Genomic DNA, 55,391 nt, shown 5'->3' on the forward strand with positions numbered 1-55,391 from the left:
GGCAGCCGCCGACCGGAGCACCGCAGGAGGACACGTGAGCAGTCGCAAGGCCTGGAACGCCGATCCCGAACCACTGCTCCGCGTCGAACCCGGGTTCCGCTTGGACCAGGTGGACCCGGACGGCACCCCGGGCTTCCCCGGCCGCAAGATCGACGGCCTCGAGGCCCTCGCCGCCGGCGCCTCGCGTCTCGCCGCCCTGCAGGAGCGTCTGTACGCGGCATCGACGGCCGGCGACGAGCGCCGGGTGCTGCTCGTGCTCCAGGCGATGGACACCGCGGGCAAGGGCGGCATCGTCTCGCACGTCGTCGGTGCGGTCGACCCGAACGGCGTGCACTACGCCGGCTTCAAGGCCCCGACGGTCGAAGAGCGCGAGCACGACTTCCTCTGGCGCATCGAGAAGCAGCTGCCGGCAGCCGGGCAGCTCGGCGTGTTCGACCGCTCGCACTACGAGGACGTGCTCGCCCAGCGGGTCCGCGGGCTCGCCGCACCGGACGAGATCGAACGCCGGTACGGCGCGATCACCGCCTTCGAGGACGGCCTCGCCGCCGCCGGCACGACCATCGTCAAGGTGATGCTGCACATCTCGAAGGACGAGCAGCGCGAGCGTCTCGGCGACCGGCTCAACCGCCCCGACAAGCACTGGAAGTTCAACCCGAGCGACATCGACGACCGCCTGCTCTGGGACCGCTACCAGCAGGCGTACCAGATCGCCCTCGACCGCACGTCGACCCCGCAGGCGCCCTGGTACGTCGTCCCCGCGAACCGCAAGTGGTACGCCCGCCTCGCCGTGCAGCAGCTCCTGCTCCGGGCGCTGGAGGACATGCACCTGTCGTGGCCGAAGGCGGACTTCGACGTCGCCGAGCAGCGTCGTCGGCTCGCGGAGTCCTGAGCGCGCGACCACCGGCCTGGAGGCCCGTCCCGCGCCCGGCACGCCGCCGTCGGCCCGCGCGGGGCTGGCGTCAGGGCGCCGGCTCGCGTAGACTCGCTCGGTCGGCCTTCGACGTCGTGACATTGTGATCACGGAAATTCTGTTGGGTGTGTGTTGCTCGAGGGCTGGAATCACGTCGACTCGCGACGGGATGAACCCCCTCTCCGCAAGCAGCCCCCGCCGATGTCGCTGTCGGGCGCTGCGGTACGTTGCGCACCCGAGAAAGCAGCCATGGCCCCGTACAACAAGGGCGGCGCGGACAACCGCGCCTCCGACCGCGTCCGCCACCCGAACGGCACCCCCGCCGCCCGCAGCAGCAAGCACCGCGGGTTCCGCGCCGCCGACTCGTCGCAGCCGCGCCAGAAGCAGCGCTGGGACGCCGAGGAGCGTCGCGGTCGCGCGTCGCAGGGCGAGCGTCCGGCCCGTCCGAACTGGGAGCCGCGTGACAGTGGCGGCCAGCGTCGCCCCGACCGCGACGACCGTGGTGGTCGCGGCTTCAACCGTGACGACCGCGCCCCGCGTCGCTTCGATCGTGACGACCGTGCACCGCGCAGCTTCAACCGCGATGACCGTGCGCCGCGTCGTGACAACGACGACCGTCCTCGTCGCTTCGACCGCGACGACCGCGCCCCGCGCAGCTTCAACCGTGACGACCGTGCGCCGCGTCGTGACAACGACGACCGCCCGCGTCGTTCGTTCGACCGCGACGACCGTGCACCGCGCAGCTTCAACCGCGATGACCGTGCGCCCCGTCGTGACAAGGACGACCGCCCGCGTCGTTCGTTCGACCGCGACGACCGTGCACCGCGTTCGTTCAACCGTGACGACCGCGCCCCGCGTCGCGACAACGACGACCGTCCGCGTCGCTCGTTCGACCGTGACGCTCCGCGCAAGTTCGACCGCGACGACCGCAGCGACCGCACCCCGCGCCGCTCGTTCGACGAGCCCGAGCGCGGCAAGTTCGTGCCGGCCGACGACGTCAAGCTCGAGAAGCTCCAGGCCGAGGCCACCATCGCGGCCGACGTCGAGGGCGTGACCTTCGGCGACCTGGGCATCGGTGGCAACATCTCCCGCGCCCTGCAGGAGCTCGGCGCCTCGAGCCCGTTCCCGATCCAGGCGGCGACGATCCCCGACGTGCTCGCCGGCAAGGACGTCCTCGGCCGCGGCCGCACCGGCTCCGGCAAGACCATCGCCTTCGGTGCACCCCTGGTCGAGAAGCTCATGGAGCACGGCGGCGGCACCAAGCGCAAGATGGGCCGCGCCCCGCGTGCGCTCATCCTCGCGCCGACCCGTGAGCTCGCCCTGCAGATCGACCGCACCGTGCAGCCCATCGCCCGTTCGGTCGGCCTGTTCACGACGCAGATCTACGGCGGCGTCCCCTACGGCCGCCAGGAGGGCGCGCTCGAGCGCGGCGTCGACATCATCGTCGGCACCCCCGGCCGTGTGCAGGACCTCATGAACAAGGGGAAGCTCGACCTCAGCGAGGTCATCATCTCCGTGCTCGACGAGGCCGACCACATGTGCGACCTCGGGTTCCTCGAGCCGGTGCAGGAGATCCTCTCCGCCACGGCCGAGGTCACCCCGCAGGGCAACCGCGCGCAGAAGCTGCTGTTCAGCGCGACGCTCGACACCCAGGTCGCGGCGCTCGTCGAGCAGTTCCTGCACGAGCCGAGCGTGCACGAGGTCGCGGGTGAGGACCAGGCGTCCTCGACCATCGACCACCGTGTCCTCGTGGTCGAGCAGCGCGAGAAGGACCGTCTCCTCGAGGAACTGGTCGCCGGCGACGGCAAGACCATCGTCTTCGCCCGGACCCGCGCCTACGCCGAGCGTCTGGCCGACCAGTTCGAGGATGCCGGCATCCGCGCGACCTCGCTCCACGGTGACCTGAACCAGTCGCGCCGCACGCGCAACCTGCAGCTGCTCACCAGCGGCCGGGTGAACGTGCTCGTCGCCACCGACGTCGCCGCCCGCGGTATCCACGTCGACGACGTCTCGCTCGTCGTGCAGGCGGACGCCCCGGACGACTACAAGGCGTACATGCACCGCTCCGGCCGCACGGGTCGTGCCGGCAAGGAGGGCACGGTCGTGACGATCGTCCCGCGTGGCCGCATCCGCAAGATCGAGGGCATCCTCGAGCGCGCCGAGATCGAGGCGGACCTGGTGCAGGCCGCACCCGGTGACGGCATCGTGTCGGAGCTCGCCGCGCGCTAGTCGCGACCACACGACGGACGGGAGGCCTGGTACCAGCTGGTACCGGGCCTCCCGTCCGTCACATGGTGAGCACCAATGGTCGGGTCGCGACGTCGGACCCGACCATTCCTGCTCACGAAGCGACCGCGCGGCCGCGCGCGCTCAGCGGTTGAAGAACAGCAGCCCGCGCACGAAGCCCGCCTGTCCGGCGTGCTGCGTGCAGTCGTCCAGGATGCTCACGAGCCGCGCGCCGGCCGTCACGGGCGGGTCCCACGCGTCGTCGACGACGGGGTCGAGGTCGTCCGGGCCGAGCGTGCCGAGGTACGCGACCGTGCGCTCGTGCACGGCCCGCAGGTACCCGGTGAGCAGCTCGGCAGAGGCCCGCACCCGACCGACGTCGTCGCGGGACATGCCGTAGCCGAGCGCCTCGGCCGGGAACGGCAGCCCGAACCGGTCGTACCAGTCGTCCGCCGTCCAGACCTGCTCGGAGCCGGCGAGCTCGGCGATCTGCACGTCCTGGCCGCGGGCGATGTGCCACGCGAGCCACGCCAGGGTGTTCGCCCCGGCTGCCGGTCGTGCCGCGAGCTGGTCTTCGGAGAGCCCGTCGACGGCCCGCTCGACGGTCTCGGGGATGCGGGAGAACGCTTCGGTGAGGAGTTCAGAGGGGGTCATGGCGCTCACGCTACGCGCGGGCCGTGACACCCGCTGTCACGCTGTGGACGACCTGTGGTGGCGTTCCAGGGCGGCGGCGAACCCCTCGAAGGCGGCCGCGACCACGGCGCGGTCCGACGGTGCGACGACCTGCTGGAAGGCCTGCGAGTAGACGGCACCGACCTCGCGGGCGACCGCCGTGCCCGACGGGGTGAGGTGCAGGAGCACGCTCCGGCGGTCCTCGGGGTTCGGGCGACGCTCCAGGTGTCCGTGCTTCTCGAGCCGGTCGATCAGCGACGTCATCGCCCCGGTGGTGAGCTCGAGGTACTCGCCGGCCTGCTTCGGGGTCACGCCGTGGCCGCCGGCTGCGTTGAGGAAGAACACGAAGCGGGTGTCCGTGGCGTTCAGTCCGCGGCTCGTGCTCTCGTGGTGCAGGACCCGTGCGTGCTGCATCTGAAGCACCCGGAAGGCGGTGAGCAGTCGCGGCAGGTCGGCATCGGGGTCCGTGTCGACGGTGACGGGGTCCAGCGCGGTGACGTCGGGCGACATCGGTGCCGGTGGCGTGCTGGGGGCGACGCGTGCCGTTGGGACGGCGGGTGCGTGCGGGGGGAGGACGACCGGGTCGGTGTCCGTCATGGGAGCTCTTCTCGGGTACAGGGTGGGAAGTTCAGTCAACAAGTAACTCACTCGTCAAGATACCCCCATCAGTGGGGACATCTCAGGTCTTGTGAGCTGCTCGAACGCCAAGTAGCTTGATCGTCGTACCACCTCGGCACGTAGCGCGACCAACCACCGCGGGCCCGTCCGAACCACCGATCAGATCTCTTCCTCACGGAGTCCAACCATGTCTCGTGTCACGCCTCGTGCTGCCCGCCTCGCCGCCTGGATCGCCATCCCCGCTGCCCTCGTCGCCTCGGGGGTCGTCGTCTCGACGGCCTCGTACGCGGCCTTCTCCTCGACCACCGTCAACCCGACGAACAACTGGACGGCCGGCAGTGTCGCCCTGTCCGACGACGACAACAACACCGCGCTGTTCACGGCGAACAACCTGAAGCCCGGCTCGACCGGTGCGAACTGCATCGCGGTGACCTCGACCGGTTCGCTGCCCTCGGCCGTGAAGCTCTACGGCACGAACGTCTCGACCACGAAGGACCTGGCGGCGAACGTCAACCTGACCATCGAGCAGGGCACCGGCGGCGGCTTCGGCTCCTGCTCCGGCTTCACCCCGGCCGCCACCGGCGGCTCGCTCTACAGCGGCACCGTCGCGGGCTTCGGCGCCGCCTCGACCAACTACGCGACCGGCGTCGGCACCTGGGCCCCGACCGGCACCGCGTCCGAGACGCGCGTCTACCGCGTCACCTACACGGTCTCGAGCACCGCCCCGAACACCGTGCAGGGCGGCACCGCAGCCCTCGGCTTCACCTGGGAGGCCCAGAACAGCTGAGCCGGGACCGGGGCCGAACCAGCCCCGTCCGTTCCCTCCCCGCAACGCGCCCCCGGTCGAAGGCAGTCATGAGCAGCATCGCAGTGCACGGTGGTCCCGCACCGCACGCAGCGGTCCGTGACGCCGTCGACTGGGGGCGCGTCGTCGTCGCCACCCTCGCCAGGGGCGTGGTCGCGACGCTGCTCGGCCTCGCGCTCTGGGCGGCCGCACCGGCGCTCATCGGGTGGCAGCCGACCACCGTGATGACCGGTTCGATGGAGCCGCGGATCGTCCCCGGCGACGTGGTCGTCTCGCGTCCGGTCGGCTCGGGCGAGATCGCCACGGGCAAGGTCCTGCTCGCCGACGACCCGGACCAGGCGGACCGCCTGCGCATGCACCGCTACGTCGAGGACGGCCCCGGCGGCACCATGGTCACGAAGGGCGACGCCAACCCGCAGCAGGACTCCACACCGATCGAGCGCTCCGCCGTGCACGGCATCGCCTTCCTGCGCATCCCGTTCATCGGGACACCGATCCGGTGGATCAGCGCGGGGGAGTGGGGTCTGGTCGCGATGCTCGCGCTCGGCCTGACCGCGGTGCTCGCGCTCTGCACGATCGACGGGTCGCTCCGGCGACTCGTCGAGGCCGACGACGACGCAGCCGATGGTCCGGACGACGCGGCCGGCCCGGACGACGCCGCCGGTCCGGTGGACGGTACGGACGACGGCCTGGAGGCGCGGGACGGCGCCGCCACGGGCCTCCCGTCCGCCGCGCCCACCGTCCTCACCCGTCGCGCGCTGCGTCGACGAGTCCGTCGCAGGCGGCGGCTGCGCCGCCTCGGTGGGGGCGCCGCGGTGCTCGCGCTCGCGGCGGCGGCTGGCGTGCTGCTGCCCGGAGCGGCGGACGCGGCCCCGTGGTCGCGGACCACCGTCGCACCGACCGCGACCTTCACGGCGGGCACGGCGACCGGTGTCCCCACCCTGACCTGTGTGCCGGCCGGGTCGAACACGGTGACGATCGCCTGGACCTACGACAACGGGGCGACCGTGCCGGTGTCGTTCGACCTGATAAACGGGACGACACAGGTGGCCAGCGCGACGACCGCCGGTGCCCGTTCGATGGTCTACGGGGGCGCCGGACTCCTGAACCTCGGCACGACGTACGAGCTGCGCCTCCGCACGAACCTCGGCAACAACTGGACCGCGACGAGCACACCGACCGTCAAGGTCCGGGTCGTGTCGGTCCTCGGCCTGGCGTCCGCCAGCTGCGTGACCGCCTGAGTCCTCCACACGGCACCGCGAGGTGCCCGGGGATGTCCCCGGCCGGCGTTACCGTGGCGGCATGCGCATCCTGCACACCGGCGACTGGCACCTCGGCCGCACACTGCTGGGTGCCGACCTGCTCGAGCACCAGGCCGCGTTCACCGACTGGCTCGTCGACCTCGCCCGCGAGCGCGCGGTCGACCTCGTCGTCATCGCCGGCGACGTCTACGACCGTGCGATCCCGCCGGTGGACGCCGTCCGCATGCTCTCCCGCGTGCTGGAGCGCCTCGCCGAGACCACGACGGTGGTCCTCACGCCGGGCAACCACGACTCCGCCGCACGGCTCGGCTTCGGGGCCGGCGTGATGGGGCAGCGCGTCCGCATCCTCGCGGAGCCCGCCCACGTGGCCGATCCGGTGCTCGTGCCCGACGACGACGGCCCGGTGGCCGTGTACGGCATCCCGTACCTGCACCCCGACCTCACGCGGTACGCCCTGGCGGCGGTCCCCGACGAACCCCTCGCCCGCTCGCACCACGCCGTCGTGCACGCCGCCACCGAACGGATCCGCGCCGACGTGGCGACGCGGGCCGGCACCCGCAGCGTCGTCGTCGCGCACGCCTTCGCCGGGGGCGCCGACCCGAGCGACAGTGAGCAGGACATCCGTGTCGGCGGGGTCGACCGTGTGGCCGAGTCGGTGTTCGACGGGTTCGACTACGTCGCCCTCGGGCACCTGCACGGCCCGCAGCGTGTCGGCGAGGGCGACCGGATCCGGTACGCCGGGTCGCCGCTGGCGTTCTCGTTCGGCGAGCGGCACCAGCGGAAGTCCGTGACGATCGCCGACCTCGACTCGGCGGGTGCCGTCACCGTCGAGCTCGTGCCGACCCCGGTGCCACGGCGCCTCGTCGATGTCCGGGGCAGCATCGACGCCATCGAGTCCGGGGAGTTCCAGGCCGATGCCGACGCCTGGGTCCGCGTCGCGGTGACCGACACCGTGCACCCGGAACGCATGTACGCCCGCGTGAAGGACCACTTCCCGCACGCCCTGGCGATCACGCACGAACCGGCGGACCGGCCGGCCGCCACCGCCGCGCGGGCCGTCACCGCGACGTCTGACCCGGTCGAGGTCGCCGGCGACTTCGTGGCCTTCGCCACCGGCGGGCTGCCCGACGACGACGAACGGGCGGTGCTCACCGAGGCGTACGAGGCCGCGGCGCTCGCCCTGCAGCGTGAGGGGGACCGCTGATGTACCTGCACCGACTCGAACTGCGCGCCATCGGGCCGTACCCCGACCTCGTGACGATCGACTTCGCGGCGCTGGCCGCGTCCGGGGTCTTCCTGCTCGAAGGGCCGACCGGTTCCGGCAAGTCGACGATCATCGACGCCGTCGTGTTCGCCCTGTACGGCGGACTCGCCGGTTCCGACGCCAGCTCCGACCGGCTGCACAGCCAGCACGCCGACCCCGCGGTCGAGCCGTTCGTCGAGCTCGTGTTCGAGACCGGTGCGGGTACGTACCGGGTCCGGCGCACCCCGCAGTACGACCGCCCGAAGCAGCGGGGGACCGGCACGGTGAAGCAGCAGGCGTCGGTGCAGCTGTTCCGGCTCGCCGCGCCGACCGACGTCGCCGGCGAACCCATGTCGTCCCGCATCCCCGAGGTCGGGGTCGAGATCGCCCGGATCGTCGGGCTCGACCGCGCGCAGTTCCTGCAGACCGTGGTGCTGCCGCAGGGCGAGTTCGCACGGTTCCTCCGCTCCCCGGGGGAAGACCGCCGGAAGCTCCTGCAGTCGCTGTTCGGCACCCAGGTCTACGACCGCACCGCCGACGAGCTCGCCGCTCGCCGCCGGGCCGTGCAGGCCGAGGTCGAGGGGGCCGACGACCGTGTCCGAGACGCCCTGGCCCGGTTCGCGCAGGCGGCCGACCTCGCCGAGGCCGACGAGTCCGTCGTCGCCGGCACGGTGGCGTCCCTCCGTGCGACGGCCGACGCGGCCGGGGCGGCCCGGACGGCTGCGGCTGCCGCTGCGACGGCGGCGACCGAACACGAGCGATCGGTGACGGCCCGTGCGGCCGCCCTCGAACGGCGAGCGGCGCTGCTGCGGCGGCAGACGGTCCTCGACGACGACGCCCCGGCGATCGAGCAGGCGCGGGCCGCGGTCGCGACGGCCGAGCGCGCCGCCCGGGTCGCCGCGGTGGCCGACGGCCTCGACGCCGCGACCGTCCGGGCGGACGACTCCGCCGCGGCAGCCGCCCGACTGCGCGAGCAGCACGCACTCGACGCCGTCGACGCACAGCAGGTCGCCCGGCGCCGCGACGCCCTGACCGACGCCCTGTCCGACGTCCGGCACCTCGTCGCGGTCGAGGCCGATGCAGACACCAGACGCACCGCCATCGCCGAGGCCACCGCGACCGCATCGCGGCTCACCGACGACCTCGCCGCCCTCGACACCGCGCTCGAAGCCCGGCCGACGGAACGAGCCCGGATCGTCGAGGCCGCCCGCACCGCCTCGACGACCGCTGCCGACGCCGAGGCCGCCGCGCACGAGGTCGCCCGGGTGCAGTCGCTCCGCGCCGGCCTGGCCGCGCGCGACCGCGCCGAACTGCGGGTCGCCGGTGCCGAACGCATCGTGGCAGATGCCCGCCGTCGGGCCACCGAGGCGCTCGACGCCGAACGCTCCCTGCGCGAGCGGCGGATCGCCGGACTCGCCGGAGAGCTCGGTGCCGCGCTGACCCCCGGCGACCCCTGCCCGGTCTGCGGATCGACGGCGCACCCGTCGGTGGCCGCGCCGCAGGACGACCACCCGACGATCCAGGCGGTGGAGTCCGCGGGCGACGCCACGCGTACGGCCGACCAGCAGCTCGCCGACGCCGCGGCCGACCTGGCCGTCGAGCGCGCCGAGCACCTCCGGCTGACCGACGTCGTCGGCACCGTCGACACGGTCGCCCTCGACGCCATGGCGGTGGCCGCCAACGAGCGGGTCCGAGCGGCGCACGACGCGGCGGCGCTGGTGCTGGAGCACGAGCGCGAGCGGACGGCGCACGACACCGCGACGCGGGCGCTCGAGCGCGAACGGAACGACCTCGATGCCCGGCGCACGGTGCTCGCGTCGACCGCGGCCTCCGATGCCGAGCGGCTCGAGGCCGACCTGCGATCGGTGCACGAGGCGATCGACCGGCTCGCAGCACTGCTCGACAGCGACGACGGCAGCTCGCCTGCGTCGCTCCGGGCCGTGGTCGACGAACTCGACGGACGGCTGACGGTGCTCCGCGCCGTCGCCGAGGCCGACGACCGCGCGGCTGCCGCTGCCCGCGCCCGCGACGAGCGCAGCGCCGAGGTCGCCCGGGTCCTCGACGAGCAGGGGTTCCCCGACGTCGACGCCGCACGAGCCGGCCTGCTCGACCCCGACACCGTCGCACGCTTCCGCAGCAGCATCAGCGCCGCCGAGGCCGAACGCGCCGTCGTGCGGGCAGGGCTCGAGGACCCCGCGGTGGTGCAGGCCGCCGACGACGATCCGGAGCAGCTCGACGTGCCGGCGGCCCAGGCCGAACGGGTCCGCGCGACGGCCGAGCTCGACGAGGCCACCCGGCTCGCGGTGACCGCAGCGCACCGCGCCGAGGCCGTCGAGCAGTGTGCGACCGAGGTCGACCGCACCGTCCGTGCCCGACAGGAGACCTCGGCCCGCAGCCGTGCGGTCGTCCGGCTCGCCGACGTCGCGAACGGGGTGGCATCGGTCAACCCGACCGGCATCACGCTCGGCACCTACGTGCTCATGCGGCGCTTCGAGGACGTCGTGGCGGCGGCGAACGACCGGTTGCGCGGCATGCTCGCCGGGCGCTTCACCCTCGAGACCTCCGACGAACGGGAATCCGGGTCACGGGCGCGACGGACGGGGCTCGCCCTCGCCGTGCACGACCACACGACCGACACCGTCCGCGACCCCCGCAGCCTGTCGGGCGGCGAGACGTTCACCGTGTCGCTGTGCCTGGCGCTCGGGCTGGCCGACGTCGTGCAGGCCGAGGCCGGCGGGGTCTCGCTCGGCACCCTGTTCGTCGACGAGGGGTTCGGCACGCTCGACCCCGAGACGCTCGACGACGTCATCGGGCAGCTGTCGCGACTGACCGCGGGCGGGCGACAGGTCGGGATCGTCAGCCACGTCGAGGAACTCAAGCAGCGGATCCCGGAGCGGATCGCGGTGCGGCGCACCCCGGCCGGCGGGTCGCAGGTGACGACCACGGTCTGACCAGACCCGACCAGACGCTACGGGGTCGGCGTCGACTCCACCGTGCCGTCCGGCGGCGGCAGGATGTCCGCCGCGATCCACGGGAACACCCACTGGAACAGCACGAACACGATGGCGACGAGGAGCACGAGCAGCTCGAGCACCTTCAGGGCGGTGGGGCCGGGCAGCAGCCGCCAGACCAAGGGGAAGATCACTTGGCGGTCTCCGAGAGTTCCTTCGGGGTGCCCTCGGACGCGGGCATCCAGTAGTCGAGCTTCGCGTGCGTCACGAACCGCTCCGCCGCGGACCACATCGGGTGGCAGGCGGTCAGCGTGAGCCAGCGGTCCTGGGGGGTCGGTTCCACGCCCGGCTTGTTCGGCACCGGCGCGATCGTCTCGATCTTGTCGGGCGTGACGATCTGGCTGTCGGTGACCTTGTAGACGTACCAGACGTCGAACTTCGTCTTCGCGTCGGTGACCCGGACCACGACCGAGTCGCCCTTCTTGAGCTCCGCGATCTGGTTGAGGGGCTTGCCGTAGGTGACCCGGTGTCCGGCGACGGCGAAGTTGCCGGGGGCGCCGGGCATCGCGGTGTCCTGGTAGTGGCCGAGCCCGATGGTGTTGAGGACCTTCTCACGATCCGTGCCCTCGCCGATCGGCCGGTTGTAGTCCTTGCCGAACCGGGGGATCTGCATCGTGCCGAACACGTCCGACAACCCCGGCGGTTCGTCCAGCACGGGTGCGGTGCCGCGGTGCTCGGTGCCCTCGACCTTCGGGGTCTTGACCTGGTCGAGGCCCTGCACGAGCTTCGTCTGCTCGTTCACGGCGACCACGTCGGTCCACCACGCCGTCCACACGACGTACAGGCCGGTGCCGGCGCCCGCGATGATGAGCAACTCGGCGATGAGCGACACGATCGCGCCGCCGACCGTCTGCCGTCTGCGCGGGGAACGCCGGGACCGCGAACCGGCTTCGTCGTCCCGTGCGCTGCGGCGCGACGGGAGGGTGTCGTGTGCGGTCACGGGGCTCCTGATCGGCTGGGTGGTCGGACAGGTCTATCAGATCACGGCGACAGGCCGGTGACGACGTTCTCCCCACCCCCGTTAACGTGGGGGCATGGAGTACCGGATCCGCCCTTTCCGCACCGAGGACACCGATGCGGTCGTCGCCCTGTGGGAATCGTGTGGCCTCGTTCGACCCTGGAACGACCCTCGACGTGACATCGCGCGCAAGCTGACCGTCCAGCCCGAGCTCTTCCTGGTCGCCGAGCCCCAGGCCGACGACATCGGCGTGGTCGCCGCGGGCATGGCCGGCTTCGACGGGCACCGCGGCTGGGTGAACTACCTCGCCGTGCGCCCGGACCTGCAGGGCTCCGGCCTCGGTCGCACCCTGATGGCCGAGTTCGAGCGGCTCCTGACCGACCTCGGCTGCCCGAAGCTCAATCTGCAGGTGCGTGCGGGCAACGAGCAGGTTCTCGGGTTCTACGCGTCCCTCGGCTACACCGACGACCGCACGGTCTCGCTCGGCAAGCGCCTCATCCCCGACGCCTGACCGCGCCCGCCCGTCGCACCGTGCGGGTTCGCTCATCCGGTGCGGCGTTGGCGGCTCGGTGCGGTGCTGCAAGTCCGCACCGGGCGGTCAACCCCGCACGGTTCGAACGACTCTGCACCGTGCCCGGCCCCGCCCGGCCCCGCCCGGCCCCGCCCGACCCCGCCGCGACCCGCGCCCGCCCTACGCCAACGCCAGCGCCACCGACGCGACGAACGCCAGCACGATGCCGATCCACTGCTGCGCGGTCAACCGTTCCCGCAGCACCACCCCGGCCAGCACCACCGTGCCGATCGGGTAGAGCGCGTTGAGCACACTCACGACGGGCAGGGTCGCCGGGTCGTCGTTGCTGTGCAGCCCCGCCTGGATGAACACGTTCGCCATCGCGTCGAAGACGCCGCACACGGCCACGGTGACCAGCAGCCGCGGACCCCATGCGCGACCCGACCGAGGCCCGCGGACGGCGGCAGCCCCGTCGGAGCGGGCCGACGTCGGGGCGGACACCGGGCCTCCCGTCCGGAGCACGACGACGATCGCCGCCGCACCCAGCAGCACCGCCTGCAGCACCCGCGCGACCACGAGGGGTGCGATGCCCGAGTCCGACGGCGTCATGTCGTAGGCCAGCACGATCCCGCCGAAGCCGCACCCGGCGACGGCGGCGGCGACCACGCCCCGGGCGGTGAGCCGCGCACCCGAGGCGTCCCGGACCACCGCGACCAGGACCACCGCGACGACCGCGACCACGAGCGCGCCGGTCGCCACGGGTGACAGCACCGTGCCGCGGAACACCGCGACGAGCACCGGCACGACGGCCGCGAAGACCGCGGTGACGGGGGAGAGCACGCTCATCGGCCCGATCGCGAGCGCCGCGTAGAGCAGCAGGACCCCGACACCGCCGGAGAGGCCGGCGACCGCACCCCAGACCGCAGCCGGCCACGAGAACACGCCACCCAGGACCACCAGTCCGACGAGCAGCGGCACGATCCCGATCGCGGCGGCCACCGCCGTGACGACGACCGGTCGGACCCGGCGCGAGGCGAGCCCGCCCAGGAAGTCGGCGAACCCGTAGACGATCGCGCCGGACAGGCCGAACAGGACGGTGAGCACGGCTCCCATCCTGCCCGGCCCGGTACCCTGCGGTGCGTGAGTGTTCCCTACCAGCGCCTGCCCCGGATCGACGGACGGTGGAGGTGGTGGCGGCCGCTCGTCGCCCTCGCATTCCTGGCGGGGTGGTACCTCGTGTCGCAGATCGTCATCGCGGTCGCGTACTTCGTGCCGATCCTCCGCGCACAGGGCGCCGACGGCCTGATCCAGTTGCAGAACGACCTGGCGAGCGGTGCGCTCGACCCCACCGACCCGGTCGTGCTCTCGATGTCGCTCGTCTCGCTCGTGGTCCTGCTGCCGGGCATCCTGCTCGCCGTCAAGATCGCGCGGATCGGACCGGCCGGCATCCTGTCGTCGACGCGGTTCCGGGTCCGGTGGGCCTGGACTGCCTGGTGCCTGCTGCCGACGCTCGTCATCGCGGCGTTCATGTTCGTCTGGCAGACCGGCCTGTTCTGGGACGGCGGGATGATCACGACCGACGGCGGCTTCGCCTGGAACCACGACGCGATCGGTCAGTCGACGGTCTCCCTCGGCACGCTCAGCCTGACGATCGTCCTCGTCGTCCTGCTCGTCCCGTTCCAGGGCGCTGCCGAGGAGTACATCTTCCGCGGTTTCCTCATGCAGACCGTCGCGTCGTGGATCCCGCGTCGCGTCGGCACGGTCATCGCCGTGGCGGTCTCGACGGTCGTCTTCGCGGTGCTGCACATCCCGAACGGCTACAACGTCTGGGGCATCCTCGACGTCGGCTCGTTCGGCCTGATCGCGGCGATCATCGTCCTCCGGACCGGCGGGCTCGAGGCCACGGTCCTGCAGCACGCGTTCAACAACATCATGATCTTCGTGCTGCAGGCGCCCGGCTGGTCCGGGATCGACCTGACCTCGTCGGACGCGAACGGCACGTGGCAGGGGACGCTCGTCACCCTCGTCACGTCGCTCGCGTTCTGGGGCATGGTCGAGTTCCTGGCGTGGTGGCGGGGGCTGGACCGTCGGTTCGCCGGGCACGAGGCGCCCCGGTTCCGCGGTGTGACCCCGGCCTGGGCGGGCGGCGTCCGCTGGACCCGGCCTGGAGGCACGGGCTGGGCGACCACGCCGGCCCGCGCCGACGACGTGGCCGGTCCCGACCACCGTGCCGGTTCCGGTACGGACGGTGCTGTGGACAGTGCGGTGGGTGTCGCCGGTCGCCCGTAGGCTCGTGGCATGAGCACCACGCCCGCGTCCGCTGCCGTGCCTGCTCCCGCTGCCGTGTCCGCACCCCGTGCCGCTGCGCTCGACGTGCTGCACCGTGTGTGGGGCTACGACGACTTCCGCGGCGAGCAGGCGGCCATCATCGACCAGGTGGTGGCCGGTGGCGACGCCCTGGTGCTCATGCCGACCGGTGGCGGCAAGTCGCTCTGCTACCAGGTGCCGTCGCTCGTCCGCGACGGCGTCGGGGTCGTGGTGTCGCCGCTCATCGCCCTCATGCAGGACCAGGTCGACGCCCTGGCGGCGAACGGCGTGCGCGCCGCGTTCCTCAACTCCACGCAGGGCCCCGACGAACGGTCCCGGGTCGAGCGTGCCGTGGTGCAGGGCGAGGTCGACATGCTCTACCTCGCGCCCGAGCGGCTCCGGCTCGAGTCCACCCGTGCGCTCCTCGACCGGGCGCGCGTCTCGCTGTTCGCCATCGACGAGGCACACTGCGTCGCCCAGTGGGGGCACGACTTCCGCCCGGACTACCTCGAGCTGAGCGTCCTGCACGAGCGGTGGCCGACGGTGCCGCGCATCGCCTTGACCGCCACCGCGACGCCGCAGACCCACCGCGAGATCTCCGCACGGCTCGGCCTCGACGACGCCGCGCACTTCGTCGCCGACTTCGACCGGCCGAACATCCAGTACCGCATCGAGCCGAAGACCGGGGCGCTGCAGCAGCTGCTCACCTTCATCCGCACGGAGCACAGTGGCGACGCCGGCATCGTGTACTGCCTGTCCCGCAACTCCGTGGAGCGCACCGCGTCCGCTCTTGCCGATCAGGGAATCAACGCCCTGCCGTACCACGCGGGCCTCGACGCCCGGGTTCGTGCCCGCAACCAGTCGACGTTCCTGCGCGAGGACGGCGTCGTCATGGTGGCGACGATCGCGTTCGGCATGGGCATCGACAAGCCCGACGTCCGGTTCGTGGCGCACCTCGACCTGCCGAAGTCGGTCGAGGGCTACTACCAGGAGACCGGCCGTGCGGGTCGTGACGGGCTGCCGGCCACCGCCTGGCTCGCGTACGGCCTGAACGACGTCGTGCAGCAGCGGCGCATGATCGACCAGTCCGAGGGCGACGCCGCACACCGTCGGCAGCTCAGCGCCCACCTCGACGCCATGCTCAGCCTGTGCGAGACGATCGAGTGCCGCCGGGTGCGGCTGCTCGCGTACTTCGGTCAGGAGAGCACGGCGTGCGGCAACTGCGACACGTGCATCGCGCCGCCGGAGTCGTGGGACGGCACCGTCCCCGCGCAGAAGCTGCTGTCCACCGTCGTGCGGCTCGAGCGTGAGCGCCGCCAGCGGTACGGCGTCTCGCACCTCGTCGACATCCTGATCGGCAAGCAGTCGCCCCGCGTGCAGGAACTCCAACACGACACGCTGGCGACCTTCGGCATCGGCGCGGACCTGTCCGAGGGCGAGTGGCGCGCGGTCGCACGACAGGTGCTGGCCCAGGGCTACGCGGCGGTGTCAGGCGACGGCTTCGGCACGGTCGTCCTCAGTCCCACGAGCGCCGAGGTCCTGACCGGCAAGGTGCAGGTGCGGATGCGTCGCGACCCGGTCAAGGCTCCGCGGGCCGGACGCAGCAGCCGACGGACGGTCGTCACCGACATGCCGCAGGAAGCCGTGGGCCTGTTCGAGGCCCTGCGTGCCTGGCGTGCAGCCGAAGCCCGCGAGCAGGGCGTCCCCGCGTACGTCGTGTTCAACGACGCGACGCTCCGGGGCATCTCCGCCGTCCGACCGGCCGACGTCGACCAGCTCGGCGAGATCTCCGGCGTCGGCGCGGCGAAGCTCGAGCGGTACGGACGCGCGGTCCTCGACGTCGTCGCCGCGGCCGACTGACGCCCGGCCACCACTGCATGCCGTTCCGGGCATGTACCCTCCGCGCGCCTCATTACACTCGGTAGCTCGTCACCACGAGGAGGTCCGGTGTCCGGTTCGACGAAGTTCGCCACCGTGCTCAGTCGCGCGGTGGTGACCCCGCTCGCCCGGTTGCTGTGGCGCCCGAAGATCATCGGTCGTCGGAACGTCCCGAAGCGTGGTGCGGTGATCCTCGCGAGCAACCACCGCTCGTTCATCGACTCGCCCGCGATCACGCTCATGGCGCCGCGCAAGGTGTCGTTCCTGGCGAAGCAGGAGTACTTCACGGGTTCGGGCCTCAAGGGAGCGGTCTCGCGCGCGTTCTTCGGCGGAATCGGTGCCATCGGGGTCGAGCGCGGTGCGGGTGCGGCGGCTCAGCAGGCCCTCGACCTCGGGCTGGCACGCCTGCAGGAGGGCGAGGCGTTCGCGATCTACCCGGAGGGCACGCGCTCGCTCGACGGCCGGATCTACAAGGGCCGCACGGGTGTGGCGTGGCTGGCGCTGACGAGCGGTGCCCCCGTGGTGCCCGTCGCGCTCACCGGCACCGAGGACGTCCAGCCGGTCGGGTCCCGGCTGCCGAAGCTCGCCCGCGTGACGATCGAGTTCGGGCAGCCGATCGACCTGTCGTCCTTCGGCGAGGCGTCGTCCGGTCGTGCTCGGCGCCACGCGACCGATGCCGTGATGGCGGCGATCCAGGAGCTCAGCGGCCAGGAACCGGCGAACACCTACAACAACCCGCCCGCGACGATCGTGGAACGGGTCCGTCGTGCGCTGCAGCCGGACGACCCGACCGCTGCCGCCGTCGACCCCGACTGATCCCCGCGACTGTCCGGTCACTATTGCACATCTGAAATATCGATGGTTGAATGGCGGACGTGCCGCTCGGCACGCCGCCATCGCCGGTCGCCCGAGAACGACCAGCCACGACTTCCAGATCGGACCGTCCGCAGCATGTCCTCCACCCCGCTCTTCGACTCCATCGCCCAGCGTCGCGATCAGGCCGACGCTCCGCACTCCACTCCCGCACCGGCGCTCGCCGTCGTGACCCCGGTGCCCACCTCACCGATGTCCGCGCCCGTCCGTCCGGGTGACTCCACGCTGGTGCCGGCCGCCCTCGTCGCCGCGATCGACGAGATCCCAGTCCGGGTGGCATCGGCCCTGGTGACCGAGGTCACGATCCGCCCCGAGCACCTCGTCCTGGTCGAGACCGTCGCCGACGCGATCACCCGCGCGGTCGTCGACGCCGTCGTGTGCGAGCTGGACCGGATCGCCCGTGACGGCGTCGTCCGCGTCTGACCGGGCCGGGCGCCGCACGATGACGACCCCCGACGACGGCCTGCCCCGGCGCCCACGCGGTGCCGAGCGTCACGCCGCCGACCGACCGACCGCGCCCCGGCCGCGCCGTGCACGGCACGCTGCACAGCCGGGGCCGCTCCGAGCCGCCGGGGTGGCGGTGCCCCCTCCCGCCACCTCGGCTTCCACCCAGCCCACACGACGCATCCGGCCCACGCAGCCTGCCGCTCCCGTGCAGCCCGCCGCACCCGAGCAGCCCGCCGCTCCCGCCGCTCCCGCGCGCCACCGCCCCGCGTCCTTCCGGATCCCCGCCCGGCGGACCCTCCCCGCCGCGGCGGTGACCGCCGTCACGTGCCTGTTCGTCGCGGTCGGCTCCCCGCAGACCGCCGTCGCCGCTCCGGCCGCTCCGGAACCCACGTCGGCAGCCATCGGCACGCAGCACTTCGTCGCCGACGGTTCGACCGGTCCGACCGCCGGCCGCGACGACTTCTCGGTCGGCCGTGCTGCCGCAGCGCTCCGGGTCCCCGGTGGCTCGGGCTCGACCGGTGGCGCCGCCCGCCCCACGGTCGGTGCGATCCCGGACGCCGGTGGCTTCGGCTCCCGCTGGGTCGTCGGCTGCGCGGCCTGCTCGTCGAACCACCAGGGGGTCGACTTCGCCGCGGCCATCGGGACCCCGGTCGTCGCCGCGCTGCCCGGCCGGGTCGTCTCGGCGGGTGTGCTCGGTGGCTACGGCAACCAGGTCCTCCTGCGGCACGCCGACGGCACCGCGACCCGGTACGGGCACCTGTCGGCGATCGACGTCCGCCCCGGCCAGGTCCTCCGCGCGGGGGAGCGCCTCGGGGCCGTCGGCAACACGGGCGTCTCGACCGGCGCCCACCTGCACTTCGAGGTCATCGTGGCCGGCACCCCGATCGACCCGGCCGCCTGGCTGCGGGCTCGCGGGCTCCTCTGACGGCGTCGGGCGTAGCGTCGGAGCGGTCGCGGCACGGTGTCGCGCCAGGACGGAGACGCACGTGCGAGTGACGGTGTTGGGGACGGGTGCGATGGGCGCCGGCGTGGCGGGATCACTGCTGCGCGACGGCCACGAGGTGACGGTCTGGAACCGCAGTGCCGACAAGGCCTCGCCCCTGGGTGACCGCGGCGCGACGGTGGCGAGCGACCCGGGCACTGCCGTCGAGCACGCCGAGGTCGTCCTGCTCACCCTGTTCGACACCGATGCGGTCGTCGACGTCCTCGAGCAGGCTGCCGGCGACGCCCCGACCGACGCCGTCTGGGTGCAGGCCTCGACGATCGGGGTCGACGGCACCGCGACGATCGTGCAGCTGGCCGAGAAGTACGGCATCACCCTCGTCGAGGCGATGATGCTCGGCACGAAGGCCCCCGCCGAACAGGGCACGCTCACGATGCTCGCGGCCGGACCGGCGGACCTGCTCGACCGTGTCGACCCCGTGCTCGACGCGATCGGCGCGAAGACCGTCCGTGCCGGCGACCACGTCGGCGACGGCACCGCACTCAAGCTCGCCGCCAACGCCTGGATCGCCTCGATCACCGCGGCGACCGGGCAGTCCCTGGCCCTCGCGGCGGCGCTCGGGCTCGACCCCGCGCTGTTCCTGCAGGCCATCGAGGGCAGTGCGAGCGACTCCGCCTACGCCCACACCAAGGGCGCCGCGATGATCGCCCACGAGTTCCCCGCCCAGTTCGCACTCGACGGGCTGCGGAAGGACATCGGACTCATCACCGATGCCGCCCGGACCTCCGGGGTGTCCACCACGCTGCTCGAGGCACTCGGGCGCGTCTACGCCGATGCCAGCGCAGCCGGGCACGGGGGCGACGACATCGCCGCGGTCGGCACCGCGTTCTGACGCACGGGCGAACGCACGCACGCACGCACGCGAACGCACGCGCACACACAGGCACGGATCCGCCGACCGATCAGCCCCGACGGAACAACCGCCGCAGGCGCTTCGTGAGCCGCCCCACGGCCTCGTCGTTCATGGTGTTGGCGAGGTCGAACGCCTCACGAGCGGGATCGGACCCGGCCTGGATGCGTCGGAGTGCGGCGTCGGCGCGGGCTCGCGAGTCGAGCTCCGCGAACGGCATGTCGTCCTCGGGGTGGTGCTCGCCACGAGGGTCCATGCGGTCCAGGTTACGCGCGACGGGGGTGGTGCGGCCCGGCGTCGAGCTCGTCCACGACGCGGACCATCTCGTCCAGGAAGTCCACGACGACGGCCATCTCGTTGCTCGGCAGGTGCTCGGTGACCTCGAGCGCGCGGGCGTCGAGCTCCTCGATGACCCGGAGCGCGTGCCGCATCGAGGTGCCGGTGGCGGTGAGGATCACCCCACGGCGGTCGTTCGGGTCGGCGTGCCGTTCGACGTGACCGCTGCGGACGAGCCGGTCGACGAGCGCCGACGTCGACGCCGCCGTGATCTCGAGCCGCTCGGCGAGGTCCTTCGCGTTGACGGTGCGGCCGTCGTGCTCGGCGTCGATCAGGAACCGGATCGCCAGCAGGGCGTTCTCGCCGATCCCCAGTGCCTCGCGCGCTCGGCGCTGGGCAGCGCTCTCGGCCGTCCGGTACCGCCGCAGGGCGTTGAGGACGTCCACGGCGGAGACCGCGGAGTCCTCGTACCAGTACCCCGCGGTGCTGGTCATCACCTCGGACGTCATGCCCCAATGCTAGACGCTCTAGTTAGATTGTCTAGCGAGCGCGGAGACGGGACACCTGCAACACCCGTGACGCGGTTCTGTAACACCCCGGCAACGCCGGCTCGTTAGGTTCTGGACATGCAGGAGCAGCCGTGCTGAGCCGCCTCGCGGGGAACGTCTTCCACGTGGGGAGCGCGGTGGAGCGCACCGACGTCGTCGCACGCTTGCTCGACGTCTACGTCGCGCGTCGCGAACCGGGCACCCTCGACGACGACCGGCTCGTGTCCACCGAGCTCCGCAGCGTCATCGGGACCACCGGCCCCGCGAACGACCCGGACCGTGCCGCCACCGTCGACGCCCTCGCGCTCGACCGGCACGAACCCGCGTCCATCGCCGCCGCGGTCGCCGTCGCCCGCGACCACGCACGCCGTGCCCGCGAGGTCGTCTCGAGCGAGCTCTGGGACTGCCTCGACGTCACGCGGTCGCGGATGCCCCGGAAGATCGCTCCCGACCGGGCGCACGAGTTCCTCGGCTGGGTGCGGGAGCGCAGTGCCCTCGCCATCGGTGTGGTCGAGGGGGACGCCAGCCGTGACGAGGTGTGGGAGTTCTTCACCCTCGGACGCTCGCTCACCCGCTGCGCCTCCACCGCACGGCTGCTGGCGTCGCGGCTGCTCGAGCCGGATGCGGTCACCTCGTGGACGGCGGCGCTCCGGGCGTGCGGCGCGGGCGAGGCCTTCCTGCGCGGCCGTGACCACGCCCCGGTGCCGTCCGACGCCGCCGCCTTCCTGCTCCTCGACGCGCACAGCCCGCGGTCGTTGCGGTTCACGGTGCACCGCGCGGCCGAGTGCCTGGCCGACGTCGCGCCGTCCTGCGTCGCGGACGAGGTCGCCGGGTTCGACGAGGTCCGCGCCCTGCTCGACGGCATCCCCGAAGAGTCGGCCCTCGCGGTGGCGGGTGACGTCGGGCAACGGCTGGCGGTCGCTGCCGACCGCGTCGCTGCGGCCCTCGACGAGCGCGTCTTCGCGTCGTCCGCACCCGTGCTCTGAGCCCACCGGGCGCGCGTGTCCGGAGCCGGGGCGGCACGGGTGTGGCGGGACCGGGCCGGTCTGCGCGTCGTGACCGTGGCCGTGTGCGCGGGTGACGCCGGACGGGAGGCCCGTGGCGGCGTCGGTGCGGGCCTCCCGTCCGACGGTCGGTGCGTCACGGGCCGTCGGCCGACGGGCAGGGCGACCTGCCGGTCCGTCAGACGGCGCTGGAGCGGTCGGCGAGTGCCTCGTCGCGTTCCAGCTCGCGACGGAGCGCCGCGCGTGAGCCGACCACCGGCACGGCGTGCGTGATCGCCAGGTGCAGCCGCGAGTCGGCGTCGTAGCGCAGCCGGACCCGCTGGTACCGGACGAGCCAGACGAGCGCGATCCCGAGTGCGACGAAGCCCGAGGCCGCGCCGACGACGATCGCCCAGCGCGGGCCGAAGGCGTCGGCGACGGCACCGACGAGCGGGGCGCCGATGGGGGTGCCACCCGCGAAGATCGCCATGTAGAGCGCCATCACGCGGCCACGCATCGCGGGCTTCGTCGTGGTCTGCACCAGGGCGTTCGCCGTGGTCATGAAGGTCAGGGACGCGAGCCCGACGAACACCAGCACGATCGCGAAGGTCCAGTACGTCGGGGCGAGGGCTGCGGCCGTGCACGCGAGCCCGAACCCGCCGGCGGCGAGCACGAGGGTGCGCATCCGCGGCTTGTCCCGGCGGGCGGACAGCAGCGCACCGAGCACCGAGCCGACCGCCATCACCGAGTTGAGCAGCCCGAACTCGCCGGCGCCCTGGTGGAACTCGACCCGCGCCATCGTCGAGGTGAAGATCGGGAAGTTCACGCCGAACGTGCCGACGACGAAGATCATGCAGAGCACGACGACGATGTCCGGTCGGGTGCGGACGTACCGGAAGCCGGCGACGATCTGCCCCTTGCCGCGGCCCGCCCGGACCCGTTCGGCGAGCTGGGCGGGGTCGACGAACCGGAGTGCGAGCAGGACGGCCAGGAACGACCCGGCGTTGATGACGAACACCCATCCGGAGCCGATCGCCGCGATGAGCACACCGGCCACCGCGGGGCCGATCAGGCGGGCGGCGTTGAACGACGCGGAGTTCAGGGCGACGGCGTTCGAGACGTCCTCGCCCTGCACGACGTCGGAGACGAAGGCCTGCCGGATCGGGGCGTCGAACGCGGCGACGATGCCGAGTGCCAGCGCGAAGCCGTACAGCGCGAGCAGGGTGGCGGTGTGGGTGAGGACCATGACGCCGAGCCCCAGCCCGAGCAGCCCCATCAGGCCCTGGGTCAGCATGAGCATCTTCCGGCGGTCGAACCGGTCGGCGGCGAGCCCGGTGAGCGGCAGGAGCAGCAGCTGGGGGCCGAACTGCAGGGCCATCGTGATGCCCACCGCGACGGCGTTGTTGTCCGAGAGCTGGGTCAGCACGATCCAGTCCTGGGCGGTGCGCTGCATCCAGGTGCCGACGTTCGACACCAGGGCCCCGGCGAACCAGATGCGGTAGTTGCGTCCGGCGAGGGAGCGGAACATGGCGGTCACTGCTGGGCCAGCCTCCTCATGATCTCGGTGGCGTCGGCGAGGGTGCTCCGCTCGTCGGCGGTGAGTGCTGCGAGTCGCGGGGTGAGCCAGCCGTCGCGGCGGCGTCGGGTCTCCTCGACGAAGGACGCTCCGGCGGGCGTCGCGCCGAGCAGCACCTTGCGGCGGTCGTCGCCGTGCCCGCACTTCGACACCAGGCCCCGCTCGACCAGCACCGCGATGGTCTTCGTCATCGAGGGCGGGGTGACGCCGTCCTGCCGACTCAGGTCGGCCAGGGTCATGGCACCGTCGCGGTGCAGTCGGGCGAGTGCGGAGAACTGTGCGTCCGTGACGCTCGAGTCGGCCTTCTGGGCACGGAGGGTGCGGGACAGCCGGTTCACCGCGATGCGGAGGTCGGTGGCGTCGGTCATCGGTCGTTAGCCTATCTCATTAGTTCAGCAAACGAACTTCATTTCGGGTGTACCGTGGTCGTAGACAACACGTGTTGCCGAGAGAGAAGGAGAACATGTCCGAGTTCGAGGGCAAGGTCGCCGTCGTCACCGGTGGTGGCAGCGGCATCGGTGAGTCGGTCGCGAAGGAGCTCGCCGCGGCGGGCGCCACGGTGGTCGTCGCCGACATCAACCTGGCGGGCGCCGAGCGCGTCGCCGCGTCGATCGTGGAGGCCGGTGGCACCGCCCGCGCGTTCGAGGCGAACTCCGCGGTCGCCGCGGACAACGAGCGCATGGTGCAGTTCGCGGTCGACACGTTCGGCGCGCTGCACCTGGCCGTGAACAACGCCGGCATCGGCGCAGCACCGCAGCCGATCGGCGAGTACGACATCGCCGCCTGGGACCGCGTCCGCGCGGTCGACCTGGACGGCGTCTTCTACGGGCTGCGCTACGAGATCCCCGCGATGGTGGCCGCCGGCGGTGGCGCGATCGTGAACATGGCGTCGGTGCTCGGCACGGTCGGCATGGCCCAGAACGCGGCCTACGTCGCCTCGAAGCACGCGCTCGCCGGGCTGACCAAGGTCGCCGCGCTCGAGTACTCGTCGCAGGGCGTCCGCACGAACGCCGTGGGCCCCGGGTTCATCGACACCCCGCTGCTCCGCAAGTCGCTCTCGCCCGAGGCCATCGCGGCACTCGAGGACGAGCACGCCTCGAAGCGGCTCGGCACCGACGCCGAGGTCGCCGCGCTCGTGCTGTTCCTGCTGAGCGACAAGGCCTCGTTCATCACGGGCAGCTACCACCTGGTGGACGGCGGCTACTCCGCCCACTGACGGGTCGGGCGTACCTGGTCGTTCCGGGCGTACCTGGTCGAAACGGGCGTACCTGGTCGGTTCTTCCGACCAGGTACGCCCGTTTCCGCTTTCCAGCGCGGGTGCGATGGGAAGGAACGTCGGACGGGAGGCCCGCCCTGCGTGCGCCGGTCGGCTCGCGCTGGGCGGGCCTCCCGGCCTTCAGAGCCGCGCGTCCGTCAGGATCGCGTCGTGCGGGAGCAGGGCGTGGACGCCCCACGTGCGGTTCGCGACCTGCGTGATGCGCATGCTCACCGCCACGCTCGCCATCGCGAGGGCCTCGGCGCGGCCGATGCCGTGCAGCCCGGCGATCCAGTCGACCATCCGGTCGAGCGCCGTGGCCGTCGCGACGTTGAGGTCGGCGTCGAAGCCGAAGGTGATGCGTCCGGCGGGGGTGTCGGCGTGCACGCCCTCGACCGGGGCCGCATCGAGGAGCGTCAGGGTCATCGTCGTGGTCATGCCGCACTCGACCGCCGTTCCGGAGACCTCGCCGTCGCCCTGGGCTGCGTGCCCGTCGCCGACGTGGAGCAGCGCGTCCGGCACCGTCACCGGCAGGTACAGGGTGGAGCCGGCGATCAGCTCACGGCAGTCGACGTTGCCGCCGCCGACCGTGCGGGGCGGGATCGTCGAGTGTTCCCCGGTGGGCTCGGGTGGGACACCGACGACGCCGAGGAACGGTGCGGTCCGTACCCCGAGGCCGAGCTGGTTCACGGCGACTCCTGCGGACACGTCGATGTCCCAGAGCAGCGGGCCGCGCGACGCCGGATCGGTCAGGCCGAGTGCGCGGTTCACCGGGGAGTCGACCCCGCCCGAGGCCGTGTAGCCCCAGTCGTCGGGCACGAGGTCGTCGAAGTGCACCGCCAGGACCATCCCCGGACGTGCTCCCGCGACGGCGATCGGCCCGACCAGGCAGTGGCCCCGGCGCGGGTCGATCAGGGTCGGGGCGTCCAGGCCCGGGCCCGGCTGGCGTTCCGTGTAGCCCGCGGCGCTCAGGGTGCGGACGGTCACCGTGTCGCCCGGTTCGACGGTCAGGACCGGCTGGCGTTCGGCGGTGAAGACGTCGACGGCGGAGTCGACCGTGGCGTCGAGGTGGTGGGTTGTCACCGTTCGATCATCCCAGGCGGGGCAGAGCGCGGCGGGGCGTTCCGGGCGTACCTGGCGGAATCGGGCGTACCTGGTCGGAAGTCCTGACCAGGTACGCCCGATACCACCAGCCATCGCGGGTGTTCTGGGAAGGAACGTCCTCAGTGGAACTGGGGGATCGTGAGCCAGATGCCGGCCAGCACGGCAGCGATGCACAGCGCGAAGCACAGCACGGCTCCGGCGAGTGCCGCCGGCGGGGTGTGCCCGGAGCGCGGGGTCTCGTCGGAGTACTGCGTGCGCTCGCCGCCCGCGTCGTCCGGCTGTCCCGTCCCGAGCAGCCGCAGGCCGAGCGTGTACACGAGCACCAGGCCCACGGCGGCCACGAAGCCGACGCCGGCGACCGTGCCGATCGCGGTGAAGTCGATGTCCATCGTCGTTCCCCTCAGTTCGCTGCGCCGGTCGGCTGCGGCTCGGCCTGCTCGGCCGGACCGGACTCGGTCGTGATGTCCTCGTGCGAGATCGGCTTGCGCTTGGCGAGGACGTAGAAGGTGAGCCCGCCGGCCAGGGCGAGGACCGCGACGAGCACCAGCCCGAAGGCCGAGGTCGACGCGAGCCAGGTCGCGAGCGCCCCGACCACCGCAGCGGCGGGCAGCGTGATCACCCACGCGATGACGATGCGGCCGACGACCGACCAGTGCACGTCGGCGAGCTTCTTGCCGAGCCCCGAACCGACGACCGCGCCGCTCGTAACGTGGGTCGTCGAGAGCGCGAAGCCCAGGTGCGACGAGATGAGGATCGTGGCGGCGGAGCTCGTCTCGGCGGCGAAGCCCTGCGGCGACTGCACGTCGGAGATCTTCTTGCCGACCGTCTGCATGATCCGCCAGCCGCCCATGTAGGTGCCCAGGCCGATCGCGAGCCCGCAGGCCAGGATCACCCAGAGCGCCGGACCGGTGCCGGCGGCCTGGTAGTTCGCGGCGATGAGGGTCAGCGTGATGACGCCCATCGTCTTCTGCGCGTCGTTCGTGCCGTGTGCGAGCGACACCAGCGACGCCGAGATCGTCTGCCCGTGCCGGAACCCCGTCGCCGCACCGTGCGTCGTCGCGTTCTTCGTGAGCACGTACGCCAGGTACGTCGCGACCAGGGCGATCACCCCGGCGATGACCGGGGAGAGCAGCGCCGGCAGCACGACCTTCGACACCACCGTCGCCCAGCTGATCGAGTTCAGCCCCGCCCCGATGATCGAGGCGCCGATGAGCCCACCGAACAGCGCGTGGGTGGACGACGACGGCAGCCCGAGGTACCAGGTCGCCAGGTTCCAGAGCACCGCGCCGACGAGCCCCGCGAAGATCATCGTGGGCGAGATGTGGATGCCGTCCTGCCCCTCACGGATGATGCCCTGCGAGACGGTCTTGGCGACCTCGGTGGACAGGAACGCGCCGACCACGTTGAGCACGGCGGAGATGAGCACGGCGGTCCGGGGCTTGAGCGCTCCCGTGGCGACCGACGTGGCCATGGCGTTCGCGGTGTCGTGGAAGCCGTTCGTGAAGTCGAACACGAGGGCCACGACGATCACCAGCGTGACGATGACGATGACGTCCATGCGCAGGACGCTAGGCCCGCCTGGAACCCCCTGCGTGAACGCCGGGTGAACAGGTCCGTGATGGAGCGCGTCTGCGAGGATGGCAGTGTCTGGAAGGATGCGGGTGTGCCGACTTTCTCCGCCGCTCGCGGCGACGCCTCGTTCACCGACGCCCACGGCGTCGAGATCGTCTACTCGACCTGGCGTGCGGCGCGGCCGAAGGGTGTCGTGCAGATCGCGCACGGGGTCGGGGAACACGGGCTCCGGTACGAACCGCTCGCGCAGGACCTGGTGCGCGCCGGCTACACCGTGCACGCCAACGACCACCGCGGGCACGGTCGCACCGGCCTGACCCAGTGGGACGGCGACCACGCCAAGCTCGGTCGGCTCGGCCCCGGCGGTCTGCGCGCGGCGATCGCCGCGGTGGAGCAGATGAGCGCGGTCGCGCGGGCCGACGAACCCGGGCTGCCGCTCGTGCTGCTCGGGCACTCGTGGGGGTCGCTGATGGCCCAGCGGATCGTGAACACCTCGTCGGACCGCTACGACGGCGTCGTCCTGTCCGCGAGCGCCTACCGGCTGCCCGGCTGGATGAACAGCGGCGACCTCAACGCCCGGCACGCGGGGTCCGGGCCCACCAAGTACGAGTGGCTCACCCGCGACCGGAAGATCATCGACGCGATGGCGCTCGACCCCCTGGCGGTCGAGGCCGACGTCATCGGGCTGTTCGGGCTCGCCGACACTCTCCGGCTGCTCGGTGTGCCGCGGCGGGGGATCCCGCACGACCTGCCGATGCTGCTGCAGGTCGGCTCCGACGACACCCTCGGGGGTCCGCGCTCGATCGAGCGTCTGGCGCAGGCGTACCGCCGACGCGGACGACTGTCCGACGTGACCGTGCAGGTGTACGAGGGCGCGCGCCATGAGGTCTACAACGAGACGAACCGCGCCGAGGTCATCGGCGACCTGGTCGCGTGGCTCGACCGGGTGACGGCGCGCTGACGGCGCTCGCCGCGTCCTGCGACGCGACCGGCGACGGACTGGAGGCCCGTGGCGGCGCCGCCACGCGCCTCCAGGCCGTCACCAGGAAGGCCCACTGCCGAGCCGTCGGCCGTCCGGAATAGGGTTGCGGCATGCACGGTGAGTACAAGGTCCCCGGAGGCAAGCTGGTCGTCGTCGACCTCGAGGTCGTCGACGGCACGATCCAGCAGTTCCGCCTGGCGGGTGACTTCTTCCTGGAACCCGACGACGCACTGCCGCTCATCGACGCGGCCGTGAACGGGCTCCCCGTCACCACCGACGCTGCTGGCGTCGCCGCGGCCGTGCGGGCGGCCCTGCCGACCGATGCGGTGCTGCTCGGCTTCACGCCCGAGTCCGTCGGCGTCGCGGTGCGCCGCGCACTGTCGCGGGCCTCGACCTGGCGCGACCACGACTGGCAGATCGTGCACGAGGGGCCGATCAGCCCGAACGAGCACCTCGCGCTCGACCAGGTGCTGACCGAAGAGGTCGGTGCCGGCCGTCGCGGTCCCACGCTGCGCATCTGGGAGTGGGACCAGCCGGCCGTCGTGATCGGCTCGTTCCAGTCGCTCAAGAACGAGGTCGACCCCGCCGGCGCCGAGAAGTACGGCGTGCAGGTGGTCCGACGCATCTCCGGCGGCGGCGCGATGTTCATGGACGCCGGCGCCGTCATCTCCTACTCGCTGTACGTGCCGTCCGACCTGGTGCAGGGCATGACCTTCGCCGACTCGTACGCGTTCCTCGACGAGTGGGTGATCGAGGCGCTCAAGTCCCTCGGCATCGAGGCCTACTACCAGCCGCTCAACGACATCACCTCGACCAAGGGCAAGATCGGCGGGGCCGCACAGAAGCGCCTCGGCACCGGGTCGCTGCTGCACCACGCCACCATGAGCTACGACATGGACGGCGAGAAGATGGTCCAGGTGCTGCGCATCGGGCGCGAGAAGATGAGCGACAAGGGCACCACCAGTGCTGCGAAGCGCGTCGACCCGCTCCGCTCGCAGACGGGGCTGTCCCGCGCCGAGATCATCGAGCGGCTGATCGGTACCTTCACCCGCCTGTACGGGGCGACCGAGGGGCACGTGACCGAGGCCGAGCGAGAGCGGGCGCAGGAGCTGGTGCGGACGAAGTTCGCGACGAAGGAGTGGCTCGAGCGGGTGCCGTGAGCCCTGCTCGGTCGACGGTGACGCGACGGCCGGAGCTGAGGGGGGACGTCCCGGCCGCCGCTGCTTCGAGTCTGCGCCTCGACCTCATGAACCAGACGTGTGGATGATGAGAATCCCCCGCGCGGCTGATCCGCTCGCCGCGCGGTCCACGTAGCGTCGCTGCCGTGAACTGGTTGATCTTCCTGGGGGCGGTGGCCGCCGTGGCCGTCGTGGTGTGGATCGCCGATCGCATGGGGTGGATCGACCTGTCGAACAAGTCCCAGCGGAGCGGCGGATCCGGAGGCATGGGCGGGATGCTGGACGAGGTGTTCGCACCGACCCGGCACGAGACGCAAGCCGAGTACGAACGGCAGGCGCGCCTGCCGAAACAAGCACCGTCACCGGCGGACCACGACCACGACCTGCTCAGCGGCAGCGTGCTCATCCAGGTGCCGACGGTGCGGAGCGCCGGGCGGCACGAGGCCCGCGCGGGGACGCACGACCGGTCGTACTGAGCTGACGGGCGCCGCGCTCGTGTGCGCGTCGCTCGCTCAGCGGGTGGTGAGCTCCTGGTAGTCCGGGTGCCGCTCGATCCACGCGTGGACGTAGCTGCACTGCGCGACGACCCGGCGTGACGAACTCGCACGCACGTCGTCGAGGGCGTGCTGCACCAGGATCGACGCGTGCCCACCACCGCGGTGCTCGGGATCGACCTCGGTGTGCACGAAGCGGATCTCGTCGCCGTCGACCTCGTACGCCGCGAGGCCGATGACCTCGCCGTCCTCGATCAGGGAGTACTGCTGCTTGTCGGTGTCATTGCGGACCTCGGGTGCTGCTGCCATGCACTCGACCGTACGCCGAGGCCTGGGCGTGCGGTGCGTGCTCGCTCGGTGCGCGACAATGGGTCCGTGCGCAGGGGAGACGACCGAGGGCCGGACCGCGTCGTCCTCGGCGACGCCCTCGACGTGGTCCCCGCGTACCCGGACGGCTCCTTCACGCTGGTGTACCTGGACCCGCCGTTCAACACCGGCCGGTACCAGCGTCGGCACGCGACCTCCGCCGTGCCGAAGGCCGACGGCCCCGTGATGGGGTTCCACGGCCGGACCTACGAGCGGGTGCGCGGCGACCTGATGCGCTTCGACGACCGGTTCGAGGACTACTGGTCGTTCCTCGAACCCCGACTCATCGAGGCCTGGCGGCTGCTCGCCACCGACGGCACGCTGTACCTGCACCTCGACTACCGCGAGTCGCACTACGCCAAGGTGCTGCTCGACGCGCTGTTCGGCCGCGAGTCGTTCCTGAACGAGATCGTCTGGGCCTACGACTTCGGCGCCAAGTCCAAGACGCGCTGGCCCACCAAGCACGACACGATCCTGGTCTACGTGAAGGACCCGTCGCGGTACTGGTTCGACTCCGAGGCCGTCGACCGCGAGCCGTACATGGCGCCGGGGCTCGTCACACCCGAGAAACGCGAGCGCGGCAAGCTGCCCACCGACGTCTGGTGGCACACGATCGTCTCGCCGACCGGCCGCGAGAAGACCGGCTACCCCACGCAGAAGCCCGAGGGAGTGTTGCGGCGGATCGTGCAGGCGTCCTCACGCGAGGGTGACTGGGTGCTCGACTTCTTCGCGGGCAGCGGGACCACGGGTGCCGTGGCACAGGCGTTGGGGCGGCGGTACGTACTGGTGGACGACAACCCTGCGGCGATCGACGTGATGCGGAAGCGGTTGCCGGGGGCGTCGTTCGAGGTGGCTGCGGCCGGGGCCGGGGCGGGGTCGGCAGCGGCGGGGGACGCGGCGCCGGCGGTCTGAGGCCGGCGGGGTCTGCGACGGGCGGGTCCGCGACGGGCGGGTCCGCGACGGCAGTTGCGCCCGCAACGAGCGACGATGTCGACGTCGCACGACATCGGCGGTGTCGCCTCCGCGCGGCCGCAACAGTTGCACACGCGCAGATGCGACGAGGTCGCTGTCGTACGACAGCGACCTCGTCGTTCGGCATCAGCAGGCCAGTGCCCGTGCCGACTACTCCGCGGAGTGCCGCCCGTGCGCGTGCGCGTCGCCAGCGTCCGGCCGGGAGGCCCGGCTCGCCTCCGCCGCGTCGGCTCCGGCCCCGGGGACGTCCGGCTCCACGACCGGGGCAGCGTGGGCAGCCCGGGTCCGGATGGCACCGGTCGTCGTCGGGGGCTCGTCGACCGGCGCAGCCGCCGAGTGCGCACCGTGCGTCGTGGCGTTCGGCAGCGGAGCGCGGGTGTCGTCGACCCCGTGCGGCAGCACCGAGACGTTCGACGCCCCCGCGGCCCGGGCGGACCGAGGCTGCACGTCCGGCGACGTCGGCACGTCGGGCGAGGTCGGGACTCCGGCGGAGGATGACCTCGTCGGCACCGGACCAGCCCCGGGCGCCGCTGCGGCAGCGGCTGCGGCGGCACTCCCGTCCGACCCCGCACCGGCAGCGGTCCGTGCGGCATCCGCCTGCTCCTGCAGCGCCGAGGTCTTGCGGAGCGGCGGCACCCGGAAGAACCACGTCAGCACGAACGCGATCAGGATCACCGCGAGGCCGACGTAGTAGACGCGGACGGCCGAGTCGCTGAACCCGACCAGGAACGGACGGCTGAGCCGGGGGTCCGCGCCGTTCAGGAACGACGTGTCGCTCGTCGCCGAGTCGGTGGACGAGCTCGCGGCCGAGTCGCCGCTCTTGAGCTGCTTGATGAGCGTCGGGGCGACCTGGTCGACGACGTTCTCCCGCTGCGCCTCGTTCGAGTAGTCGATCTGCAACTTGCCGTCGACGACCGAGGCGTTCGCCTTCGTGGCCGCCGTCTCGAGCGCCTGCTGCTCGGCTGCGGGCTTCGCGTCGTCGACCTGCTGGGCGATGATCGTGTCCGCTGCTGCGGCGGGGACCCTGCCCGCGGCGACCTGCCGCTGCACGGCTGCGGTCACCTGCTTGGTCACGGCAGCATCTGCGGCCTGCTTCGCCTGGGCGGTGCCCTGGTCGAGACCGTCCTGCACGTTCTTCTGCACCGGGTCGACGATCTTCGTCCAGATCTCGTCCATCACGCCCTGGTTCTTGGACGCGTTCGCAACCGAGGGTGTCATCGCGGCGTTGAGCGCGCTCTTCAGGTCGGACTCGTTCTGCATCGCGGCGCTGATGTTCGTCGGCATCAGGGTGAACAGCACGGAGAGCAGGACGGCGGTACCCATGGTGCCGCCGATCTGGCGGAAGAACGTCGCGGCGCTCGTCGCGACACCGATGTCCCGCGGCGAGACCGAGTTCTGCGCGGCCAGGGTCAGCGTCTGCATGAGCTGCCCGAGTCCGAGCCCGATGCCGAACATGCCGAGCATCAGGAACCACAGCGGCCGGTCGGCGGTCAGGAACGTCAGGACCGTGAAGCCGATCGCCGTGAACGCCGTTCCGGTGATCGGGAAGACCTGGTAGTTGCCGGTCTTCGAGATGATCTGGCCCGAGGCGATCGACGAGATCATCAGGCCGAGCACCATCGGCAGCATGGCGAAGCCGGACTCGGTCGGGGTCACGCCCTTGACGATCTGCAGGTACAGCGGGATCGTCAGCATCGCGCCGAACATGCCGAAGCCGACGAGCACCGACAGGATCGCGGACATCGAGAACACCCGCGATCCGAACAGCTTCATCGGCAGGATCGCGTCATCGCCCATGGCTCGCTCGACGATGATGAACGCGATCAGGCCGAGGGCACCGATGGCGTAGCAGGCGAAGGCGGCGGGGGAGTCCCAGCCCCACTCGCGGCCCTGCTCGGCGATGAGCAGCAGCGGCACGAGCGTGACGATGACGAGCGTCGCGCCCCACCAGTCGATGCGGGGCTTGCCGCGGTCGCCGAACTTCGGCAGGTGCAGGAACGTCAGCACCATGAACAGGGCGATGATGCCGATCGGCACGTTGATCAGGAACACCCAGCGCCAGCCGGCGATGAACAGCAGCTGGTCCGCGCCGGCGAAGACGCCACCGACGAGCGGGCCGATGACGGACGAGATGCCGAAGACCGCCAGGAAGTAGCCCTGGTACTTCGCCCGCTCGCGTGGGGCGAGCATGTCGCCCATGATCGCCAGCGGCAGGGACATCAGACCACCGGCACCCAGGCCCTGCAGCGCGCGGAACCCGGCGAGCATGAGCATCGAGGTGGAGAACGACGCCGCGAACGAGCCGACGATGAAGATGCCGATCGCGGTGATGAAGAGCGGCCGGCGACCGAAGATGTCGGAGAGCTTGCCGTAGATCGGGGTCGTCACCGTCGAGGCGATCAGGTACCCGGTGGTGACCCAGGCCTGCTGGTCGAGCCCGTGCAGGTCGTCACCGATGGTGCGGATCGCGGTGCCGACGATCGTCTGGTCGAGGGCACCGAGGAACATGCCGGCCATCAGGCCGTAGATCACCAACAGGATCTGTCGGTGGTTCATCACGACGTTGGACGCCGTGGTGGGGGCCGCGGGTGCGGTCGCCGTCTGGGTCATGAGCAGGGTCTCCCGGGTACCGATGCGCTGGCAGAACGATTTTTGCGCTGCCTGCAAAGTTACAACTGCCGCAAGTGCTCGGTCGCACCGAGACGGCTTCCTGAGTGGATCGGCAGTCACGGTACGCCCGGTACGCCCCGGCGGCACACGGCCTGGAGGCCCGGCTCGGCTCCATCGGACGGGCTGCGGTGTCCGAGACCCGCAGCCCGTCCGACGAGGGCGCTACGCGCCCAGTGCTGCGTCGACGATCTCCTTGGCCTCGCGCTGCACCTGCTCGAGGTGCTCCTGCCCGACGAAGCTCTCCGCGTAGATCTTGTAGACGTCCTCGGTGCCCGACGGGCGCGCGGCGAACCACGCCTTTTCGGTGACGACCTTCACGCCACCGACGGCTGCGTCGTTGCCCGGGGCCTTCGACAGCTTCGCGGTGATGGGGTCGCCGGCCAGGGTGTCCGCGGTGATGGCGTCGCCGTCGAGCTTGCCGAGGCGGGCCTTCTGCTCCTTCGACGCAGCGGCGTCGACGCGCTGGTAGACCGGCGCGCCGAAGCGCTCGGTCAGCTCGGCGTAGAGCTGCGAGGGGGTCTTGCCGGTGACGGCGACGATCTCGGACGCCAGGAGCGCCAGGATGATGCCGTCCTTGTCGGTGGTCCACGCGGTGCCGTCGGTGCGCAGGAACGACGCACCTGCCGATTCTTCGCCGCCGAAGGCCACGGAACCGTCGATCAGGCCGGGGACGAACCACTTGAAGCCGACCGGGACCTCCCACAGGCGACGGCCCAGGGACTCGGCGACGCGGTCGATGATGCTCGACGACACCAGCGTCTTGCCGATCGCGGCGTCGTCGCGCCACTCGGGCCGGTGCGCGTAGAGGTACTCGATCGCGACCGCGAGGTAGTGGTTCGGGTTCATCAGCCCGCCGTCGGGCGTGACGATGCCGTGCCGGTCGGAGTCGGCGTCGTTGCCGGTCAGGACGTCGAAGTCGTCCTTCCGGGCGAGCACCGAGGCCATCGCCGAGGGGCTCGACGGGTCCATCCGGATCTTGCCGTCCCAGTCGAGCGTCATGAACGCCCACGTGGGGTCGACCTCGGGGTTCACGACGGTCAGGTCGAGGCCGTAGTGGTCGCGGATGGCGTTCCAGTACGGCAGCGAGGCGCCACCGAGCGGGTCGGCGCCGATCTTCACGCCGGCACGCTTGATCGCGGCGATGTCGATGATGTTCTCGAGGTCGGCGACGTACGTGTTCAGGAAGTCGTAGCGCTCGGGCTCGGCGTCCTCGGTGCGCTGCACCTCGGCGTTGCCGCCCTCGATGATCGCGTTCGCCCGGTTCGCGATCCAGCTGGTGGCGTCGCTGTCGGCGGGTCCACCGTGCGGCGGGTTGTACTTGAAGCCGCCGTCGCGGGGCGGGTTGTGGCTCGGCGTGATGACGATGCCGTCGGCCGTGTCCGGGTTGCCGGCGCGGTTGTAACGGATGATCGCGTGGCTCAGTGCAGGCGTCGGCACGAAGCCGTCCTCGCTGTCAGCGAGCACGCGCACGCCGTTGGCAGCGAGGACCTGCAGGGCGGTCTGCTCGGCCGGGGCGGAGAGCGCGTGGGTGTCGCGGCCGATGAAGAGCGGCCCGTCGGTGCCCTGGTCGCGGCGGTACTCGACGATCGCCTGCGTGATGGCGGCGATGTGGGTGTCGTTGAAGGCGGTGTCGAGCGACGACCCGCGGTGTCCGGACGTGCCGAACACGACCTTCTGCTCGGGGACCGAGACGTCGGGCACTCGGTCGTGGTAGGCGGCGAGGAGCTCGTCGAGGTCGACGAGGTCGTCTGCGGTCGCTGGGGTGCCGGCGCGGTCGTTCATGCGTCCATCCTGGCATCGGCCGCCCTGGCGCGTTCGGGGGAAGTGCACCGAAGGTCGGGGGAACGCGAGCGAGCGGTCGACCCACCCGGGTTGAGGGGGGACCCCCGGGGCGGACGACCGCTCGCGGTCTGTGGAGGCAGGTGCCTCAGGCCGTGCGGAACGAACCGGTCGCCGTGCGGAACGAGCCGGTCACGGTGCGCGTCGAGGACGTCGCGGTGCCGGGACGGCGGAACTGCGTGTCGACGAAGCGGCCGAGTGCGCGGCCGATGCCGGTGCCGGTGTAGCTGCCGATCGGGCTGCGGGTCGCGTCGCCGGTGAAGGCGCCGAGCTCGGCGCGGGTCTCGAGGCCGGTCACGTAGGCGCCGCCCAGGGGGTTCTGACGGTTCTGCATGGGTGCTCCTCGTCGTCGTGCCGAGGTCCGCAGGTCACCGAGCCGGCGACCGCGACGCCGTCGGCTGAATGACCGTCACTCTACGCGCTTGTCTTGTATCGTGCAAAACAAGCGCGTGTCGGAGCCTCAGGCGAGCAGCTCGCAGAAGTTCCGGCCCTCGGCCGTCCAGCTCTGCCGTGCGACCAGTCCGGCTTCCGCCGCGTGCCGGTGTAGGGCGTCGAGGCCGACCTCGGCCCACGGGAACCCGGCGCTCTCGTTGCCGTCGGCGTCGACCACCCGGGCGGTGTACACGCGGTCGGCCGTGACCTCGGGGTTCGTCTCGACGATGACCCGGCCACCGGCGCGCACGATCTCGCGACAGCGGGCGAGCAGGGCCGTGGGGTCGCCGCCGATGCCGATGTTCCCGTCGATCACCAGCGCGGTGTCCCAGTGGCCCTCGTCGGGCACGGCGTCGAACACAGAACCCTGCAGGGCGGTGCCGCCGGAGCGCTGCGCGATGGCGACGGCCTCGGCCGACACGTCCACGCCGAGCGCCGGGATGCCCCGGGACCGTGCGGCGACGAGCATCCGACCCGGGCCGCAGCCGATGTCGATGACCCCGCCGTCGACGTCGTCGAGCAGCGAGCGGTCGACGCGGTCGGCGGCGGCGCTCCAACGGCCGACGTCCATCGTGGTGACGGCGTCGGGACGGTCGGCGTCGGTGAGGCGCAGGTGGCCGTCTGTGCGCAGGGCACGGGCGTACGGCTCGCCGCCGCCGGCACCGAACGAGACGGGTGCGTGCATGGTCATCGGGTGCTCCCCACGGTCTCGGCACGGAGTGCCCGGGTGAAGTCGGAGTCGGGAGCGAGATCGGCGACCCGCTCGGCGTCCGGCATGGTGTCGACGTCGAGCAGCTCGCCGAGCACGCCCACGTCGAGTCCGGCGTCGGTCAGGCGTGCGAGCTGCACGGCTCCGGTGTCGTCGCGCGACATCGGGACGCCGCGCAGCAGGTCGCCGGTGGGCTGTCGCAGGTACAGCGACCAGAAGCCGCCGTCCTCGGCCGGGCCGAACCAGGCATCGCAGGCAGCGTCGTCGAACACCGGTGCGAGGTCCGCGGTGGACACCTGCGGGGTGTCCATGCCGACGAGCAGCAGCGGACCGTCGACGGCGTCGAACAGGAACCCGAGGCGCTCGTCCAGGCCGCCACCGGGCTGGTGCAGCACCTCGAACCCGTCGGCCGCGGCGGGCACGACGTCGCCGTCGAAGAACAGGACCCGGCGTGCCGCGGGCAGTGCGCGGACGGTCGCCAGGGTGTCGGCGAGGCTCGCGGACGCGACGCGTGCGGCGCCCTCGGGGGAGAGCGCCGGCGTCAGCCGGGTCTTCACCTTGCCGGGCAGGCACTCCTTCGCGACGACCGCGACGGTCACGTCGGTGCGCGCAGCGCTGTGGGCGGGGGTGGCGGTCACGAGCGGGCCTCCTCGACCACGGGGGTGGACTCGGCCGCCTGGCGGAGCGGTCCCGGCGCGACGACCCGGACACGGGCCTCCCGGCGGTACGCACGGAGCAGACGGGACATGTCCCGCACCGCGTTGATCGTGCCGCGGAGCGTGCCGGTGACCTTGCTGTCGCCGATGCGCTGCGCGTACCCGATGTCGGACTCGTCGACGCGCCAGCCGGCGGCGTGCGCGGCCAGGACCATCTCGAGCGGGTAGCCGCTGCGGCGGTCGCGCAGGTCGAGGGAGACGAGGTCCTCGCGGCGCATCACGCGCATCGGGCCGAGGTCGCGCAGGCGGTAGCCGGTCGCGCGGTGCATGAGGACGGCGAGGACGCGGTTCGCGAAGCGCGCGTGCGGGGCCCACGCGCCGCGGCCGGTCGGGACGCGACGGCCGAGTGCCAGGTCGACGCGGCCACTGGCCACGCGGTCGACCAGGGGCGGGAGCTCGGCGGGGTCCATCGAGGCGTCGGCGTCGCAGAACGCGACGAAGTCGGCGGTCGCCGCGGCGACCCCGGCGGCACAGGCCGAACCGAAGCCCTTGACGGGTTCCGTCACGACGAGGGCACCGTGGGCGCGGGCGACGTCGGCCGATCCGTCGGTCGATCCGTTGTCGACGACGATGGCCCGGTAACCCGTGGGGAGGCGCGCGATGACCTTCGGCAGGGCGTCCGCCTCGTCGAGGCACGGCAGGATCACGTCGACAGTCATGTCCGTCATTCGGTGCGGTCGGTCGGATCGACGGGTCTGTCCTGGCATGCACTCGACACAACACGACGACGCGCTGCGGGGTACAGGAAACTGCCGGGTCCTGGTCGTTCAGCGCGTCCGGTTCGCGGCCGGTCCCCAGAACGGGGGACAGGTGTGCGCGTGGGTCCGCGAATGGGTGTCGCAAGACGCCGTCGTGTCGTCGAGACGCCGCCGAATGTGGCGGCGTGGTGCCGACACGACGGCGTCTCGCGTGGTCCTTGGGGCGGGGACTGCGGACGGGAGGCGCGGGGCGGGGCCGTCACGGGCCTCCCGTCCGGTGGCTGGTCGCGCTCTCAGGCACAGCCAGCGGTGCGCCGCTCGCGCACGCGTTCCGGCTAGCGGACGGCGCTGCGGAGCGGTGCCGTCGCGAAGTCGCGCATGCCGGCCTCGAAGTCGACCTCGGCGTGCCAGCCGAGCTCGGCGGCGATGCGTGCCGAACTCGCGGTGACGTGGCGGACGTCGCCCAGGCGGTACTCGCCCGTGACGATCGGCTGCGGGCCGTCGGGTCCGGCGATCGCTGCGGCCATGTCGCCGATGGTGTGCACGGTGCCGGAGCCGACGTTGTACGCGCGGAACGTGTCCGACGGCAGCTCGGCGGTCGCCGCGATCGAGGCAGCGTTCGCTCCGGCGACGTCGTCGACGTGCACGAAGTCGCGTCGCTGGGCGCCGTCCTCGAAGACCCGGGGTGCCTCGCCGCGGGCCAGTGCCGAGCGGAACAGGGACGCGACACCGGCGTAGGGGGTGTTCGCGGGCATGCCCGGTCCGTAGACGTTGTGGTACCGGAGCGCGATCGCGCGGCCCCCCGTGGCGCGGGCCCAGCTCGAGGCGAGGTGCTCCTGCGCGACCTTGGTCTGCGCGTACACGTTGCGGGGGTCGAGCGCGGCGGACTCGTCGATCAGGCCGGGCAGCAGGGGCTGACCGTCGGGCCCGATCGGGTCGAAGTGGCCGGCGTCGAGGTCCTCGCGGCGGCGGGCCGGCGGACGCGTCGGTTCGCCGGAGGCGGTGGTGTACGCGCCCTCGCCGTAGACGACCATCGAGCTGGCGACGACGAGCCGGCCGATGTCGTGCCGGTCCATGCCGGCGAGGACGTGGGCGGTTCCGGCGTCGTTCGACGAGACGTAGTCGGGGGCGTCCTGGAAGTCCACGCCGAGGCCGACCTTCGCGGCCTGGTGGCACACGACGTCGATGCCGTCGAGGGCGGCGTCGAGGGCGACCCGGTCGCGGACGTCGCCGTGCACGAACGCGATGCCCTGCTGCTGGTGGGCGTGGATGACCTCGGCGGGGTCGCCGTGCACGTCGTCGCGCAGGGAGTCGAGGACGCGGACCTCGTGGCCGTCGGCCAGGGCGCGGCGGACGATCGCGGAGCCGATGAAGCCGGCGCCGCCGGTGACCAGGAGGCGGCTCATGCGGTGGCACCCGTGGTGGTGGAAGCGGGCTGGGCCTTCGTGGTGGCGGCGGCGGTCGGCTGGGTCTGCATGATGCTGGCGCTCGCGCTGGTCGGGACGAGCTCGCGCGGGGTGAAGTCGGCGGGGATCGCGGCGACGATCTGGCCGATGGCTCGGACGATGACCTCGTTGGCGCGGGCGAGGCGTTCCATGACGAGGGCGTGGGTGACGACGGCGCCGGCGTCGTCGACGTCGGGGCCGCTGGCGGCGGCTGCGGATGCGGCTGCGGCGGCGGCTTCGTCCTCGGTCGGGGCCAGGCCGGCGTCGGCGTCGGTGACGAACGACAGGTTCACGGTGGCGATGCCGAGTTCGGCGGCCAGGGGGACCTCGGGCGTCATCGTCATGTTGATCGTGTGGCCGCCGGCCTGGCGGAGCCAGACGGACTCGGCGCGGGTGGAGAACCGGGGACCCTGGATGACGACGCACGTGCCGGTCGGACGGAACGGCACGTCGAGTCCGGCGACGGCGTCGATCGCCGCACGGCGGAGCGTCGGGTCGAACGGGTCGGCGAAGGACAGGTGCTGCACGTCGTCCTCGAAGAACGTGTCGGCGCGGCCCCAGGTGCGGTCGATGAGCTGGTCCGTCACGACGAAGGTGCCCGGGGCGTAGTCGGGGTGCAGGCCGCCGACGGCACTCGAGGACACGATCGCGCGGACGCCGAGTGAACGGAGCGCCCAGACGTTCGCACGGTGGTTGATGCGGTGCGGGGCGACGGAGTGTTCACGGCCGTGGCGGGTCAGGAACGCGACCCGTCGTCCGGCCATCGTGCCGATGCTGATCGGGCTCGACGTCGGGCCGAACGGGGTCGGGACGTCGAGCTCGTCGGCGGTGCCCTCCTCGAACAGCTGGTAGAGGCCGGAGCCTCCGATGACACCGATCGTCACGGCTTCGTCGTTCTCCACAGGTCCTCCGGTTGGTCGTCGGCGCGGGCTGCGCGCTGGATACGCTACTGACGGCGCCACCGGGCGAACCGGGAACGGCGCCACCAACCCCCTGTTCGGAGGCACCTGTGCGAACGATCGGTCAGCACCGCGACGACCTGGCGGCGTTGCTCGCGCCGGTGGTGGCGGGCCTCGGAGCGGAAGAACTGCCACTCGACGAACTCGCCGGTGCGGGTGCCGGGTTCGCACACCGCGTGCTCGCGTCGGCCGTTCTGTCGCCCGTTCCGCTGCCGCCGTTCGACAACAGCCAGATGGACGGGTTCGCCGTGCGGGCCGCGGACGCGGGGCAGGCCGTCCGGGTCGTCGCCCCCATCCCGGCCGGCGTGGTGCCCGAACCGCTCGAGCCCGGCACGGCCGCGCCGATCATGACCGGTGCGCGGATCCCGACCGGTGCCGACGCGGTGTTCCCGGTCGAAGCGACCGGGCCGGGCGCGTTCCCGGCGGCGCTCGAGCTGCCCCGGGTGACGGTGCCCGCCGACCTGACCGCCGGCACCTTCGTGCGGGTGACCGGCAGCGACCTGCCCACCGGTGCCGAGCTCGCTCCGGCCGGCTCCCCGGTCACGCCGGCGCTGCTCGGGGCCCTGGCTGCTGCGGGGGTGACGACCGTGTCGGTGCGCCGACCGCTGCGGGTCCTCGTCGTGTCGACCGGCTCGGAGCTACAGGGTGCCGACGCGGACGCGGCGACCATCGGTGACGCGAACGGCATCGCGCTGCGGGCTGCCCTTGCCCAGGTCGGTGCAGACTCACGGGCCGTCCGGGTGCCCGACGACGTCGAGGCCTTCGACCGGGCGCTCGACGCGGCGGTGGGGGACTGGGCCGACCTCGTGGTGACCACCGGGGGCATCAGTGCCGGGGCGTACGAGGTCGTGCGGCAGGCGCTCGAACCCCGCGGGCTCGCGGTGACGCCGGTCGCGATGCAGCCCGGTGGACCGCAGGCGTTCGGCAGCGTCGTGTTCGGTGCCGGTCGCGCCGTGCCGGTCGTGTCCTTCCCCGGCAATCCGGTGTCGGCGCTCGTCTCGTTCGAGGTGTTCCTGCGCCCGCTCCTCGCCGGCGCCGTCGGACTCACGCCGGACCGCCCCACGCAGGTCCTGCCGGCCGCGTCCGCTGCCGACTCACCCGCCGGCAAGCACCAGGTCCGTCGCGGCCGGGTGCAGGACGGTGCCGTGCACTTCGTCGGTGGGCCGAGTTCGCACCTGCTCGTCCACTACGCCGCCGCCACCCACCTGGTGCACGTCCCCGTGGGGGTCGACGCCGTCGAGGTCGGCGACCCCTTGACCGTCTGGAGCCTCCGATGACCGACCCGTCCGCCTCCGACCAGCTGTCGCACGTCCGCGCTGACGGCAGCGCGCACATGGTCGACGTCTCCGCGAAGGACGTCACCGACCGGTCGGCCACCGCCACCGCCACCGTCGTCACCCGCCCCGACGTCGTCGCACGCATCCTCGACGGCTCGCTGCCCAAGGGCGAGGTCGTCGGCACCGCCCGCATCGCCGCGATCATGGCGGTGAAGAAGACCTCCGACCTGATCCCGCTGTGCCACCCGCTGCCGATCGCCGGCGTACAGGTCGACATCACCGGCACCGACGACCGCGTGCTGATCGAGGTGTCGGTCCGCACGACCTCGCGCACCGGCGTCGAGATGGAAGCCCTGACCGGGGCGAGCGTCGCCGCCCTGACGGTGTACGACATGGTGAAGGCCGTCGACCGAGCGGCCGTGATCACGGACGTGCGCGTGCTCGAGAAGCACGGCGGGCGCTCCGGGGACTGGAGCAACCGATGACCGCCGAGCCGACCAGGGGCCGGGCCGCCGTCGTCGTGGTGTCCACGCAGGCCGCCGCCGACCCCGCACTCGACAGCACCGGACCCGTCATCGCCGACTGGCTGCGCGACCACGGGTTCACCACGAGCGACCCGATCATCGTCCCCGACGGCGGCGCGATCACCGAGACCGTCACCGCGGAGCTCCTGGCCGGCGCCCGGGTCGTCATCACCACCGGCGGCACCGGGGTCACCCCGACCGACCGGACCCCCGAGGCCGTGGCGGGGCTGATCGACCTCGAACTGCCCGGCATCACCGAGGAGATCCGTCGACGCGGACTCGCGGGTGCCGGCCCGACCGCCCTGCTCACCCGCGGCGTCGCCGGGGTCACGAACGCCGGCTGCCTGCTCGTCACCCTGCCCGGATCGCGCGGTGGGGTGTCCGACGGGCTCGCAGTGCTCGACGGAGTACTCGACCACGTGGTCGCCCAGGTGCACGGCGAGGGCCACGCCCCGCGGAGCGCCTCGTGAGCACCACCGAGGCCGCCGCACGGGTCGTGCTCGCCGACGTCGTCGACCGCGACATCAGCGTCGACGAGGTCGCAGCCGTGGTGGCCACCGAACAGGACGGCGCCGTGGTGACCTTCGCCGGCATCGTCCGTGACCACGACGGTGGGAAGGGCGTCACCGCGCTCGACTACGAGCGGCACCCCAGCGCCGGCGAGGTCATCACCGAGGTCGCCCGGACCATCGCCGAGCACCACCCCGACGTCCGGATCGCCGTCCTGCACCGCGTCGGGGCGCTCGGCATCGGGGACGTCGCGCTCGCCGCAGCGGTGTCGTCGTCGCACCGGGCGCAGGCGTTCGCCGCGTGCGGTGCGCTGGTCGACCTGGTGAAGGAGCGCGTGCCGATCTGGAAGCACCAGCGGTTCACCGACGGGACGGACGAGTGGGTCGCGGCGCTGTGACCGCCGCCGCCCAGACCGACACCGAGCGCGCGGCGGCGGGGCGACGCTGGGCCGAAGCCGACGAACGTGCGCACCTGCTCCTCGCGCAGGCTCGGACACCCAGCCCGCCGGTCCTCGGGTTCGTCGTGGCCATCGGGCTGGTGCTGGTGGCGCTGTGCATCGCGGCGATCCCCGTGCCCGCCGGATCGGACGCTCGCTTCGCAGTTGCCGGTGTCGTCGCCGCCCTGGGCTTCGTCATCGGCCTCGGTGACACCGTTCGGGTCCTGATCCGCCGGAGACGGAACGGCGAGGAAGCCCGCCGTGCGCCGGTGCTCGCGCCGCTGCAGCAACGCGAACAGCGCGCGGTGACGGAGGCGGCGACCGGGCGACGCGCTGCGCCGGAGGACCGCCGGATCGTCGTGCAGGCGAGAGCGGTCGAACTGGGCGACGGCGGCGAACTGCCCAGTCTTGCTGGGTTCGTGATCGTGTGGTCTGCGGTCACGTTCGCCGGTGGTGCGTTCTGGCCCTTCGCCGTTGCGGGCGGCATCGCCACGGCGGGGCAGTTCGCATGGACGGCATGGTCCGCGGTGCTCGCCCGCCGGTACCTCGACGCCCACCCTGTGCACCTTCGCAACCGGGACGCTCGTTCGGGGCATGGTGAGACTCCAAGCGGATCCATAGAATCGCGAACATGAGCGTCTTGCTGCCCGGGATCACCGTCATCCTGCTGGTCTTCGCCCTGATCGACATCCTGACGAAGACGGATGACCAGATCCGCGGCCTGCCGAAGATCGCGTGGGTGATCCTCGTGATCCTGGTCCCCGTCGTCGGCAGCATCGTCTGGTTCGCCATCGGCCACGACTGGGCTCCGGGCGAACGGAACCACGGTCGGTACATCGAGCCCACCCGCCACGAGGACCGGTACGCCACCCTCGGCGACGCCCGCAGTGCCCACGGCGCCAAGCGCGTCACCGGCACCGAGCAGGAGCTCGCCGAGCTCGAGCGCGAGATCGAGTACTGGGAGGCGCAGGCTCGCCTGAAGCGCGCGAAGGAAGCCGCGGGCGAGGGCGACACCGCCCCCGCGAGCTGATCGTGTCCACGCCGGCCCCGCATGAGTTCGCCGGAGCCACGGTCTCCGAGGAGACCTGGCAGCAGGTGGAGGACCGTCTCGCGGGGGCGCCAGTCGGACCGCGTGTCCGCCGTTCGATGGTCCGGCGGGTCATCTGGATCGTGCTGGCCGTCGTCGCCGCGGTTGCAGCCGGGTGGCTGAGCGCCGAACACCTGCCGCGCTTCGAGCTGCCCTCGACCGGAAGTGGCCTGCCGGACTGGGCGTTCTTCGTCATCGTCCCACTCATGATCGTTGGCCCGGTCTGCTGGGTCACCGCAATCGTCCGAGGCGGTGGACAGTTCCAGAGCGCGCTGTCCGACCCGATGCTCGGGCTTCCTCGTGCCGTCCGCCGACGGATCGAGCGCATGGCTCGTGGGCAGCAGCCCGCCGATCCGCAGCACCGGACCGCGCTCGTCGCACTCGCCGGCCGTCGGCTCGGTCAATCGACATCGACCTTCTGGCTCGCCCTCGGATGGACGCCGTTCGCGTTCGCGCAGTTCCTCCTCAACTGGGCGACGTTGTTCGGGCTGCTGTACGCGCTCCTCACCGTGTTCTTCCTCGCGATGCTGCTCTGGACCGTCAGCAAGCGGAAGCAGTGGCGAGCGTTCCTGCAGGAGACCGAGCCCCGCGCCGGAGCCGAGCCGACCCGGACGAGCTGACCCGGGCCTCCAGGCCGACGCGCCGCCGCACCGTGCGGGGTCCGTCGGCTGGTGCGAGGTTGCGCTCCCCGTGTGCCGCCACAGGCTCGCACCGAGCGCGCAACCTCGCACCGCTCGAACAAGCGCGCACCGGCCCGACCGCCACCCCGCACCCACCACCCCGCCGAGCCACCTACCCTTGACGCGTGGCACATCTCCTCGGCGCCGAGAACCTGCATCTCGAGTTCCCCACCAAGGTCGTCTTCGACAACGTCACCCTCGGCATCGACGAGGGTGACCGGATCGGCGTGGTCGGCCGGAACGGCGACGGCAAGTCGACCCTCCTCGCACTGCTGTCCCAGCGCCTCGAGCCGGACGGCGGCCGCGTCACGCACCGCCGCGGCCTGACCATCGGCTACCTGGACCAGCGCGACATCCTGCCCGAGGGCGCGACCGTCGGCAGCACCGTCGTCGGCGACCTCGAGGAGCACGAGTGGGCCGGTGACCCGAAGATCCGCGACATCATCGGCGGTCTGGTCTCGGACATCCCGTGGGACGTCAGCGTCGACGAGCTGTCCGGCGGGCAGCGTCGCCGTGTGGCACTCGCGCGGCTGCTGGTCGGCGACTGGGACGTCCTGTTCCTGGACGAGCCGACCAACCACCTGGACGTCGAGGGCATCGAGTGGCTCGCCGGGCACATCAACCGCCGCTGGTCGTCGAACCAGGGCGGCATGGTCGTCGTGACGCACGACCGGTGGTTCCTCGACGCCGTGTCGACCGACACGTGGGAGGTCCACGACGGCGTCGTCGACCCCTTCGAAGGTGGCTACGCCGCGTACATCCTGCAGCGCGTCGAGCGTGACCGGCAGGCTGCCACGATCGAGCAGCGCCGGCAGAACCTGGCCCGCAAGGAGCTCGCGTGGCTCCGCCGCGGCGCTCCGGCCCGCACGAGCAAGCCGAAGTTCCGCATCGACGCGGCGAACGCCCTGATCGACGACGTCCCGCCGATCCGCGACACCGTCGCGCTGTCCCGGACGGCGACCGCGCGCCTCGGCAAGGACGTCGTCGACCTGCTCGACGTGAGCGTCTCGTTCGACGGCACGCAGATCCTCGACCGCATCGAGTGGCGCATCGCTCCGGGGGAGCGGACCGGCATCCTCGGCCCGAACGGCGCCGGCAAGTCCACGCTGCTCAACCTGGTCTCCGGCCGGCTGCAGCCGACGAGCGGGCGGGTGAAGACCGGCAAGACGGTGCAGGTCGCGGTGCTCGACCAGCAGCTCGCCGACCTGCAGCAGTTCGCCGACGACCGCGTGCGCGAGGTCGTCGCCCGCAAGAAGACGAGCTACGTCGCCGACGGCAAGGAGATGACGCCGTCGCAGCTGCTCGAGCGGCTCGGCTTCACCTCGGAGCAGCTCTCCACGCCCGTCAAGGACCTGTCCGGTGGGCAGAAGCGTCGTCTGCAGCTCATGCTCATCCTGCTCGACGAGCCGAACGTGCTGATCCTCGACGAGCCCACCAACGACCTCGACACCGACATGCTCGCCGCCATGGAGGACCTGCTCGACACCTGGCCCGGCACCCTGCTGGTCGTCAGCCACGACCGGTACCTGCTCGAGCGCGTCACCGACCAGCAGTACGCCGTGCTCGGCGGGCACCTGCGCCACCTGCCCGGCGGCGTCGACGAGTACATGCGTCTGCGCGAGGCCGGCACCGGTGGCGGGACCGCCTCTGCGGCTGCCGCCGCGTCTGCCGGGAGGCCCGACACCGTCGGCGGGACCGGCTCGGCCGGTGCCGTGGCCGGGTCCACGGCCGCTGGTGCGTCCGCCCTGTCGGGAGCGGACCGGCGGACGGCCGAGAAGGAGATGTCGGCGCTCGACCGCAAGATCGCGAAGGTCGGCGCGGACCGCAAGAAGCTGCTCGACCAGTTCGCGACGCACGACCAGTCCGACTACGCCGGACTCGGCGAACTGCAGGCGAAGCTCGGTGCGCTCGAGGCCGAGGTCGAGCAGCTCGAGGAGCGCTGGCTCGAGGTCGCGGAGCTGCTCGGGGTCTGAGCCGGTCTACTCCACGGAGGCGGGGTCGACCGCGTCCTGGCTGCTGTCCGCCGGTGTGGCGTCCTCGGGGGCCCCACCGCCGGGGTTCGCCACGACCTCCCACAGGTGGCCGTCCGGGTCCAGGAAGAAGCCGGACCACATGCCCCACGGGCGCGTGTACGGGGGCTCGGGCATCGTTGCTCCCGCTGCCTGCGCTCGCTCGAGGAAGGCCTCTGCCTCGGCCTGGCTGCTCGTGAAGTGCCCGATCGTGCTGCTCGGTGCCGTGGCCAGCTGCACGCCGGAGTCCTTCGCCATGTCGTCACGGCCGTAGACGCTGACGATCAGGCCGTCGTCGAGGGTGAACATCGCCGTGGTGCCGCCGGCCTGCGTCTCGGTGGCGGGGTACTCGGTGCCGATGACGCCGCTGCCCTCGATGCCGAGCAGGGCGCGGTAGAACTCAGCCGATCGAGCGACGTCGGCGACGGCGAGGGTGATGGCGTGCATGCGCCGCACGCTACGCCGGGGCCGCTCGGCCCGTGCCACGCTTTCCGTCAGTCCCCGAGACCCAGGATGAGTCGGCGGAGCAGCCCGGCCAACTGGCCCTGCTCGTCGGCGGAGACCCCGGACAGGATGTCGCGCTCGGCGGCCAGCAGGTCCGCGATCGCCGCGTCCACCGCCACACGGCCCTTGCTCGTGAGCGAGACGAGGATGCCGCGGCCGTCCTTCGGGTCGGTCCGCCGCCCCACGAAGCCGCGGGCCGCCAGGCGGTCCACCCGGTTCGTCATCGTGCCGCTCGACACCAGGGTCTGCTGCAGCAGGGTCTTCGGGCTCAGCTCGTACGGCTCACCCGCGCGCCGCAGGGCCGACAGGACGTCGAACTCCCACGGCTCCATGTCGCTCGCGTCGAACGCGGTCCGCCTGGCGCGGTCCAGGTGCCGGGCGAGCCGGTCCACGCGGGAGAGGACCTCGAGCGGGCCGAAGTCGAGGTCGGCACGCTCACGACCCCACGCCGCGACGATGCGATCGACCTCGTCCTCATGCGGCATCCCTCCATCTTGGCCGAACCCGGAGCGGACAGCCAGCCTCGTCGGTCGTGGGAGGATGGAGGAGCACCTTCGGGTGCGTTCCGCCTTGGTGTAATGGCAGCACGACGGCCTTTGGTGCCGTTAGGTCCGGGTTCGAATCCTGGAGGCGGAGCGGGCGGGTCGTGTCGCTCACGTCGCTTCACTTCACGAGGGCATGGGCACGAAGCCGTGAGGTCTGGGTTCGAATCTATATTGGACGTTATCGGCCGAGCTAGCGGCACAAGCCGCGCGGGATGGAGACCCATCGTCCGGCAACTGCTGGCCACGTACGCGCTTACTCAACGGCTAAAGCAGGCCTGGAGTCAGGGGTCGCGCCTCACGGTTCACTGACCGAGCGCCTGTGTGTGACGCGAGGCTGCTCGCGTCCCGTTGGGAAATCACCAACGAGGGCGTATGTTGAGCAGCATGACCGCAGAGATTGGGCAGCGTGTTGCGGGCCTGCTCCCCGAGGGTCGCACCCAGAGAGAGGTTGCTGCCGACGTCGGCATGACGCCGGATGCCTTCTCGCGCGCGCTCCGGGGCGAGCGTGGCTTCGCCGCCATCGAGCTTGCGAAACTCGCGGACGTCCTCGGCGCTGACCTGCACTTCCTCATCACTGGCGCGCCTGACCCGAATCGGGTCGTCGCGTCTGCTCGACATTCGTTCGATCAGGAAACGCGGCAACATCACATCCCCGGCAAAGACGTCGACCTACCTCAACTGGAAGCTGTCCTCCTGGCCTACGAGCAGGTGCAGGGCGATCTGCCGAACTCTAGCGTTCCTACCTCGCTGTCGGAGGCCCGAGCCGCACTCGGCGACGGCTTCATCCGGCCATTTGCCGATCGTCTCGATGCGTTGGGTATTGACGTCGTCCGGCTCGGTGACTTGACTTCGGCATACTCATTCTGGTTCGGGGGCCGGGCCGTGATCGTCCTTAAGGCGACGGGAAACTGGTTTTGGGAGAATTGGTCGCTAGCGCACGAACTCGGGCATTTGACCACGCAAGCAGACGATATCGAGCGTGGCCGAGGCATCGAGCGCACGTCGAACGAGCGGGACGCTAATGCATTCGCGGCCGAGCTGCTGCTCCCAGCGGAATGGATGCGCTCCGTCGATTGGGCAAGTGCTTCGGAGGCTCAAGTCGCGTCGTATGTATGGGATCGAGGGGTTTCCATCGACGCGCTTGCGAAGCGCGTCGCTGCGCTCCACCTGACGACGAGCAAAAATCTTGAGTTGTGGATGGGGCAGCCAACGCAGCGACTCCTAAGGCGTCGCTGGACCGCGACGGAGCCGGGCGACCCGATAACGGCCCGCATGGATGCAGCCTCGACTCGCCGTTTCCCGCTGTCTCTGCAGGACGCTCATCTTGCGAGGATTGCCGACGGGAAGGTGCGGAAGGACACGCTAGCCTGGATGCTGGGTGTCGACCCGACCGAGCTCGAGGTTGATGAGCCGTCGGACGAGACGACGCTCACCTCGGACGCGCTTTCGGATCTGCTCGGACTCGGGGTCTGAGGAAACTCGCGCCTTGAACGTTTGGTTCTTCCCCGACAACACGGTGTTGATCAACTTCGCGTACTTGCACCGGATGGACCTGCTCGGTCGCCTCGTGAAAAAGCCTGCGTGGTGTGCAACCGTCGCTTATGAATGCTCCAGATCGTCGAGTGAACCGGACCTCGAGGACCTGGCAGCGGCGCCCGGTATCTTCGGCGAGCCGTTGTTCCCGGAAACGCAGGCAGAGCAGTCTCTGACGCAGATCTACCGGATGCAGCTATCGCGGCCGGGTGATGCTCCCACAAAAAATCTCGGCGAAGCGGAGACGCTAGCAATCATTCACAGTCGCCGAATGAAGGCAGTCTTTTTCACGGATGACGCCGGCCCGAGCGCGCTTCTCGCCGGCACGGAAGAAAAGCCGCCCCTCGTGCAGACTGCGAGCACGTGGGGACTTCTCCGGGCAGCCTTCAAGGCAGGGTTCGTCGACGCGGATACCCTGTGGTCATACGTCTCGTTGCTCCGATCGAAGCGTCGGCATGTACCTCCCGGCCGAGCCGCGGTAAGTCGCTCTGACTTCGATGCCTGGTTGCAGGGCTGAAGAAGCGTCATTCATCGGCGGTGGCTGGACTCCGCGACAGGATCGAACTTGCAGAAGGCGTCTTTTGCCGAACGAGCTACTTTGCGTTACGAGGACGCCTGACGTTTGGCCTCACTCATTGTGGTCACGGACAGAGCTCAGTTTTCTTTGAACCTGATTCCTAACTGAACGGATTCGGATAGGTCGGCGAAAACTGGAGGCTAATAGTTCGAGACTAGTCCACGTAGATCATCGGGTAAATCAAGCTGAAACAGGTCGAGAACAAGTCTGATGTTCCGAGCCACGGCGCTGCGGAAATCGCGCAAGGAGTTGGAAAAAAGTGCTGGGCCGTTGGCGAAATCCACCCCATGGAGCCCGCCGAGACTGGCGAAGGCTGCGGCAGATCGGCGAATACTTTGGAATGCGTCGCGCAAGGGGCCGTTTGGTACGAGCTCTAGCTTAAGAGTGATCTGCTTTCTTAGCTCGTTGGCGGAACGTACGCACAGATCTTCGTCTTCTCGTACAAGGGTCCGTTCGGTGAGCATTCGCTTCTCAGCGAGGAGGTCCAGAAGGTTGATGGCCGCAACCAGGTACAGGTTTGTATAAGCTGCCTTGTCTGAATCGCTTACCCTCATAGCCCCGCCTCAACTCGTCTCTTGATGGCTTCGTCAATTTCTCGTTCAATCCTCCGATTGAACTCCGAAGTGCCGTTGCGCGGAGCCGCTTCTCCGTCGGGTGACAGCTCGTCCGCCCGTGCGCCTATTGTCATACGAAGGAACGGAAGGTCTTCCCGGTTGTTCGGGTCTCGTATGAGGGCCAGCACGAAGCCGCGTACGTGGCTTGTGCCTGTGGTTTGAAACTGGACGTACAACTCCCTCAGAAGCGTCAGTTCGAAACCTATGCGGCGTTCGTGTAAGGCCTCGGCCTTGGCGTTTTCCGCGACTCTGCGCGCGCCTGCCGCCTCGATGAATGCAATGACTAGTGCCAGCAGGGTGAGAAACCCCACGATGATGTTGACCCAAAGTCCAGCGACGCTCAGTTCGTGGTCAGTCATGGTTCAACACTAATCGGATCTCCCAGCCCTGCGGTGGCTCCCGTGCCATCCAGGAGAAGCCCGGCCCCGTAGTGCACGGCGGTGTGCTCCCCTGCCGGTGTCGTCGGCTGCAAGGTCTGCCTCCGTGCACCACGCGAAGTTGTGAAGGACGATGACATGCTCCGCGATGCGGCGACGCTGCTCAATGGGGCGAGTGGGGACGTGTTGCCGACTGCATCTATCAGCGCTGACCTCTTCGAGGCTTTGGAACGGAACCCTAAAACCCGTGGAACACCCGTCGATACTGTGATCGGCGATCCGTGCTATCCCTGGCATCCGCGAATAGAGCGAACACCGCTTCTCGGCGTCGAAGCAGCCACGCGACGACGACGTGTTGCGCGACTTCGTGGTCCGTTTCGGCGCGGTGCTGCCGCAGGAGACGGCCCCGTCGAAGCCCTGACGGAATCGGTGCGTTCAGCCGCTCGTCACCACGAACTCGGCGCGTAGTCCTTCAGGAAGACACCGAACACGTCCTCGCCCGCTTCGCCCCGGACGATCGGGTCGTAGACACGGGCTGCCCCGTCGACCAGGTCGAGCGGCGCGTGGAAGCCCTCTTCGGCGAGCCGGACCTTCGTGGGGTGCGGCCGTTCGTCGGTGATCCAGCCGGTGTCGACGCTCGTCATCAGGATGTTGTCGGTCTCGAACATCTCCTGCGCGCTCGTGCGGGTGAGCATGTTCACGGCGGCCTTCGCCATGTTCGTGTGCGGGTGACCCGGCCCCTTGTAGGCACGGCCGAACACCCCTTCCATGGCGCTGACGTTCACCACGTAGGTGCGGCGTCCGGTGCTCGCGGCCATGGCGGGGCGGAGCTTCGAGATGAGGATGAACGGCGCCGTGGTGTTGGCCAGCTGGACCTCGAGCATCTCGAGCGGGTCGACCTCGTCCACCTGCTGGGTCCACGAGTTCTCGTCGTGCAGGTCGGGGACCAGGCCGCCGGCGTCGATCGCGGTGCCCAGGGCGAGCCGTTCGAGCGAGCTCGATCCGGGCGCCATCGCCTGTTCGGTCAGCTCGTCGGCTCGGGCTGCGGCGGCCGCGAGGATCGGGTGCGCGGCAACTGAACGGGCGAGCGCCAGCGGGTGCTGGTCATTGGTGTGCCCGAAGGTCACGAGTTCGGGCAGTGGTCCGTCGGGCAGCGGCGCGAGTTCCGCGTCGACCAGCGGCTGGTAGGCCCCGGTCGACCGGCGCACGGTCTGCGTGGCGTTGTTGATCAGGATGTCGAGGGGGCCGGACGCGGCGACGTCCTCGGCGAGCCCGATCACCTGGGCGGGGTCGCGCAGGTCGATGCCGACGACCTTCAGGCGGTCCATCCAGTCGGCGGAGTCGGGCAGGCTCGCGAACCGCCGCACCGCGTCGCGGGGGAACCGCGTGGTGATGGTGGTGTGGGCCCCGTCACGCAGCAGCCGGAGGGCGATGTACATGCCGATCTTCGCGCGGCCGCCGGTGAGCAACGCCCGCTTGCCGGTCAGGTCCGTCCGGGCGTCGCGCTTCGCGTGGCTCATGCGAGCGCACGCCGGGCAGAGCTGGTGGTAGAACGCGTCGACGACCGTGTAGTGCTGCTTGCACATGTAGCAGGGCCGTGACTTCAGCAGCGTGCCCGCGGTCGTCGATGCGGTCGAGGCGCTGATCGGGACGCCGCGGGTCTCGTCGTCGATCCGGTCGGCGGCCCCGGTGGCGGTGGCGGCGATCACCCGGCGGTCGGCCTCGGCGATGACGCCGCGCTTCTCGAGACGGTGCGCCCGCTTGACGGCCTTGAACATCTTCGCGGTGGCCTGGCGGACCCGGATGAAGTCCGGGTGCGTCTCGTCGATCGACGGCAGCTGCTCGAGCACCCGGAGCGCGACGGCCAGGTCGTCGGGGTCGATGCCGCTGGGTTCGGGGTGCTCGGAGCTCACACGCGATCCTACGTCGGGACCGAGCACCGGTCAGACGAGCTGCTGCTCCATGCACACGCTCGTCGGGTCGTCGACGTAGGGGCCGAACCGGGGGATGTCCGCGTACCCGGCCTTCCGGTACAGCGCGATGGCCGCGGCCTGCGGCAGACCGGTCTCGAGCCGGACGGTCCCGATGCCGACCGCGCGGGCCCGGTCGTGCAGGGCGTCGAGCAGCCGCGTCCCGACGCCGAGCCCACGCGCGGCGTCGCTCACGAACATGCGCTTGACCTCGCCGGTGCCGTCGCCGGCGTCGACGAGCGCCACCGTGCCGAGGGCGGTGCCGTCCTGGCGCGCCACCAGGAACGTGACGTCGGGCTGGTCCAGGTCGTCGACGTCGAGGGCGTGGTAGTTCTCGGCCGGGTAGAGGCTCAGTCCGTAGTCGTCGCCCTGCTGCAGCAGGTGCAGGACGTCGTCCTGTCGGGGGCTCTCGATCCGCACGGTCAGCACCGTCACACAGTAGCGAGGACGACGAGAACAGTGGGCAGATGAGGCCCCCGGCCGACGGCGATCAGACCAGGAGTCCCTCGCTGACCCCCCACAGGCGCCGGGCATCGTCGGCGTCGAGCATCGCGGAGTTCGCGTCCGACGGGATGCGGTCGGCGGTGAGGGGCAGGACCCGGTCGTCGATCACGGCGACGTCGCTGTCCTTCAGGTAGACCCCGCCGACGCCGTCGAGCAACGGGCTCGCGGCACCGAACACGAGCGTCGCGGCGCCCTGCTCGACGGTCTTCTTGCCGACCTCGGGATCGATGACGGTCACCCCGTGGTCGTCGACCAGTCCCTGCTCGCGGTACGACGCAAGCACAGCCGCGTCGTGCGGGCCGGGTCCGATGATGACGCCAGGGTGCGCGGCGAAGGCGCGGATGCCCTGGTCGGCGTACCGCCGGTCGAGCTCCACCGTGAACAGGACGTTGGCGCGCTTCGACTGCCCGTACGCGGTGACCGGGTCGTACCCGTGGGCGAACGTCAGGTCGTCCCACCGGATCTGCCCGAACCGCGCCGCACCGGAGGTGACGGTCAGGACCCGCGCACCACGGGCCTCCAGGAGGGCGGGGAGGAGCGCCCGCGTGAGCTGGAAGTGCCCGAGGTGCGTCGTCGAGAACGCCAGTTCGTTGCCGCGGCCGTCGAGCCGGCGGTCCGGGGTGAAGAGCATCGCGGCACTGTTCACGAGCATGTGCAGCGGGCGGCCGGAGGCCGACCAGCGCGCGGCGAAGGCATCGACCGACGACGGGTCGGTGAGGTCGAGGGCCTCGACGTGGATGCCCGGGATGTCGGCGACGGCTGCGGATGCCCGGTCGACGTCGCGGGAGGCGACGGTGACGTCGGCGCCGGCCGCCGCGAGGGCGCGGCTGGTCTCGCGGCCGAGGCGGCTGTGGCCGCCGGTCACGACGACGTTCCGGCCGATCAGGTCGACGCCGTGCAGGACGTCGGCGGCGGTGGACGCGGCGGTGAAGCCGCTGGGCAGGGGGTGCTGGTCGGTGATCACGAGTGGTGTTCCTTCGATTCGATGTGGCCGACGGCGGCAGCAGGGCCGGCCGAGACCGCGGCAGCAGAGCCGACGGCGGTGGCAGGGCCGACGGCGTCGGCGATCGCCGACCACGCGTCGGGGTCGAGCCCGAGCTCGGTCCGGAGGAACGCCGTCGTGGTGTGGCGGACGAGGTCCACACGCTCGGGGCTCTCGTCCGTGGTGGCGGTCGACTCGTAGTCCTGGATCCCGCCGAGCAGGTGCTCGCCGCCGTGGACGGTCACCAGGTGCCGCGCGCCGGGGCTCAGGTGGTAGACGTCGGTGAACCAGTCCGGACCTCGCGTCGAGAGCTGGGACTGGTCGTGGTCGCCGGCGACGACCAGTGACGGGGTGTGCAGCTGGCTGAAGTCGGGGCTCATGAACGCGAAGTGCTCCTGCGCGAACGGCGCGAGGTCGCCGCGCGCGATCCCGGTGGTGGACAGCAGGACCCCGGCGCGCACGCGGTGGTCGGTGCGGTCCTCGCCCGGCCGCCCGTCGGCGTCCAGGACGCGGGCCCCGAGCAGCATGCTCACGGACTGTCCGCCCCACGAATGTCCGACCGCGGCGAGGCGTGCGGTGTCGACACGCCCGCTCAGGCCGGGGACCGCGTCGATGATCTGGTCGAGGTCGTCGAGCACCCGCTCGAGGTCGTCGACGCGCGTCTGCCAGATGGTCGGGTAGCGCGGGTCCTCGAGCGTCAGCCCGTAGGTCTTCGCGTCGAGGAAGGTCGGTTGGACGACGACGAAGCCGTTCGCGGTCCAGTGGTCGACCAGGGGGTCGCCGCCGGTCATGGACTGGCCGAAGCCGTGGGCGAAGACGATGACGGGCAGGTCCGTTCCGGTCGTCGGTGCGGTGATCCGGACCTCGAGGTCCTGACCGCGCGAGGGTGCGGGAAGCGTGACGGGGCGCACGCT

The 55,391-nt window shown here is 71.4% G+C and carries 58 protein-coding genes and 1 tRNA gene (1 of these 59 only partly in view); 30 read left to right on the top strand and 29 right to left on the bottom strand.

Features of this window, described 5'->3' with window-relative positions; translation table 11 throughout:
* The first annotated feature begins 34 nt into the window (after positions 1-34).
* Together QRN49_RS10255 and QRN49_RS10260 are read left to right on the top strand one after the other, a co-directional pair.
* The gene (locus QRN49_RS10255; protein ID WP_284755571.1) at positions 35-889 is read left to right on the top strand and encodes a PPK2 family polyphosphate kinase; all 855 of its coding nucleotides are present in this window, start codon (positions 35-37) and stop codon (positions 887-889) included.
* A 270-nt stretch (positions 890-1,159) separates the two neighbouring features.
* On the top strand, positions 1,160-3,139 hold the full coding sequence (locus QRN49_RS10260; protein WP_284755573.1) for a DEAD/DEAH box helicase: 1,980 nt from the start codon (positions 1,160-1,162) through the stop codon (positions 3,137-3,139).
* Positions 3,140-3,280: 141 nt separating this feature from the next.
* On the opposite strand, the gene QRN49_RS10265 is transcribed toward QRN49_RS10260, so the two are convergent.
* Both QRN49_RS10265 and QRN49_RS10270 read right to left on the bottom strand, forming a co-directional pair.
* A complete protein-coding gene (locus QRN49_RS10265; protein ID WP_284755575.1) occupies positions 3,281-3,790 on the bottom strand; it encodes a mycothiol transferase in 510 nt (169 codons plus the stop codon).
* A 36-nt stretch (positions 3,791-3,826) separates the two neighbouring features.
* Complete coding sequence (locus tag QRN49_RS10270; RefSeq protein WP_284755577.1) at positions 3,827-4,405, bottom strand: MarR family winged helix-turn-helix transcriptional regulator; 579 nt, start codon at positions 4,403-4,405, stop codon at positions 3,827-3,829.
* A gap of 208 nt (positions 4,406-4,613) precedes the next feature.
* On the opposite strand from QRN49_RS10270, the gene QRN49_RS10275 reads away from it, so the two are divergent.
* From QRN49_RS10275 to QRN49_RS10290, 4 genes are all read left to right on the top strand, one after another.
* Positions 4,614-5,213 (top strand): M73 family metallopeptidase, encoded by a 600-nt coding sequence (locus QRN49_RS10275; RefSeq protein ID WP_110858866.1) that lies wholly within the window; start codon positions 4,614-4,616, stop codon positions 5,211-5,213.
* 68 nt (positions 5,214-5,281) lie between these two features.
* Complete coding sequence (locus QRN49_RS10280; protein ID WP_284755580.1) at positions 5,282-6,472, top strand: S24/S26 family peptidase; 1,191 nt, start codon at positions 5,282-5,284, stop codon at positions 6,470-6,472.
* Positions 6,473-6,533: 61 nt separating this feature from the next.
* A complete protein-coding gene (locus tag QRN49_RS10285; RefSeq protein WP_284755582.1) occupies positions 6,534-7,697 on the top strand; it encodes a metallophosphoesterase family protein in 1,164 nt (387 codons plus the stop codon).
* On the top strand, positions 7,697-10,687 hold the full coding sequence (locus QRN49_RS10290) for an AAA family ATPase (protein WP_284755585.1): 2,991 nt from the start codon (positions 7,697-7,699) through the stop codon (positions 10,685-10,687). Before QRN49_RS10285 ends, QRN49_RS10290 begins: the two co-directional genes overlap by 1 nt.
* Before the next feature lie 17 nt (positions 10,688-10,704).
* Here QRN49_RS10290 and QRN49_RS10295 read toward each other — a convergent pair whose 3' ends face one another.
* Complete coding sequence (locus QRN49_RS10295) at positions 10,705-10,881, bottom strand: hypothetical protein (protein ID WP_156463787.1); 177 nt, start codon at positions 10,879-10,881, stop codon at positions 10,705-10,707.
* Positions 10,878-11,687, bottom strand: a complete 810-nt coding sequence (locus tag QRN49_RS10300) for a class E sortase (RefSeq protein ID WP_244993373.1) — start codon at positions 11,685-11,687, stop codon at positions 10,878-10,880. The genes QRN49_RS10295 and QRN49_RS10300 overlap by 4 nt, the downstream gene beginning before the upstream one ends.
* A 94-nt stretch (positions 11,688-11,781) precedes the next feature.
* On the opposite strand from QRN49_RS10300, the gene QRN49_RS10305 reads away from it, so the two are divergent.
* A complete protein-coding gene (locus tag QRN49_RS10305; protein WP_284755588.1) occupies positions 11,782-12,216 on the top strand; it encodes a GNAT family acetyltransferase in 435 nt (144 codons plus the stop codon).
* A gap of 180 nt (positions 12,217-12,396) precedes the next feature.
* On the opposite strand, the gene QRN49_RS10310 is transcribed toward QRN49_RS10305, so the two are convergent.
* A complete protein-coding gene (locus QRN49_RS10310; protein WP_284755590.1) occupies positions 12,397-13,320 on the bottom strand; it encodes an EamA family transporter in 924 nt (307 codons plus the stop codon).
* Between the two features lie 36 nt (positions 13,321-13,356).
* Between QRN49_RS10310 and QRN49_RS10315 the strand changes: the two genes are divergently transcribed.
* The 6 genes from QRN49_RS10315 (at position 13,357) to QRN49_RS10340 (ending at position 19,556) form a co-directional block, all read left to right on the top strand.
* Positions 13,357-14,505, top strand: a complete 1,149-nt coding sequence (locus QRN49_RS10315; protein WP_284755592.1) for a CPBP family intramembrane glutamic endopeptidase — start codon at positions 13,357-13,359, stop codon at positions 14,503-14,505.
* Between the two features lie 9 nt (positions 14,506-14,514).
* Positions 14,515-16,383, top strand: a complete 1,869-nt coding sequence (gene recQ, locus QRN49_RS10320) for a DNA helicase RecQ (RefSeq protein ID WP_284755594.1) — start codon at positions 14,515-14,517, stop codon at positions 16,381-16,383.
* An 87-nt stretch (positions 16,384-16,470) separates the two neighbouring features.
* A complete protein-coding gene (locus QRN49_RS10325) occupies positions 16,471-17,217 on the top strand; it encodes a lysophospholipid acyltransferase family protein (protein ID WP_111030846.1) in 747 nt (248 codons plus the stop codon).
* A gap of 135 nt (positions 17,218-17,352) precedes the next feature.
* On the top strand, positions 17,353-17,697 hold the full coding sequence (locus tag QRN49_RS10330) for a hypothetical protein (protein WP_110864343.1): 345 nt from the start codon (positions 17,353-17,355) through the stop codon (positions 17,695-17,697).
* A 229-nt stretch (positions 17,698-17,926) separates the two neighbouring features.
* Positions 17,927-18,646 (top strand): M23 family metallopeptidase, encoded by a 720-nt coding sequence (locus QRN49_RS10335; protein WP_284755598.1) that lies wholly within the window; start codon positions 17,927-17,929, stop codon positions 18,644-18,646.
* Between the two features lie 73 nt (positions 18,647-18,719).
* Positions 18,720-19,556 carry an NAD(P)-dependent oxidoreductase gene (locus QRN49_RS10340; RefSeq protein ID WP_284755676.1) on the top strand — a complete coding sequence of 279 codons (837 nt, stop codon included), beginning with the start codon at positions 18,720-18,722 and terminating at the stop codon, positions 19,554-19,556.
* A 70-nt stretch (positions 19,557-19,626) separates the two neighbouring features.
* Here the strand turns inward: QRN49_RS10340 and QRN49_RS10345 are convergent, their stop codons facing one another.
* Both QRN49_RS10345 and QRN49_RS10350 read right to left on the bottom strand, forming a co-directional pair.
* On the bottom strand, positions 19,627-19,830 hold the full coding sequence (locus QRN49_RS10345; RefSeq protein ID WP_027465064.1) for a hypothetical protein: 204 nt from the start codon (positions 19,828-19,830) through the stop codon (positions 19,627-19,629).
* 10 nt (positions 19,831-19,840) lie between these two features.
* Positions 19,841-20,359, bottom strand: coding sequence for a MarR family winged helix-turn-helix transcriptional regulator (locus QRN49_RS10350; RefSeq protein WP_111024943.1), 519 nt, complete (start codon positions 20,357-20,359; stop codon positions 19,841-19,843).
* A gap of 131 nt (positions 20,360-20,490) precedes the next feature.
* Between QRN49_RS10350 and QRN49_RS10355 the strand changes: the two genes are divergently transcribed.
* On the top strand, positions 20,491-21,384 hold the full coding sequence (locus QRN49_RS10355; protein WP_071406023.1) for an alpha-E domain-containing protein: 894 nt from the start codon (positions 20,491-20,493) through the stop codon (positions 21,382-21,384).
* 196 nt (positions 21,385-21,580) lie between these two features.
* Here QRN49_RS10355 and QRN49_RS10360 read toward each other — a convergent pair whose 3' ends face one another.
* Entirely contained in the window at positions 21,581-22,909 is a 1,329-nt protein-coding gene (locus QRN49_RS10360) for an MFS transporter (protein ID WP_350309133.1), read from the bottom strand.
* Between the two features lie 5 nt (positions 22,910-22,914).
* Complete coding sequence (locus tag QRN49_RS10365) at positions 22,915-23,325, bottom strand: MarR family winged helix-turn-helix transcriptional regulator (protein WP_259475545.1); 411 nt, start codon at positions 23,323-23,325, stop codon at positions 22,915-22,917.
* A gap of 95 nt (positions 23,326-23,420) precedes the next feature.
* Between QRN49_RS10365 and QRN49_RS10370 the strand changes: the two genes are divergently transcribed.
* Positions 23,421-24,173 (top strand): SDR family NAD(P)-dependent oxidoreductase, encoded by a 753-nt coding sequence (locus QRN49_RS10370; protein ID WP_071406021.1) that lies wholly within the window; start codon positions 23,421-23,423, stop codon positions 24,171-24,173.
* 180 nt (positions 24,174-24,353) lie between these two features.
* On the opposite strand, the gene QRN49_RS10375 is transcribed toward QRN49_RS10370, so the two are convergent.
* The 3 genes from QRN49_RS10375 to QRN49_RS10385 form a co-directional block, all read right to left on the bottom strand.
* Positions 24,354-25,295, bottom strand: a complete 942-nt coding sequence (locus tag QRN49_RS10375; RefSeq protein ID WP_284755603.1) for an acetamidase/formamidase family protein — start codon at positions 25,293-25,295, stop codon at positions 24,354-24,356.
* 140 nt (positions 25,296-25,435) lie between these two features.
* Positions 25,436-25,705 carry a hypothetical protein gene (locus QRN49_RS10380; protein WP_071248265.1) on the bottom strand — a complete coding sequence of 90 codons (270 nt, stop codon included), beginning with the start codon at positions 25,703-25,705 and terminating at the stop codon, positions 25,436-25,438.
* Positions 25,706-25,716: 11 nt separating this feature from the next.
* Positions 25,717-26,874: an inorganic phosphate transporter gene (locus tag QRN49_RS10385; protein WP_111046699.1), complete on the bottom strand. Its 1,158-nt coding sequence runs from the start codon at positions 26,872-26,874 to the stop codon at positions 25,717-25,719.
* A gap of 105 nt (positions 26,875-26,979) precedes the next feature.
* On the opposite strand from QRN49_RS10385, the gene QRN49_RS10390 reads away from it, so the two are divergent.
* The 3 genes from QRN49_RS10390 to QRN49_RS10400 all read left to right on the top strand — a co-directional run bounded on the left by QRN49_RS10390 (position 26,980) and on the right by QRN49_RS10400 (position 29,524).
* Positions 26,980-27,849 (top strand): alpha/beta hydrolase, encoded by an 870-nt coding sequence (locus QRN49_RS10390; protein ID WP_181438242.1) that lies wholly within the window; start codon positions 26,980-26,982, stop codon positions 27,847-27,849.
* 131 nt (positions 27,850-27,980) lie between these two features.
* Positions 27,981-29,030: a lipoate-protein ligase LplAB gene (gene lplAB, locus QRN49_RS10395; protein WP_110864354.1), complete on the top strand. Its 1,050-nt coding sequence runs from the start codon at positions 27,981-27,983 to the stop codon at positions 29,028-29,030.
* 164 nt (positions 29,031-29,194) lie between these two features.
* Positions 29,195-29,524, top strand: a complete 330-nt coding sequence (locus QRN49_RS10400) for a hypothetical protein (RefSeq protein ID WP_071406016.1) — start codon at positions 29,195-29,197, stop codon at positions 29,522-29,524.
* Between the two features lie 36 nt (positions 29,525-29,560).
* On the opposite strand, the gene QRN49_RS10405 is transcribed toward QRN49_RS10400, so the two are convergent.
* Positions 29,561-29,851: a GNAT family N-acetyltransferase gene (locus QRN49_RS10405; RefSeq protein ID WP_111123834.1), complete on the bottom strand. Its 291-nt coding sequence runs from the start codon at positions 29,849-29,851 to the stop codon at positions 29,561-29,563.
* Between the two features lie 66 nt (positions 29,852-29,917).
* Here QRN49_RS10405 and QRN49_RS10410 point away from each other — a divergent pair, with 66 nt between their 5' ends.
* Positions 29,918-30,820: a DNA-methyltransferase gene (locus tag QRN49_RS10410; protein WP_284755608.1), complete on the top strand. Its 903-nt coding sequence runs from the start codon at positions 29,918-29,920 to the stop codon at positions 30,818-30,820.
* Positions 30,821-31,030: 210 nt separating this feature from the next.
* Here the strand turns inward: QRN49_RS10410 and QRN49_RS10415 are convergent, their stop codons facing one another.
* The 8 genes from QRN49_RS10415 to QRN49_RS10450 form a co-directional block, all read right to left on the bottom strand.
* On the bottom strand, positions 31,031-33,490 hold the full coding sequence (locus QRN49_RS10415; RefSeq protein ID WP_284755610.1) for an MDR family MFS transporter: 2,460 nt from the start codon (positions 33,488-33,490) through the stop codon (positions 31,031-31,033).
* 222 nt (positions 33,491-33,712) lie between these two features.
* Positions 33,713-35,332 (bottom strand): phosphoglucomutase (alpha-D-glucose-1,6-bisphosphate-dependent), encoded by a 1,620-nt coding sequence (gene pgm / locus QRN49_RS10420; RefSeq protein ID WP_209080272.1) that lies wholly within the window; start codon positions 35,330-35,332, stop codon positions 33,713-33,715.
* Between the two features lie 145 nt (positions 35,333-35,477).
* Positions 35,478-35,723, bottom strand: coding sequence for a hypothetical protein (locus QRN49_RS10425; RefSeq protein ID WP_128781611.1), 246 nt, complete (start codon positions 35,721-35,723; stop codon positions 35,478-35,480).
* A 126-nt stretch (positions 35,724-35,849) separates the two neighbouring features.
* A complete protein-coding gene (locus QRN49_RS10430) occupies positions 35,850-36,512 on the bottom strand; it encodes a class I SAM-dependent methyltransferase (RefSeq protein WP_071406012.1) in 663 nt (220 codons plus the stop codon).
* The gene (locus tag QRN49_RS10435) at positions 36,509-37,168 is read right to left on the bottom strand and encodes a TIGR04282 family arsenosugar biosynthesis glycosyltransferase (RefSeq protein WP_209080270.1); all 660 of its coding nucleotides are present in this window, start codon (positions 37,166-37,168) and stop codon (positions 36,509-36,511) included. Before QRN49_RS10435 ends, QRN49_RS10430 begins: the two co-directional genes overlap by 4 nt.
* On the bottom strand, positions 37,165-37,914 hold the full coding sequence (locus QRN49_RS10440; RefSeq protein ID WP_027465082.1) for a glycosyltransferase family 2 protein: 750 nt from the start codon (positions 37,912-37,914) through the stop codon (positions 37,165-37,167). Before QRN49_RS10440 ends, QRN49_RS10435 begins: the two co-directional genes overlap by 4 nt.
* A 365-nt stretch (positions 37,915-38,279) precedes the next feature.
* Positions 38,280-39,350 (bottom strand): NAD-dependent epimerase/dehydratase family protein, encoded by a 1,071-nt coding sequence (locus QRN49_RS10445; RefSeq protein ID WP_259475556.1) that lies wholly within the window; start codon positions 39,348-39,350, stop codon positions 38,280-38,282.
* Positions 39,347-40,291, bottom strand: a complete 945-nt coding sequence (locus QRN49_RS10450) for an MTAP family purine nucleoside phosphorylase (protein WP_284755616.1) — start codon at positions 40,289-40,291, stop codon at positions 39,347-39,349. The genes QRN49_RS10445 and QRN49_RS10450 overlap by 4 nt, the downstream gene beginning before the upstream one ends.
* 107 nt (positions 40,292-40,398) lie before the next feature.
* Here QRN49_RS10450 and QRN49_RS10455 point away from each other — a divergent pair, with 107 nt between their 5' ends.
* From QRN49_RS10455 to QRN49_RS10490, 8 genes are all read left to right on the top strand, one after another.
* Entirely contained in the window at positions 40,399-41,625 is a 1,227-nt protein-coding gene (locus QRN49_RS10455; RefSeq protein WP_284755618.1) for a molybdopterin molybdotransferase MoeA, read from the top strand.
* Entirely contained in the window at positions 41,622-42,110 is a 489-nt protein-coding gene (gene moaC, locus QRN49_RS10460; RefSeq protein WP_111056875.1) for a cyclic pyranopterin monophosphate synthase MoaC, read from the top strand. The genes QRN49_RS10455 and moaC overlap by 4 nt, the downstream gene beginning before the upstream one ends.
* A complete protein-coding gene (locus QRN49_RS10465) occupies positions 42,107-42,619 on the top strand; it encodes a MogA/MoaB family molybdenum cofactor biosynthesis protein (protein WP_284755622.1) in 513 nt (170 codons plus the stop codon). Before moaC ends, QRN49_RS10465 begins: the two co-directional genes overlap by 4 nt.
* Entirely contained in the window at positions 42,616-43,056 is a 441-nt protein-coding gene (locus tag QRN49_RS10470; protein ID WP_213201671.1) for a molybdenum cofactor biosynthesis protein MoaE, read from the top strand. The genes QRN49_RS10465 and QRN49_RS10470 overlap by 4 nt, the downstream gene beginning before the upstream one ends.
* On the top strand, positions 43,053-43,730 hold the full coding sequence (locus QRN49_RS10475; protein ID WP_284755624.1) for a hypothetical protein: 678 nt from the start codon (positions 43,053-43,055) through the stop codon (positions 43,728-43,730). The genes QRN49_RS10470 and QRN49_RS10475 overlap by 4 nt, the downstream gene beginning before the upstream one ends.
* Entirely contained in the window at positions 43,727-44,125 is a 399-nt protein-coding gene (locus QRN49_RS10480) for a PLDc N-terminal domain-containing protein (RefSeq protein WP_042537802.1), read from the top strand. Before QRN49_RS10475 ends, QRN49_RS10480 begins: the two co-directional genes overlap by 4 nt.
* A gap of 2 nt (positions 44,126-44,127) precedes the next feature.
* Complete coding sequence (locus QRN49_RS10485; protein WP_284755627.1) at positions 44,128-44,802, top strand: hypothetical protein; 675 nt, start codon at positions 44,128-44,130, stop codon at positions 44,800-44,802.
* Between the two features lie 185 nt (positions 44,803-44,987).
* Positions 44,988-46,835: an ABC-F family ATP-binding cassette domain-containing protein gene (locus tag QRN49_RS10490; protein WP_027465089.1), complete on the top strand. Its 1,848-nt coding sequence runs from the start codon at positions 44,988-44,990 to the stop codon at positions 46,833-46,835.
* A gap of 6 nt (positions 46,836-46,841) precedes the next feature.
* Here QRN49_RS10490 and QRN49_RS10495 read toward each other — a convergent pair whose 3' ends face one another.
* Together QRN49_RS10495 and QRN49_RS10500 are read right to left on the bottom strand one after the other, a co-directional pair.
* Positions 46,842-47,318 carry a VOC family protein gene (locus QRN49_RS10495; protein ID WP_284755631.1) on the bottom strand — a complete coding sequence of 159 codons (477 nt, stop codon included), beginning with the start codon at positions 47,316-47,318 and terminating at the stop codon, positions 46,842-46,844.
* A 47-nt stretch (positions 47,319-47,365) separates the two neighbouring features.
* The gene (locus QRN49_RS10500; protein ID WP_071406000.1) at positions 47,366-47,860 is read right to left on the bottom strand and encodes a MarR family winged helix-turn-helix transcriptional regulator; all 495 of its coding nucleotides are present in this window, start codon (positions 47,858-47,860) and stop codon (positions 47,366-47,368) included.
* A 79-nt stretch (positions 47,861-47,939) separates the two neighbouring features.
* On the opposite strand from QRN49_RS10500, the gene QRN49_RS10505 reads away from it, so the two are divergent.
* From QRN49_RS10505 to QRN49_RS10515, 3 genes are all read left to right on the top strand, one after another.
* Positions 47,940-48,011, top strand: a tRNA-Gln gene (locus QRN49_RS10505).
* 293 nt (positions 48,012-48,304) lie between these two features.
* A complete protein-coding gene (locus tag QRN49_RS10510) occupies positions 48,305-49,393 on the top strand; it encodes a helix-turn-helix domain-containing protein (RefSeq protein WP_284755634.1) in 1,089 nt (362 codons plus the stop codon).
* 13 nt (positions 49,394-49,406) lie between these two features.
* Entirely contained in the window at positions 49,407-49,970 is a 564-nt protein-coding gene (locus tag QRN49_RS10515) for a hypothetical protein (RefSeq protein ID WP_284755636.1), read from the top strand.
* A gap of 200 nt (positions 49,971-50,170) precedes the next feature.
* Here QRN49_RS10515 and QRN49_RS10520 read toward each other — a convergent pair whose 3' ends face one another.
* The 6 genes from QRN49_RS10520 to QRN49_RS10545 all read right to left on the bottom strand — a co-directional run.
* Complete coding sequence (locus QRN49_RS10520; RefSeq protein WP_284755638.1) at positions 50,171-50,584, bottom strand: DUF6650 family protein; 414 nt, start codon at positions 50,582-50,584, stop codon at positions 50,171-50,173.
* Positions 50,581-51,003 (bottom strand): hypothetical protein, encoded by a 423-nt coding sequence (locus tag QRN49_RS10525; protein WP_284755640.1) that lies wholly within the window; start codon positions 51,001-51,003, stop codon positions 50,581-50,583. Before QRN49_RS10525 ends, QRN49_RS10520 begins: the two co-directional genes overlap by 4 nt.
* 464 nt (positions 51,004-51,467) lie before the next feature.
* Positions 51,468-52,934 carry an SDR family NAD(P)-dependent oxidoreductase gene (locus QRN49_RS10530; RefSeq protein ID WP_194621453.1) on the bottom strand — a complete coding sequence of 489 codons (1,467 nt, stop codon included), beginning with the start codon at positions 52,932-52,934 and terminating at the stop codon, positions 51,468-51,470.
* 30 nt (positions 52,935-52,964) lie between these two features.
* Positions 52,965-53,420, bottom strand: a complete 456-nt coding sequence (locus QRN49_RS10535; protein WP_258375122.1) for a GNAT family N-acetyltransferase — start codon at positions 53,418-53,420, stop codon at positions 52,965-52,967.
* 61 nt (positions 53,421-53,481) lie between these two features.
* Positions 53,482-54,459 carry an SDR family NAD(P)-dependent oxidoreductase gene (locus QRN49_RS10540; RefSeq protein ID WP_284755644.1) on the bottom strand — a complete coding sequence of 326 codons (978 nt, stop codon included), beginning with the start codon at positions 54,457-54,459 and terminating at the stop codon, positions 53,482-53,484.
* Positions 54,456-55,391: the 3' portion of an alpha/beta hydrolase family protein gene (locus tag QRN49_RS10545; RefSeq protein ID WP_284755646.1), read on the bottom strand. The gene runs 33 nt beyond the window's last position; 936 of the gene's 969 nt are visible here — the last part of the coding sequence; the start codon falls outside the window, past its right edge; it ends in the stop codon at positions 54,456-54,458. Before QRN49_RS10545 ends, QRN49_RS10540 begins: the two co-directional genes overlap by 4 nt.

Source organism: Curtobacterium sp. ME-Dv--P-122a, assembly GCF_030209645.1.
In the GTDB taxonomy this organism is placed as follows: Bacteria; Actinomycetota; Actinomycetes; order Actinomycetales; family Microbacteriaceae; genus Curtobacterium; species Curtobacterium flaccumfaciens.

Bases quoted from the DNA above. Each gene is read 5' to 3' on its own strand.
- QRN49_RS10270 (WP_284755577.1), bottom strand. From the start codon at position 4,405: ATGACGGACACCGACCCGGTCGTCCTCCCCCCGCACGCACCCGCCGTC.
- lplAB (WP_110864354.1), top strand. From the start codon at position 27,981: ATGCACGGTGAGTACAAGGTCCCCGGAGGCAAGCTGGTCGTCGTCGAC.
- QRN49_RS10480 (WP_042537802.1), top strand. From the start codon at position 43,727: ATGAGCGTCTTGCTGCCCGGGATCACCGTCATCCTGCTGGTCTTCGCC.
- QRN49_RS10525 (WP_284755640.1), bottom strand. From the start codon at position 51,003: ATGACTGACCACGAACTGAGCGTCGCTGGACTTTGGGTCAACATCATC.
- QRN49_RS10380 (WP_071248265.1), bottom strand. From the start codon at position 25,705: ATGGACATCGACTTCACCGCGATCGGCACGGTCGCCGGCGTCGGCTTC.
- QRN49_RS10265 (WP_284755575.1), bottom strand. From the start codon at position 3,790: ATGACCCCCTCTGAACTCCTCACCGAAGCGTTCTCCCGCATCCCCGAG.
- pgm (WP_209080272.1), bottom strand. From the start codon at position 35,332: ATGAACGACCGCGCCGGCACCCCAGCGACCGCAGACGACCTCGTCGAC.
- QRN49_RS10520 (WP_284755638.1), bottom strand. From the start codon at position 50,584: ATGAGGGTAAGCGATTCAGACAAGGCAGCTTATACAAACCTGTACCTG.
- QRN49_RS10440 (WP_027465082.1), bottom strand. From the start codon at position 37,914: ATGACGGACATGACTGTCGACGTGATCCTGCCGTGCCTCGACGAGGCG.
- QRN49_RS10290 (WP_284755585.1), top strand. From the start codon at position 7,697: ATGTACCTGCACCGACTCGAACTGCGCGCCATCGGGCCGTACCCCGAC.
- QRN49_RS10280 (WP_284755580.1), top strand. From the start codon at position 5,282: ATGAGCAGCATCGCAGTGCACGGTGGTCCCGCACCGCACGCAGCGGTC.
- QRN49_RS10425 (WP_128781611.1), bottom strand. From the start codon at position 35,723: ATGCAGAACCGTCAGAACCCCCTGGGCGGCGCCTACGTGACCGGCCTC.
- QRN49_RS10305 (WP_284755588.1), top strand. From the start codon at position 11,782: ATGGAGTACCGGATCCGCCCTTTCCGCACCGAGGACACCGATGCGGTC.
- QRN49_RS10260 (WP_284755573.1), top strand. From the start codon at position 1,160: ATGGCCCCGTACAACAAGGGCGGCGCGGACAACCGCGCCTCCGACCGC.
- QRN49_RS10365 (WP_259475545.1), bottom strand. From the start codon at position 23,325: ATGACCGACGCCACCGACCTCCGCATCGCGGTGAACCGGCTGTCCCGC.
- QRN49_RS10445 (WP_259475556.1), bottom strand. From the start codon at position 39,350: ATGAGCCGCCTCCTGGTCACCGGCGGCGCCGGCTTCATCGGCTCCGCG.
- QRN49_RS10285 (WP_284755582.1), top strand. From the start codon at position 6,534: ATGCGCATCCTGCACACCGGCGACTGGCACCTCGGCCGCACACTGCTG.
- QRN49_RS10495 (WP_284755631.1), bottom strand. From the start codon at position 47,318: ATGCACGCCATCACCCTCGCCGTCGCCGACGTCGCTCGATCGGCTGAG.
- QRN49_RS10385 (WP_111046699.1), bottom strand. From the start codon at position 26,874: ATGGACGTCATCGTCATCGTCACGCTGGTGATCGTCGTGGCCCTCGTG.
- QRN49_RS10345 (WP_027465064.1), bottom strand. From the start codon at position 19,830: ATGGACCCTCGTGGCGAGCACCACCCCGAGGACGACATGCCGTTCGCG.
- QRN49_RS10415 (WP_284755610.1), bottom strand. From the start codon at position 33,490: ATGACCCAGACGGCGACCGCACCCGCGGCCCCCACCACGGCGTCCAAC.
- recQ (WP_284755594.1), top strand. From the start codon at position 14,515: ATGAGCACCACGCCCGCGTCCGCTGCCGTGCCTGCTCCCGCTGCCGTG.
- QRN49_RS10275 (WP_110858866.1), top strand. From the start codon at position 4,614: ATGTCTCGTGTCACGCCTCGTGCTGCCCGCCTCGCCGCCTGGATCGCC.
- QRN49_RS10465 (WP_284755622.1), top strand. From the start codon at position 42,107: ATGACCGCCGAGCCGACCAGGGGCCGGGCCGCCGTCGTCGTGGTGTCC.
- QRN49_RS10370 (WP_071406021.1), top strand. From the start codon at position 23,421: ATGTCCGAGTTCGAGGGCAAGGTCGCCGTCGTCACCGGTGGTGGCAGC.
- QRN49_RS10350 (WP_111024943.1), bottom strand. From the start codon at position 20,359: ATGACGTCCGAGGTGATGACCAGCACCGCGGGGTACTGGTACGAGGAC.
- QRN49_RS10405 (WP_111123834.1), bottom strand. From the start codon at position 29,851: ATGGCAGCAGCACCCGAGGTCCGCAATGACACCGACAAGCAGCAGTAC.
- QRN49_RS10360 (WP_350309133.1), bottom strand. From the start codon at position 22,909: ATGTTCCGCTCCCTCGCCGGACGCAACTACCGCATCTGGTTCGCCGGG.
- QRN49_RS10500 (WP_071406000.1), bottom strand. From the start codon at position 47,860: ATGCCGCATGAGGACGAGGTCGATCGCATCGTCGCGGCGTGGGGTCGT.
- QRN49_RS10430 (WP_071406012.1), bottom strand. From the start codon at position 36,512: ATGACCATGCACGCACCCGTCTCGTTCGGTGCCGGCGGCGGCGAGCCG.
- QRN49_RS10330 (WP_110864343.1), top strand. From the start codon at position 17,353: ATGTCCTCCACCCCGCTCTTCGACTCCATCGCCCAGCGTCGCGATCAG.
- QRN49_RS10510 (WP_284755634.1), top strand. From the start codon at position 48,305: ATGACCGCAGAGATTGGGCAGCGTGTTGCGGGCCTGCTCCCCGAGGGT.
- moaC (WP_111056875.1), top strand. From the start codon at position 41,622: ATGACCGACCCGTCCGCCTCCGACCAGCTGTCGCACGTCCGCGCTGAC.